Source organism: Paracoccus bogoriensis, assembly GCF_019431455.1.
Classification (GTDB): Bacteria; Pseudomonadota; Alphaproteobacteria; order Rhodobacterales; family Rhodobacteraceae; genus Paracoccus; species Paracoccus bogoriensis.
Genome location: NZ_JAHYSR010000017.1, coordinates 1 through 54,641, shown reverse-complemented (window position 1 = coordinate 54,641; position 54,641 = coordinate 1). Strand labels below are relative to the sequence as shown.

Annotated in this window: 59 protein-coding genes, 2 tRNA genes and 1 other RNA gene (1 of these 62 running past the window's edge); 26 read left to right on the top strand and 36 right to left on the bottom strand. The window is 66.2% G+C overall.

What is annotated here, in order from left to right; all coding sequences use genetic code 11:
- From KY389_RS09850 to fba, 8 genes are all read left to right on the top strand, one after another.
- Window positions 1–384: the 3' end of a sugar phosphate isomerase/epimerase family protein gene (locus KY389_RS09850; protein WP_219830758.1), read on the top strand. The gene continues 546 nt to the left of window position 1, outside the view; the window shows 384 of its 930 coding nt (coding positions 547–930); the start codon falls outside the window, past its left edge; it ends in the stop codon at window positions 382–384.
- Between the two features lie 26 nt (window positions 385–410).
- Entirely contained in the window at window positions 411–1,559 is a 1,149-nt protein-coding gene (locus tag KY389_RS09845) for an iron-containing alcohol dehydrogenase (RefSeq protein WP_219830757.1), read from the top strand.
- A complete protein-coding gene (locus tag KY389_RS09840) occupies window positions 1,559–2,509 on the top strand; it encodes a sugar-binding transcriptional regulator (RefSeq protein ID WP_219830756.1) in 951 nt (316 codons plus the stop codon). Before KY389_RS09845 ends, KY389_RS09840 begins: the two co-directional genes overlap by 1 nt.
- Window positions 2,510–2,697: 188 nt before the next feature.
- Window positions 2,698–3,495, top strand: coding sequence for a DeoR/GlpR family DNA-binding transcription regulator (locus KY389_RS09835; protein WP_219830755.1), 798 nt, complete (start codon window positions 2,698–2,700; stop codon window positions 3,493–3,495).
- Complete coding sequence (locus tag KY389_RS09830) at window positions 3,492–4,253, top strand: triose-phosphate isomerase (RefSeq protein WP_219830753.1); 762 nt, start codon at window positions 3,492–3,494, stop codon at window positions 4,251–4,253. The genes KY389_RS09835 and KY389_RS09830 overlap by 4 nt, the downstream gene beginning before the upstream one ends.
- On the top strand, window positions 4,250–4,711 hold the full coding sequence (gene derI, locus KY389_RS09825) for a D-erythrulose-4-phosphate isomerase (protein WP_219830752.1): 462 nt from the start codon (window positions 4,250–4,252) through the stop codon (window positions 4,709–4,711). Before KY389_RS09830 ends, derI begins: the two co-directional genes overlap by 4 nt.
- A complete protein-coding gene (locus KY389_RS09820) occupies window positions 4,711–5,682 on the top strand; it encodes a class 1 fructose-bisphosphatase (protein WP_219830751.1) in 972 nt (323 codons plus the stop codon). Before derI ends, KY389_RS09820 begins: the two co-directional genes overlap by 1 nt.
- Before the next feature lie 6 nt (window positions 5,683–5,688).
- Window positions 5,689–6,723: a class II fructose-bisphosphate aldolase gene (gene fba / locus KY389_RS09815; RefSeq protein ID WP_219830749.1), complete on the top strand. Its 1,035-nt coding sequence runs from the start codon at window positions 5,689–5,691 to the stop codon at window positions 6,721–6,723.
- 18 nt (window positions 6,724–6,741) lie between these two features.
- Here fba and KY389_RS09810 read toward each other — a convergent pair whose 3' ends face one another.
- Window positions 6,742–7,914, bottom strand: coding sequence for a BaiN/RdsA family NAD(P)/FAD-dependent oxidoreductase (locus tag KY389_RS09810; protein WP_219830747.1), 1,173 nt, complete (start codon window positions 7,912–7,914; stop codon window positions 6,742–6,744).
- A gap of 95 nt (window positions 7,915–8,009) precedes the next feature.
- Here KY389_RS09810 and KY389_RS09805 point away from each other — a divergent pair.
- Window positions 8,010–8,084 (top strand) — tRNA-Gln (locus KY389_RS09805).
- Window positions 8,085–8,260: 176 nt separating this feature from the next.
- On the opposite strand, the gene KY389_RS09800 is transcribed toward KY389_RS09805, so the two are convergent.
- From KY389_RS09800 to KY389_RS09740, 13 genes are all read right to left on the bottom strand, one after another.
- Entirely contained in the window at window positions 8,261–8,623 is a 363-nt protein-coding gene (locus KY389_RS09800; RefSeq protein ID WP_219830746.1) for a hypothetical protein, read from the bottom strand.
- Window positions 8,623–8,901, bottom strand: coding sequence for a hypothetical protein (locus KY389_RS09795; protein ID WP_219830744.1), 279 nt, complete (start codon window positions 8,899–8,901; stop codon window positions 8,623–8,625). The genes KY389_RS09800 and KY389_RS09795 overlap by 1 nt, the downstream gene beginning before the upstream one ends.
- Window positions 8,902–9,133: 232 nt before the next feature.
- Entirely contained in the window at window positions 9,134–9,319 is a 186-nt protein-coding gene (locus KY389_RS09790; protein WP_219830743.1) for a hypothetical protein, read from the bottom strand.
- Between the two features lie 120 nt (window positions 9,320–9,439).
- Window positions 9,440–9,967 carry a hypothetical protein gene (locus KY389_RS09785; protein WP_219830742.1) on the bottom strand — a complete coding sequence of 176 codons (528 nt, stop codon included), beginning with the start codon at window positions 9,965–9,967 and terminating at the stop codon, window positions 9,440–9,442.
- 63 nt (window positions 9,968–10,030) lie between these two features.
- Window positions 10,031–10,474, bottom strand: coding sequence for a hypothetical protein (locus KY389_RS09780; RefSeq protein WP_219830740.1), 444 nt, complete (start codon window positions 10,472–10,474; stop codon window positions 10,031–10,033).
- A 512-nt stretch (window positions 10,475–10,986) separates the two neighbouring features.
- The gene (locus KY389_RS09775) at window positions 10,987–13,494 is read right to left on the bottom strand and encodes a hypothetical protein (RefSeq protein WP_219830739.1); all 2,508 of its coding nucleotides are present in this window, start codon (window positions 13,492–13,494) and stop codon (window positions 10,987–10,989) included.
- A gap of 12 nt (window positions 13,495–13,506) precedes the next feature.
- The gene (locus KY389_RS09770) at window positions 13,507–15,123 is read right to left on the bottom strand and encodes a terminase large subunit (protein WP_219830738.1); all 1,617 of its coding nucleotides are present in this window, start codon (window positions 15,121–15,123) and stop codon (window positions 13,507–13,509) included.
- Window positions 15,120–15,512 (bottom strand): phage terminase small subunit P27 family, encoded by a 393-nt coding sequence (locus tag KY389_RS09765; protein ID WP_219830736.1) that lies wholly within the window; start codon window positions 15,510–15,512, stop codon window positions 15,120–15,122. The genes KY389_RS09770 and KY389_RS09765 overlap by 4 nt, the downstream gene beginning before the upstream one ends.
- Window positions 15,509–16,144 (bottom strand): hypothetical protein, encoded by a 636-nt coding sequence (locus tag KY389_RS09760; protein ID WP_219830735.1) that lies wholly within the window; start codon window positions 16,142–16,144, stop codon window positions 15,509–15,511. Before KY389_RS09760 ends, KY389_RS09765 begins: the two co-directional genes overlap by 4 nt.
- A 5-nt stretch (window positions 16,145–16,149) precedes the next feature.
- Complete coding sequence (locus KY389_RS09755) at window positions 16,150–16,461, bottom strand: head-tail adaptor protein (protein WP_219830734.1); 312 nt, start codon at window positions 16,459–16,461, stop codon at window positions 16,150–16,152.
- The gene (locus KY389_RS09750) at window positions 16,461–16,883 is read right to left on the bottom strand and encodes a DUF3168 domain-containing protein (protein WP_219830733.1); all 423 of its coding nucleotides are present in this window, start codon (window positions 16,881–16,883) and stop codon (window positions 16,461–16,463) included. Before KY389_RS09750 ends, KY389_RS09755 begins: the two co-directional genes overlap by 1 nt.
- The gene (locus KY389_RS09745) at window positions 16,880–17,338 is read right to left on the bottom strand and encodes an HK97 gp10 family phage protein (RefSeq protein ID WP_219830732.1); all 459 of its coding nucleotides are present in this window, start codon (window positions 17,336–17,338) and stop codon (window positions 16,880–16,882) included. The genes KY389_RS09750 and KY389_RS09745 overlap by 4 nt, the downstream gene beginning before the upstream one ends.
- On the bottom strand, window positions 17,338–17,640 hold the full coding sequence (locus tag KY389_RS09740; protein WP_219830730.1) for a head-tail connector protein: 303 nt from the start codon (window positions 17,638–17,640) through the stop codon (window positions 17,338–17,340). Before KY389_RS09740 ends, KY389_RS09745 begins: the two co-directional genes overlap by 1 nt.
- Window positions 17,641–17,862: 222 nt before the next feature.
- On the opposite strand from KY389_RS09740, the gene KY389_RS09735 reads away from it, so the two are divergent.
- A complete protein-coding gene (locus KY389_RS09735) occupies window positions 17,863–18,300 on the top strand; it encodes a hypothetical protein (RefSeq protein ID WP_219830729.1) in 438 nt (145 codons plus the stop codon).
- 552 nt (window positions 18,301–18,852) lie between these two features.
- On the opposite strand, the gene KY389_RS09730 is transcribed toward KY389_RS09735, so the two are convergent.
- The 14 genes from KY389_RS09730 to KY389_RS09675 all read right to left on the bottom strand — a co-directional run bounded on the left by KY389_RS09730 (window position 18,853) and on the right by KY389_RS09675 (window position 30,312).
- Window positions 18,853–19,149, bottom strand: a complete 297-nt coding sequence (locus tag KY389_RS09730; RefSeq protein ID WP_219830727.1) for a hypothetical protein — start codon at window positions 19,147–19,149, stop codon at window positions 18,853–18,855.
- Window positions 19,142–19,483: an HNH endonuclease gene (locus KY389_RS09725; protein ID WP_219830726.1), complete on the bottom strand. Its 342-nt coding sequence runs from the start codon at window positions 19,481–19,483 to the stop codon at window positions 19,142–19,144. The genes KY389_RS09730 and KY389_RS09725 overlap by 8 nt, the downstream gene beginning before the upstream one ends.
- On the bottom strand, window positions 19,480–20,088 hold the full coding sequence (locus KY389_RS09720; RefSeq protein ID WP_219830725.1) for a phage tail assembly chaperone: 609 nt from the start codon (window positions 20,086–20,088) through the stop codon (window positions 19,480–19,482). Before KY389_RS09720 ends, KY389_RS09725 begins: the two co-directional genes overlap by 4 nt.
- A 6-nt stretch (window positions 20,089–20,094) precedes the next feature.
- On the bottom strand, window positions 20,095–21,603 hold the full coding sequence (locus KY389_RS09715) for a phage major capsid protein (RefSeq protein WP_219830724.1): 1,509 nt from the start codon (window positions 21,601–21,603) through the stop codon (window positions 20,095–20,097).
- Window positions 21,600–21,980, bottom strand: coding sequence for a gene transfer agent family protein (locus tag KY389_RS09710; protein ID WP_219830723.1), 381 nt, complete (start codon window positions 21,978–21,980; stop codon window positions 21,600–21,602). Before KY389_RS09710 ends, KY389_RS09715 begins: the two co-directional genes overlap by 4 nt.
- Window positions 21,973–23,178: a phage portal protein gene (locus KY389_RS09705; RefSeq protein WP_246588061.1), complete on the bottom strand. Its 1,206-nt coding sequence runs from the start codon at window positions 23,176–23,178 to the stop codon at window positions 21,973–21,975. Before KY389_RS09705 ends, KY389_RS09710 begins: the two co-directional genes overlap by 8 nt.
- Before the next feature lie 74 nt (window positions 23,179–23,252).
- Window positions 23,253–23,672, bottom strand: coding sequence for a site-specific integrase (locus KY389_RS15385; RefSeq protein WP_246588060.1), 420 nt, complete (start codon window positions 23,670–23,672; stop codon window positions 23,253–23,255).
- A gap of 48 nt (window positions 23,673–23,720) precedes the next feature.
- On the bottom strand, window positions 23,721–25,052 hold the full coding sequence (locus tag KY389_RS09700) for a DUF6538 domain-containing protein (protein ID WP_246588059.1): 1,332 nt from the start codon (window positions 25,050–25,052) through the stop codon (window positions 23,721–23,723).
- Window positions 25,053–25,234: 182 nt separating this feature from the next.
- A complete protein-coding gene (locus KY389_RS15380) occupies window positions 25,235–25,651 on the bottom strand; it encodes a helix-turn-helix domain-containing protein (protein WP_343222938.1) in 417 nt (138 codons plus the stop codon).
- A complete protein-coding gene (locus KY389_RS15375) occupies window positions 25,651–26,133 on the bottom strand; it encodes a response regulator (RefSeq protein ID WP_246588058.1) in 483 nt (160 codons plus the stop codon). The genes KY389_RS15380 and KY389_RS15375 overlap by 1 nt, the downstream gene beginning before the upstream one ends.
- Window positions 26,134–26,186: 53 nt before the next feature.
- Window positions 26,187–27,248: a GGDEF domain-containing protein gene (locus tag KY389_RS09690; protein WP_219830722.1), complete on the bottom strand. Its 1,062-nt coding sequence runs from the start codon at window positions 27,246–27,248 to the stop codon at window positions 26,187–26,189.
- Window positions 27,245–27,817 (bottom strand): heme NO-binding domain-containing protein, encoded by a 573-nt coding sequence (locus KY389_RS09685; RefSeq protein WP_219830721.1) that lies wholly within the window; start codon window positions 27,815–27,817, stop codon window positions 27,245–27,247. The genes KY389_RS09690 and KY389_RS09685 overlap by 4 nt, the downstream gene beginning before the upstream one ends.
- Window positions 27,818–28,302: 485 nt before the next feature.
- Window positions 28,303–28,399, bottom strand: an RNA gene (ffs, locus tag KY389_RS09680) — signal recognition particle sRNA small type.
- A 74-nt stretch (window positions 28,400–28,473) separates the two neighbouring features.
- Window positions 28,474–30,312: a bifunctional 2',3'-cyclic-nucleotide 2'-phosphodiesterase/3'-nucleotidase gene (locus tag KY389_RS09675; protein ID WP_219830720.1), complete on the bottom strand. Its 1,839-nt coding sequence runs from the start codon at window positions 30,310–30,312 to the stop codon at window positions 28,474–28,476.
- A gap of 347 nt (window positions 30,313–30,659) precedes the next feature.
- On the opposite strand from KY389_RS09675, the gene KY389_RS09670 reads away from it, so the two are divergent.
- Window positions 30,660–31,088, top strand: a complete 429-nt coding sequence (locus tag KY389_RS09670) for a hypothetical protein (RefSeq protein WP_246588057.1) — start codon at window positions 30,660–30,662, stop codon at window positions 31,086–31,088.
- Window positions 31,089–31,108: 20 nt separating this feature from the next.
- Here the strand turns inward: KY389_RS09670 and KY389_RS09665 are convergent, their stop codons facing one another.
- Window positions 31,109–31,960: a prephenate dehydratase gene (locus tag KY389_RS09665; RefSeq protein ID WP_219830778.1), complete on the bottom strand. Its 852-nt coding sequence runs from the start codon at window positions 31,958–31,960 to the stop codon at window positions 31,109–31,111.
- Window positions 31,961–32,096: 136 nt separating this feature from the next.
- Between KY389_RS09665 and KY389_RS09660 the strand changes: the two genes are divergently transcribed.
- The 11 genes from KY389_RS09660 (at window position 32,097) to KY389_RS09610 (ending at window position 44,958) form a co-directional block, all read left to right on the top strand.
- Complete coding sequence (locus KY389_RS09660) at window positions 32,097–32,606, top strand: c-type cytochrome (RefSeq protein WP_343222937.1); 510 nt, start codon at window positions 32,097–32,099, stop codon at window positions 32,604–32,606.
- A gap of 164 nt (window positions 32,607–32,770) precedes the next feature.
- Window positions 32,771–34,639, top strand: a complete 1,869-nt coding sequence (locus KY389_RS09655) for an extracellular solute-binding protein (protein WP_219830717.1) — start codon at window positions 32,771–32,773, stop codon at window positions 34,637–34,639.
- A gap of 94 nt (window positions 34,640–34,733) precedes the next feature.
- Window positions 34,734–35,810, top strand: a complete 1,077-nt coding sequence (locus tag KY389_RS09650) for a microcin C ABC transporter permease YejB (RefSeq protein WP_219830716.1) — start codon at window positions 34,734–34,736, stop codon at window positions 35,808–35,810.
- Entirely contained in the window at window positions 35,810–36,913 is a 1,104-nt protein-coding gene (locus KY389_RS09645) for an ABC transporter permease (protein WP_219830715.1), read from the top strand. Before KY389_RS09650 ends, KY389_RS09645 begins: the two co-directional genes overlap by 1 nt.
- 83 nt (window positions 36,914–36,996) lie before the next feature.
- A complete protein-coding gene (locus tag KY389_RS09640) occupies window positions 36,997–38,634 on the top strand; it encodes an ABC transporter ATP-binding protein (protein ID WP_219830777.1) in 1,638 nt (545 codons plus the stop codon).
- A complete protein-coding gene (locus KY389_RS09635; RefSeq protein WP_219830714.1) occupies window positions 38,631–39,854 on the top strand; it encodes a glycosyltransferase in 1,224 nt (407 codons plus the stop codon). Before KY389_RS09640 ends, KY389_RS09635 begins: the two co-directional genes overlap by 4 nt.
- A gap of 30 nt (window positions 39,855–39,884) precedes the next feature.
- Window positions 39,885–41,321 carry a cysteine--tRNA ligase gene (cysS, locus tag KY389_RS09630; RefSeq protein ID WP_219830713.1) on the top strand — a complete coding sequence of 479 codons (1,437 nt, stop codon included), beginning with the start codon at window positions 39,885–39,887 and terminating at the stop codon, window positions 41,319–41,321.
- Complete coding sequence (locus KY389_RS09625; protein ID WP_219830712.1) at window positions 41,318–42,088, top strand: squalene/phytoene synthase family protein; 771 nt, start codon at window positions 41,318–41,320, stop codon at window positions 42,086–42,088. The genes cysS and KY389_RS09625 overlap by 4 nt, the downstream gene beginning before the upstream one ends.
- A 91-nt stretch (window positions 42,089–42,179) precedes the next feature.
- A complete protein-coding gene (locus KY389_RS09620; protein ID WP_219830711.1) occupies window positions 42,180–43,049 on the top strand; it encodes an ABC transporter permease in 870 nt (289 codons plus the stop codon).
- The gene (locus KY389_RS09615) at window positions 43,049–43,864 is read left to right on the top strand and encodes an ABC transporter permease (protein ID WP_219830710.1); all 816 of its coding nucleotides are present in this window, start codon (window positions 43,049–43,051) and stop codon (window positions 43,862–43,864) included. Before KY389_RS09620 ends, KY389_RS09615 begins: the two co-directional genes overlap by 1 nt.
- Before the next feature lie 11 nt (window positions 43,865–43,875).
- On the top strand, window positions 43,876–44,958 hold the full coding sequence (locus tag KY389_RS09610) for an ABC transporter ATP-binding protein (protein WP_219830776.1): 1,083 nt from the start codon (window positions 43,876–43,878) through the stop codon (window positions 44,956–44,958).
- Between the two features lie 3 nt (window positions 44,959–44,961).
- Here KY389_RS09610 and KY389_RS09605 read toward each other — a convergent pair whose 3' ends face one another.
- The 6 genes from KY389_RS09605 to KY389_RS09580 form a co-directional block, all read right to left on the bottom strand.
- Window positions 44,962–46,296 carry a cytochrome P450 gene (locus tag KY389_RS09605; protein ID WP_219830709.1) on the bottom strand — a complete coding sequence of 445 codons (1,335 nt, stop codon included), beginning with the start codon at window positions 46,294–46,296 and terminating at the stop codon, window positions 44,962–44,964.
- Entirely contained in the window at window positions 46,293–47,477 is a 1,185-nt protein-coding gene (locus KY389_RS09600) for a hypothetical protein (protein WP_219830708.1), read from the bottom strand. The genes KY389_RS09605 and KY389_RS09600 overlap by 4 nt, the downstream gene beginning before the upstream one ends.
- 79 nt (window positions 47,478–47,556) lie before the next feature.
- Window positions 47,557–48,240, bottom strand: a complete 684-nt coding sequence (locus KY389_RS09595) for a M48 family metallopeptidase (protein WP_219830707.1) — start codon at window positions 48,238–48,240, stop codon at window positions 47,557–47,559.
- 48 nt (window positions 48,241–48,288) lie between these two features.
- Complete coding sequence (locus KY389_RS09590) at window positions 48,289–49,470, bottom strand: vWA domain-containing protein (protein WP_219830706.1); 1,182 nt, start codon at window positions 49,468–49,470, stop codon at window positions 48,289–48,291.
- A complete protein-coding gene (locus KY389_RS09585; protein WP_219830705.1) occupies window positions 49,470–49,634 on the bottom strand; it encodes a hypothetical protein in 165 nt (54 codons plus the stop codon). Before KY389_RS09585 ends, KY389_RS09590 begins: the two co-directional genes overlap by 1 nt.
- An 81-nt stretch (window positions 49,635–49,715) precedes the next feature.
- Window positions 49,716–50,336, bottom strand: a complete 621-nt coding sequence (locus KY389_RS09580; RefSeq protein ID WP_219830704.1) for an arylesterase — start codon at window positions 50,334–50,336, stop codon at window positions 49,716–49,718.
- Window positions 50,337–50,436: 100 nt separating this feature from the next.
- Between KY389_RS09580 and KY389_RS09575 the strand changes: the two genes are divergently transcribed.
- From KY389_RS09575 to KY389_RS09560, 4 genes are all read left to right on the top strand, one after another.
- The gene (locus KY389_RS09575; RefSeq protein ID WP_219830775.1) at window positions 50,437–51,132 is read left to right on the top strand and encodes an ABC transporter ATP-binding protein; all 696 of its coding nucleotides are present in this window, start codon (window positions 50,437–50,439) and stop codon (window positions 51,130–51,132) included.
- Window positions 51,129–53,666 carry an ABC transporter permease gene (locus KY389_RS09570; protein WP_219830703.1) on the top strand — a complete coding sequence of 846 codons (2,538 nt, stop codon included), beginning with the start codon at window positions 51,129–51,131 and terminating at the stop codon, window positions 53,664–53,666. The genes KY389_RS09575 and KY389_RS09570 overlap by 4 nt, the downstream gene beginning before the upstream one ends.
- Window positions 53,667–53,752: 86 nt before the next feature.
- Window positions 53,753–53,839, top strand: a tRNA-Leu gene (locus KY389_RS09565).
- A gap of 13 nt (window positions 53,840–53,852) precedes the next feature.
- Window positions 53,853–54,128 carry a hypothetical protein gene (locus KY389_RS09560; RefSeq protein ID WP_219830702.1) on the top strand — a complete coding sequence of 92 codons (276 nt, stop codon included), beginning with the start codon at window positions 53,853–53,855 and terminating at the stop codon, window positions 54,126–54,128.
- A 26-nt stretch (window positions 54,129–54,154) separates the two neighbouring features.
- Here the strand turns inward: KY389_RS09560 and KY389_RS15845 are convergent, their stop codons facing one another.
- Window positions 54,155–54,322 carry a hypothetical protein gene (locus tag KY389_RS15845; RefSeq protein WP_219830701.1) on the bottom strand — a complete coding sequence of 56 codons (168 nt, stop codon included), beginning with the start codon at window positions 54,320–54,322 and terminating at the stop codon, window positions 54,155–54,157.
- Window positions 54,323–54,641 lie beyond the last annotated feature (319 nt).

Here is a 54,641-nt window from a genome sequence, read left to right as displayed (position 1 = left end):
TCGGCGGGCATGGCCATCCCGATGTGGATGATGGCCGACATTGATCATGGCGACGTGACCAGCGCCGACCCGGCCGATTACGACCCCTATGCCTGGGCGCGTGCCGTGCCGCGCGTCAGTCCGATCATCCACATCAAGCAATCGCTGATGGACAAGGGCGGGCACCGGCCCTTTACTTCGGAATTCAACGCTTTGGGCCGTATCCAGCCGGAACCTCTGCTGGCCGCTCTGACCGAGGGCGGCGCCACCGACAACGAAATCTGCCTGGAGCTGAGCTTCAAGGAGCGTGAACCCAATGATCGGCAGGTCATCGCGCAAATCGCCGAAAGCGTCGCCTTCTGGGCGCCGTATATCGACACCGGCACGGATAAGCTGAATATCTAGCGGATCGACACAGCAGGAATTCGGCCATGCTCAGCCCGTTCGCCTTTGCCACAGCCACGGAAATCCTGTTCGGCCGCGGCCAGATGGCGGGCGCTGCCGCCCGCGTTGCCGCAATGGGGCGGGTGGTGTTGCTGGTGCACGGATCGACGGGGGCGCGCGCCGAGGGGCTGGCCCGGGCGCTTGAGCAGCAAGGCTGTTCGCTGATCCGGCTGTCGGTGGGGCGCGAGCCCGATCTGCCGATGATCGAGGACGCGCTGCCGCTTGCGCGCGGGGCCGAGGTCGTCCTGGCCATGGGCGGCGGCGCGGTCATCGACGCGGGCAAGGCTCTGGCGGCCTGCCTGACCATGAGGCGTCCGCTGATGGATCATCTGGAGGTCATAGGCCAAGGGCTGCCGCTGGACCAGGCGCCTCTGCCCTTTGTGGCCATTCCGACGACGGCGGGGACCGGCGCCGAGGTCACGCGCAATGCGGTGATCGGCGTGCCCGAGGCGCGGCGCAAGGTCAGCCTGCGCGACGCACGGATGCTGCCCCGTCTGGCCATCGTGGACCCGGACCTGACCGATGGCTGCCCGCGCGGCGTGACGCTGGCTTCGGGTCTGGATGCGATCACGCAGGTGATCGAGCCCTATGTCAGCACGCGGGCCAATGCGATGACCGATGCCTTGTGCCGCGATGCGATTCCGCAGGGTCTGGCGGCGCTGATGCGCCTGATGGAATCCGAGGACGCTGAGGCCCGCGACCGAATGGCCTGGGTCAGCCTGTGCGGGGGACTGGCTCTGGCCAATGCAGGGCTTGGGGTCGTGCACGGGCTGGCGGGGCCGTTGGGCGGGCTGACGGGGGCGGCGCACGGCGCGATCTGTGGGGTGCTGTTGCCGCATGGTCTGCGCGCAAACCGGGCGGCGGCAGGCGATCCGGCTTTGGCCGCGCGGCTGGACCAGGTCGCAGGCTGGATCGGCGCCGCCTTCGGGGTGTCTGGCGCGAACATGGACCAGGCTGCGCGTCTTCTGGCGGATTGGTCGCGGAATTGCGGCCTGCCATCGCTGACCGCGCTTGGCATCGACGCCGATGCGCAGCTTCGGGCGGCCCAGACTGCGGCCTCGTCCTCGTCGATGAAGGCCAATCCCGCGGTCCTGTCGCCAGATGCCCTTCATGCCCTGATGCGGGATGCGGGCTGATGGCGCGGCGCGGGACGGTTGACCCCGAACAGAGCCTGGCAATCCGCGCGGCCTGGCTGCATTATGCAGGCGGCTTGACGCAGGCAGCGGTGGCCAAGCGTTTGGGTGTGCCGGGGGTCAAGGCGCATCGGCTGATCGCCCGCGCCGTGGCCGAGGGCGTGGTGAAGGTCTCGATCGACGGCGAGATCGTCGAATGCGCCATGCTGGAGGATCAGCTTTGCGCCCGCTTCGGGCTTGAATATTGCGACGTGGCCCCTGATCTGGGCGAAGAGGGCATCCCCTTGCGTGCACTCGGCCTGGCCGGCGCGGCCTTTCTGCGCCGCGAGATCGAGCGAGGCGAGCACCGGGTCATCGGTCTGGGCCATGGCCGGACGCTGGCGGCGGCGGTGCGCAACCTGCCGCGGTTCGATGCGGGTGGGGTGCGGTTCGTCTCGGTTCTGGGCGGTCTCACGCGGAATTACGCGGCGAACCCTCATGACGTGATGCACAGCCTGGCGGAAAAGACGGGCGCGCAGGCCTATGTCCTGCCGGTGCCGTTTTTCGCCAACAGCGAAGGCGACCGGGCGATCCTGCTGGCGCAGCCCGGTGTGCGAGAGATCTTCGACCTGTCCAACAGCGCGACGCTCAAGCTGGTGGGGATGGGGTCGGCAGATGCGGGCGCGCAACTTGTCGCTTCGGGGATGATCGAGCGCCACGAGATCGACGAGATCAACGCCGCCGGCGCCCTGGGCGAGATGATGGGACATTTCTTCGATGCCGAGGGCCGCGTCCTGACCACGACGCTGAGTATGCGGACGCTGTCGGTGGATCTGGACCGCCCGCAGGGGCATCGAATCGTCGTGATCGCGGGGGGCGCCCAGAAGATCGCCGCAATCCGTGCTGTGCTGAACAGCGGCTATCTGTCAGGCCTGATCACCGACGAGGTGACAGCCCGCAGCCTGCTGTCCTGATCGGCGCCCGCCCTTTTCGGGGGACGGGTCGGGCAAAGCCCGACCCGGACGCTGCCGCTTGGCCTTGCGCCGCGCTGCGCGCGGCTGCATCACACTAAATCGTCACATGATCACATGAATAATGTTTTAAATAGTGAAAAATGTGTTATGATCGGTGACGGAAGAGATGGGGCAGGGCGAGCAATGGCATGAAGCGGGAAGAGAGGCGACAGGCGATCATGGATCTGCTGGTGGCTGACCGCGCCGTCGATCTGGACGCGCTGGCGACGCGGTTCGAGGTCAGCCGCATGACCATCCACCGCGATCTGGACGACCTTGCCCAGGCGGGTCTGCTGCGCAAGGTGCGCGGCGGCGCGACGATCGAGGCGGGCACGCAGTTCGAAAGCGATTTCCGCATCCGCGAGTTGCAGGATCGCGAGGCCAAGGCCCGCATGGCCGAGGCTGCCATGGCGCTGGTCGAGCCTGGCATGACGGTGATGGTCAATGACGGTTCGATGGCCGCGTTGCTGGGGGCGCGCCTGGCCGGGCGTGCGCCGCTGACCGTCATAACCAACAATTTTGCCGTGATCGAGCGGCTGAAGGATGCGCCCGGCGTCACGCTGATCGCGCTTGGCGGCATCTACAACGCCAGGTTCAACGGCTTTTTCGGCGTGGTCACGGAAAGCGCGCTGGCGGGTCTGCGCGCAGATCTGGCCTTTGTCTCGACCCCGGCGGTGGCGGGGCTTCAGGCCTTTCACATGGATGAGGACGCGGTGCGCACAAAACGCGCCATGATGCGGGCGGCGGGGGCCAGCGTGCTGCTGGTGAATCATCGTCGCTTCGGCCGCAGCGCGCTTCATCTGCTGGCCGACCTGGCCGACTTCGATGTGATCGTTACGGATGCGCCGCCGGCCCCCGACCAACTGGCGGCGCTGCAGCATGGCGGAATCGCTTTGACCATCGCCAGGACGGCTCCGATCTCACAGGACCGCGGAGGGAGGGAATGACGACATTCTGGATCGGCACCAGCTGGAAGATGAACAAGACCTTGCCCGAGGCGCTGGCCTTTGCCGAGGGGCTGCGCGCGGCGGCGCCCTTGCCCGGCATCCAGCGCTTTGTCGTGCCGCCCTTCACCGCCTGCCGTCAGGTCAAGGCGGCGCTGGCGGGCACCGATGTCAAGGTCGGCGCGCAGAACATGCATTGGGAGGACGAGGGCGCCTGGACGGGCGAGATCAGCGCGCCGATGCTGGTCGATTGCGGTCTCGATCTGGTCGAACTGGGCCATAGCGAGCGCCGCGCCCATTTCGGCGAGACCGACGAGACGGTGGGGCTGAAGACAGTCGCCGCCCTGCGGCATGGGCTGATCCCGCTGATCTGCATCGGCGAGACCCTCGCCGAACGCGAGGCGGGCCGCGCCACCGAGGTTCTGGCGGCGCAGGTCCGCGCGGCGTTGCAGCCGGTGGCGGGGTCCGAGGCGACGATCCTTCTGGCCTATGAACCCGTCTGGGCCATCGGCGCGGGGGGCATCCCCGCCACGGCCGATTACGCCGATGCCAGACAGGCCGAGATTGCCGCCGTCGCGCGCGAGGTCATGGGGCGGCGCATCCCCTGCCTCTATGGCGGGTCGGTCAATCCGGGCAATTGTGCGGAACTCATCGCCTGTCCGCATGTGGACGGGCTGTTCATCGGACGCTCGGCCTGGGACGTGGCGGGCTATCTGGACATTCTGGCGCGCTGCGCCGCAACCATGGGAGAGACGGCATGAAACTGGCCATTGCAGGGGACAGCGCGGGCGAGGGGCTGGCGAAGGTGCTGGCCGATCACCTGAAGGACCGCTTCGACGTGTCCGAGATCAGCCGCACGGATGAGGGGCCGGACGCCTTCTATGCCGATCTGTCGGACCGCGTCGCCTCGGGCGTGATGAAGGGCACCTGGGATCGTGCGATCCTGGTCTGCGGCACCGGGATCGGCGTCTGCATTGCCGCGAACAAGGTGCCGGGCATTCGCGCCGCCCTGACCCACGACACCTATTCCGCGACCCGCGCGGCGCTGTCCAACAACGCCCAGATCATCACGATGGGGGCACGGGTCATCGGCCCAGAGCTTGCCAAGGCCATCGCTGATGCCTGGCTGGCCGAGACGCTGAATTTCGACGCTTCGGGCAAGTCGGCGGGCAATGTCGCCGCCATCGACGCGGTCGATGCCAAATACAACAAGGTCTGATGCTGTGGCTTCCCACCGACAAGGCTGCGACCGGCCCTCGCCTCTCCGAGGCGTTGGAGCACGCCCCCGCAGCCACCGTCATTGCGGCCATCGCCGGTGCCGTGCCGCCCCTTGCCGCGCGGCTGGCGGCGGGGCGCCTGCATGGAGACCCCGAAACCGTGGTCGGCACGAATGACAGCGGCGACCGGCAAAAGGCGCTGGATCTGGCCGCCCATCACCACATGCTTGCGGCCCTGCGCGCGGCAGGCGTGCGCCGCGTCCTGTCCGAAGAGGCCGAGGCGGTCATCTCCCTGAACGAGGGCGGCCAATTCGACGTGGCGATCGACCCGATCGACGGCTCGGGCAGTATCGGGATCGGCGCGCCGCTTGGCCTGCTTTTCAGCGTGTTGCCCTCGGGGCCGGACAGTTTTCTGCGGCCGGGCCGGACGGCGGTGGCGGCGGGCTATGCCTCCTTTGGCCATTCGGTCGATTTCGGCTTTTCGACCGGACAGGGCGTGCATGTCGCCACGCTGGAGCCGGGCGGCGATTTCCGCATCGCGCATGAGGGGCTGCGCCTGAAACGGCAGGCATCGACCATCGCCTACAATGCCTCGAACGAGCGGCACTGGTCGCCCGGCCTGCGGGACTGGGCGGCGGACCTGCGTGCGGGCGCCGACGGTCCGCGGGGGCGCGGCTTCAACATGCGCTGGCTGGCCGCCGCAGTCGGCGAATTGCACCGCATCCTGTTGAAGGGGGGCGCGTTTCTCTATCCCGCCGACGCACGGCCCGGCCATGACCGGGGACGGTTGCGCCTGATCTACGAGGCCGCGCCCATCGCCTTTCTGATCGAACAGGCGGGCGGGCAGGCGACCGACGGGCGCCGTCCGATCCTGGATCTGGCCGCCGAGAGCCTGCACCAGATGACCCCCCTGATCTTTGGCGCCGCCGATGAGGTGGCGACCATCCACACCTATCTTGACCGCAAAGGATGACGCCTGATGGCCATGATCACCCTCCGCCAGCTGCTGGACCATGCCGCCGAGCATGGCTATGCCGTGCCGGCCTTCAACATCAACAACATGGAACAGGGCCTGTCGGTCATGCAGGCTGCCGCCGCCACGGACAGCCCGGTGATCCTGCAGGCCAGCCGGGGCGCGCGCGCCTATGCCAATGACGCCGTGCTGGCCGGGCTGATCGGCGGGCTGGCGCGGGCCTTTCCCGACATTCCGCTCTGTATGCATCTGGATCACGGGAACGATCTGGCGACCTGTGCCACGGCGATCCAGAACGGCTTCACATCGGTGATGATGGATGGCAGCCTCAAGGCCGACGGCAAGACGCCCGCCGATTACGCCTATAACGCTGACATCACCCGCCGCGTGACCCAGATGGCCCATGCCTGCGGCGTCTCGGTCGAGGGGGAACTGGGCGTGCTGGGCAGCCTTGAGACCGGCATGGGCGATCAGGAGGATGGTCACGGCGCGACCGGGACGCTGTCCGAGGATCAGCTGCTGACCGACCCGGACGAGGCCGTGCGGTTCGTCGAAGAAACCGGAGTCGATGCGCTGGCCATCGCGATGGGCACCAGCCACGGCGCCTACAAGTTCACGCGCAAGCCTGACGGCGACATCCTGGCCATGCATGTGATCGAGGAAATCCACCGCCGCCTGCCGAACACGCATCTGGTGATGCATGGCTCATCCTCGGTCCCTGCGGATCTGCAAGAGATCATCAACGCGCATGGCGGCGATATCCGCCCCACCTGGGGCGTCCCGGTCGAGGAAATCCAGCGCGGCATTCGCCACGGCGTGCGCAAGGTGAATATTGACACGGACAACCGGCTGGCGATGACTGCGGCGATCCGCAAGTTCCTTGCCGAACGCCCCGAGGAATTCGATCCGCGCGCCTATCTGAAACCCGCCATGGCGGCGATGTCGGATATCTGCCGCGCCCGGTTCGAGGCCTTCGGCACGGCGGGTCACGCCAGCCGCATCAAGCCCCTGCCGCTGTCGGCGATGGCCGCGCGCTACTGACCCGCGCGCCGGGCGCGTTCAGGCGCGCCCGGCCGCATCGGCCGAAGCCCAGGCCCACTGGAAGTTGTAGCCGCCCAGCCAGCCGGTCACATCCACGCATTCTCCGATGAAATGCAGCCCCGGCACGGCGCGGGCCGCCATCGTGCGCGCATCCAGATCGCGGGTGTCCACGCCGCCAAGCGTGACCTCGGCGGTGCGGTAGCCCTCGGTCCCGACGGGGGTGATGCGCCAGCGATTGACCCGCGCCCCAAGCGCGTCAAGGCGGGCATTGTTCTGGTCGGCCAGCCGCGCTTGTGCCAGCCCCTTCTCGCCCGCGATGGCCTGCGCCAGACGTTCGGGCAGCATCGCGCCAAGCGCGGTTGCCACCTGCTGGCGGCCGTTCCGGCCCCGCGCCTCTTTCAGGCGCGCGGCGATGTCGTGATCGGGGCAAAGGTCGATCTGAAGCACCTCGCCGGGTTTCCAGAAGCTGCTGATCTGCAGGATCACCGGCCCCGACAGACCCCGATGCGTAAAAAGCAGCGCATCGCGAAACGCGCCGCCGCCATGGGCGATGCGCGCCTCTACCGCGACGCCCGCCAGCGGACGGCAGAGCGCCAGATCCTGCTCGGCGAAGGTCAGCGGCACAAGGGCAGGGCGCGTATCCACCAGACGCAGGCCGAACTGGCGCGCCAGATCATAGGCGAAACCGGTCGCGCCGATCCTGGGGATCGACTTGCCTCCCGTGGCCACCGCTACCCGCGCCGCCGTCAGCGCGCCCCAAGGCCCCGTTACCTGGAACCGGTCGCCTTGATGCGTAACGGTCTCTATCGGCGTCTCCAGCCGCAGATCGGCGCCGCGCATCCGGGTCAGCAGCATGTCTGTGATCTGCGTGGCCTTGCCGTCGCAGAAAAGCTGACCCTGCGTTTTTTCGTGCCATGCGATACCGGCCTGATCCACGAGCGCCACGAAGTCGCGGGCCGGATAGCGCGCCAGCGCGCTGGCGGCAAAGCGCGGATTGGCCGACAGGAAGCGATCGGGGGCCGTGGCCAGATTCGTGAAGTTGCAGCGCCCCCCGCCCGAAATGCGAATCTTTTCGCCCGGTTTGCGCGCGTGATCCAGCACCGCGACACGGCGACCCTGCGACAGCGCAGAGCCCGCGCAGAAAAGACCGGCGGCTCCGGCGCCAAGAATGATCAGGTCGAAATGCTCCATGCGATCCGGTTAACCCGGCAGACGGGGCAGGACAAGATTTCTGCATTTTCGGTCTTGCACCCGCCGCGGGCCTTGGGTAATCACGCTCGCACAGTTGGGGCGTGGCCAAGTGGTAAGGCATCGGTTTTTGGTACCGTGTACCGTAGGTTCGAATCCTACCGCCCCAGCCATCTCAAAATATCAATGAAAATCAAAGACTTGTCTGGCTACCAATCAGGACATGTGTAGCAGTCTGGTGGATGCTCCACATGGACCGCGCGCCCGTTTCGGTTCGTAAGCGGGGCGTGTAACGTCAGAGGCGGGCACCCCAAGGATGCCCGCCCCGTGTGAGTCGGCTTGCTGGTGATCAGGTCAAGCGGCGTTCCTGATCGACTTCTGCAAACGTGTTTGCCAACTCATTCACGCGCTCAAGACGCTTCCGCGCAAGGCCAAGGGTGCGGTAGTTGCCTTCGTGCATGGAGTCGGCAACGTTGCGCAGTTCCTTCGCGCGGTAATGCGCGATCACCGCCTCCCGATCCTGGCGCATAAGCTGCGCCAGAACGCTGATACGCGGCAGGTAGGACTGGTTGAACAAGTCGCTTCGCGCCTTGCTGATCCTGTTCCGATGCTTGTTGACCTGAAACCTCACCTCACGCCTCAGATGCTTCTCGGGATCGTAGTCATCAGCCGTCTGCCGGATCAGCTTCAGGAACACAGGATTCAACGCCATCACACGGCCTCGCTTTCGAGGGCCTGGGCACCGCGATAGGAATCGAAGAAGTCAGCGACGCACCGAAGCGCTGCCATGCGGATCAGGTCTTCCTTCTGGTCAACCGGGACTTCCGCATGAATGTCGAACCCGACATGAACGGTCAGGCCGTTGAACTGGACGGTCACCGCTCCGTGCTTGTGGGGCGTTGCCGCTTCGGTGATGGTCATGTAAGTGTTAGGCATGACGATCTCACTCTGGCGATTGCTGTAGTGGGTGGTCTGGTAGTGCTCGGACATGGGTTTCTCCGTTTGAGCGTTGCAAAGGGCCGGTGCTGTCACACCCGCCAAGTGTTGCCCGTGGCGGCGGGAACCGCTGCGGGCAAACCTACTATTAGACACGTTTTCGGGGTCTGTCCTTAGGCTTTTGTCGGGACAACTTTGCAGTCTTTATCTTTTTATATCAGGTCGTTGTGGTCGGGGGTTTGCAGAAAATTTCTAAACTCGCCAAGTTCAGCGCCGATTTGCAAACTCAAGCCGTCCTTACCTCCCCTGCAAAGTCGCCCCGGCAGACCTCGGGCAGCAGGTCGGCATCGGCCAGGGCCTCGGCCAGCGTGTCGCGCAGGTCGGTGGTGGGGCTGGTGGCGGCAGTCATGAAGGCGCCGGTCAGGCCGTCCAGCAGGCGGGCATAGGTGGCGTCGGGGATGAAGTGCGGCATCGGGGCGGCTCCTTGGGGTGCTCCATGGGGTGAGTCTAGGCGGGCCGGGAATCCGGCGTCAAGCCTGAATGTTGTGTTTTATCAGTAGCTTAGTAGCTATATAGCCAGTTGGCCGGATAGCTAGGAGCCGCCCATGATGCCGTAGGTGGCCAAGGCGCGCATCGCAGCTTCATCCGTTTCCTGTTGCGCCTTCGCAGCGCGTTCGGCCTCACGTTCTCTGATCCGCACGGCCAGCGCCGCTTGGATCAAGTCTTCGGGGATGCCTTTTTCCCGGCGGCGTTCGACAAACCGCTTGTCCGCGATCTGATCGGACTTCGCCTGACGTTCGGCGGGGGTCATTGCGTGGTAACGCGCCTTCTGGCGCGCAGCGTCGCGGGCTTTCGCCTTCTCCGCATGTTCGGTCCGCGTGGTGGCTTCGATCTTCGAATAGGACCGCACAGAACCGCCCTGTGCATCGGCATACTGGTGGCGCTGCTTGGCTTTCTGCCGCTCATATTCTTCGGGGTCGCGTTCGGCTTTCCAGCGCCGGGCGTTGCGCTCATCGCGCTGCCGCGCATTGTCGGCCTCGATCTTCTGTAGGTAGTCGCGGATCAGCTTTTTCCGCGTCTCGGACAGCCCGCGCGTTTGCGTTTCGTCTTGGGATTCCATATATTTGTCCCAGCTTTGGAGTGACTTGCAGGGGTTCAGCGTTGCCGCGCTGGCCCCTGTTTCTTATTCGGCGGCCAGCTTGATCTGGTCGGCCAGGTCTGCGGCCACGCCCGAGGCAAGCGGGTATTCCTTGCCCGTGAGGGGCGAGACCAGCTTGACGCCCGCGCCCATGCGCTTGACCTTCACCCCGGACAGGGCGGCCAGCCCTTCGATCCAGCGGGCCTTGCGTTCGGGGTCGTCGGTGGCACTGGCGGCGTCCTTCAACAGATCGGCCAGCGTCGGACCTTCGTTCAGCGGAACCGATGCTTCGAAGCCCGGCGCCTTGATGCTGATCGCCGGGCCGTCCTTGGCCACGTCGATACCGGGGATGGCCTCGGGGATGACGCCCGCCGCCACCTTGGCCCGGATGTGGTCGGTGATCACGTCCACCACGGTCTTGCCCTCGGCTTCCGCGATCATCTGGAGCTGTTTTCCGCGCTCCACCGGCAGTTTGAGATTGAAGGCCATCACGGCACCCTTGCTGTTGCTGATGGCCTGAATATAGGCACTGGTGCCTAAATATGCAAGGGGTAACTACATCCGTGTCGTTTTGGCCGTTACGCTCCCTCATTGGACCGGGGAAGATCGGGCCGCGACGGCCAGCCCCACATCATCCGCAGGTGGGGAGCGGGCGCAGCCCGCGAACCACCGGGGGTGTGTAGTAAGGCAGGTAGGCGAAGCGTTTCTCCGAATTTCTTGCTTGTATAGTATAACTCTACCTCAAGAAGACATATAACAGGCAAGAAATTCGGAGAAACGTGCCCACCTCCGGGGGACTGTGAGGCTTCCCACTCACCCCCGGAGGATCATAACCTTCCCCGGTCGGTCGCGGGCTGCGCCCGCTTCCCTCCCTCGGGCTCACCCTCGGACGTGGCGGCCCGCCAGACTCCACGGGAAGCCCACACAGGCGGGTTCCGGGTCTTCGGGCGCCTTCCCCACCCTCGGGCGTCCAGGCCGCTCCACGGCCTTCCTGTGGAGTCCTAGCGCAGCATCCCGCCGGGGCGCATCTGGCGCACCAGTTCCTGTTGGATCAGGCCCCGCATGGCGCGTTCGGTCTGATCGGCCACCTGGCGGGCCAGGTCGGCGTTCGCCTCGGGGGTGCCGCCGTTCGCGTTCACCGTCACCGGGGCGTTGATGGTGATGGCGGGTGCGGATGCCCGCGCAGACTCCAAGGGAAGCCCGCTGGCGGCCTTCATCACCCGTCCGCTGGCACCCACCAGCCCGCCCGAGGCATAGCCCTGCCTGGCGCTCCTATGGAGTCTGTCCAGGTTGTCGGCACCAAGGCGCTGCACCGTCTCCTTGCTGAAGACGTATTCGCCCTTGTGGACCACACCCGCCGGTTCATACTTGCCGCCGTCGCCCGTGTAGCCGCCTTCGGCAAAAGGCGGCAGCAACAGCCCGCCCAGCTTGCCCACGCCCGGCATCATCATGAACAGGCGCAGAAGCTGATTGCGCAGGATCGTGCGGGCCAGGTCCAGCAGCGCGGCCTTGAAGGCATCGGCCCCGTCCAGCCCGGCCATGAACAGATCGGTGAAAGCATCAGCACCCCGGCGCGACTCTTGCTGCACCCGCTGCATGGCGCTGCGCGCCTCGCCCGCCCGTTCGGCCACGCGGGCATAGGCATCGGCCAGCCGGTCGATCTCGGCTTCCAGCGCGGGGGTGATCTCGCGCCCGGCCCGTTGCGCGGCCACCAGAAGTTCGGTCTTGGCCTGCGCAAAGGCGGCGGCTTCGCCATGGCGACGCTGCATCAGCGTCAGGCTGGCCAGCACCGTGGCTTCGGTTTCCAGCGCCATGGTGCGGTCGCGGATGGCCTGTGCCTCGCGGGCGAAGTCATCCAGGTTGATGCCAGCACCACCCCGGCCCGAGGATCGGCCCGCCCGCTCAGCGGCAGCGCGGGCATCGGCAGCGGCCAGGGCGGCGCGGGCGGCATCCTCGGCTTGCTGCGCGGTCAAGGTCGCCCCGGCCTCCGCAGCCCGGCGGCGCACGGCCTCTATCTCGCGTTCCAGGCGAAGCTGTTCGCTGGTCGCGGCGTTGCGGGCCTGTTCGGTCGCGGCGAAGGCTTCGTTCGCCCGGCGCATCGCTTCATAGTTGCGGATCGACTCGGCTTCGGCCTCATGGCGCTGGCGCAGCGCCCGCTGTGCCTGTTGATCGGGTGCCACGCCCGCCGCCCGCGCCAGCGCGCCGGTCATGGTGTTGGCCAGCGCGATGATGCCGGTGATCACCCCGCCCAGCCGATTCAGTTGCGCGATGACGCCCCCGAACTCCACCCGGTCGCCCGCTTCCAGGGTCGCGAAGGCGGTGCTGGCGGTCTGTTGCAGATCGGCCATGCGGCCGGTGAAGTCTTCGGCGCTGATCCGGCCATCCCCGAAGTCGGATGCAAGCTGGCGCATCTCGGCGGCCACATCGGCAAGGGCGCGGGCCTGTTCGGTATAGCCCCAGGCGGCGATCTGCGGCACTGCGCCCGCCAGCGCATTGGACGCAGTGCGGGCTTCGTCGCCCAGGGCCGCGTATTGCTGGCGCAGCCGGGCCAGTGTCTCGGCCTGCGCCTCCACCATGTCGCGGTCGCGGGCCAGCGCATCATAGATGTCATCGCCCAGGTTCGCCCGGCCCTCGGCCTCGGTGCTGAAGATTTCATCCAGCCGCGCCCGGAAGTCGGCCAGTTCCACGGCGGCATCGGCCAGCGTCACCGCCAGGCGCTTGCCGAAGATGCCGATACGGTTCGTCAGGTCAGAAAAGCGGTCGTCCAGTTCCTCGGCCCGGCGCACCAGGCTTTCTTCGATCACGAACCCGCCTTCGCGGGCGCGCTCGATCATCGCATCCAGCCCGGCCCCGCCTTCGCGCAGTGCCAGCACCATGGCACGGCCCGCATTGCCGAAAGCGGCCTGCGCGATGGCGCTGCGCTCCTGATCCGAGGGCGCGCGGCGGATCAGTTCGGCCAGGTCGCGCAACAGGTCCATCTGACTGCGCATCTCGCCATTGGCGGTGCGGATGCCGATCCGGTAGCGGTCCAGCACCGTGGCCAGCGCCCCGCCGCCGGTCGCGGCCTCGCCCACCCGCTGCGCGAAGCGTTCCAGCGCCCCGTTAAACTCGTTCGTGGCCACCCCGGCCAGCCCGAAGCCGTGTTGCAGCCCTTGCAGCGCCTCCACCCCGATGCTGGCGCGGTCGGCGGCCTTGCCGATGGACTCGGAAATATCCGCCAGCCGGGCGCGCACCGTGCTGGTCAGCCGCTCCACCCCCAGCCCGCCGATCACCCCGCCCAGCAGCCCGCCCGCGAAGGGCAAGGCCAGGGTGCGCAGCCGGTTGAAGCTGGCGGCGATGCCCTCGGGCACGCGGGCATAGGCCGCTTCCATCCGCTCGGCAGACTGGCGGGCGCGGCGCTCCATCTGGGTGGCGGCCCGGCGCTGCGCCTCATTGGCCCGCTTCAGCCCGCGTTCAAGCTGCGCGGTGCGGGCCTCCAGGCTGATGATCAGGCCCTGAACCTCGGACATACTCGTTACTCCTTACAGCATCACCAGCCCCGGAACCTCGGGGCTGGCGTATCGCGATCTGGTGTTGTGGGCGGTGACGGCGCGCGACACTGCCATGGCGCTGGCCACGGCGGCATCAATCCGGCTGGCGGTGTTGGCCTTGTGCATCCGCACCAGCCCGGTGGTCGGGTTGCGGCTGGTGACAACATTCCCGAAGTGATGGCGCAGCACCGGGCAGCCGTCATGCCGGATCAGCCGCCCGGTGACGATCCGTTCCAGATCGCCCGCCGCCACCCCCATGGTCAGCGGGCGTTGCGGAAAGGCGAAGACCGGCAGGCCATCATCGTGCAGGTGCTGCATCACCACGCGGGCCAGGTGCGGATCGAAGGCCAGTTCCTGCACCTCATGGGCAGCGCACAACTCGCGCACATGATCTTCCACCATGGCGTTGTCGATGATCGGGCCGGGGCACAGGGTGATCAGCCCGTCATCGGCCCAACGGCGGTAAGGCGCCCCGTCGCGGGCGGATCGTTCGCGCAAGCCATCCTCGGGCACGAAGACGCGGGCGCGCAGGGTGATCTGTCCATCGGCATGGCGAAAGGCGATGGCCACGGCGGTCAGATCGCCCGAAACAGACATATCCACGCCCACATAAGCGGGCAGCCCGTCCAGGTCGGCGGGGTCGTCATCGAACCGGCGCGCGTCATAGGCGGCAAGGTCGAACAGCGGATCACGGCTGTTGGCCTGCCATATGTTCAGGTTGAATTGCCGAAAGCTGGCCAGTTCCGCCGGGTTGCCTTCGGCTTCCTTCGCCAGGGCGCGCAGCCCCGACAGGGACGGAAAGCCATGGGCCAGGCCGGGGTTCACCCGCTGCCAGACCGCTTCATCCTGCCAGTCGTCGCCGGGTTCGGCCATGAACAGCACCGGCAGGAACTCGGGGTTGACGATCTCGCCCGCCGCCACCTTGACCGCATAGCCGAACAGATCGGCGGCCAGCCCTTCGGACCCGCGCCCGGCGGTGGTGGCGATCACCATCAGCGTGTCATCGGTCTTGGCCTGCCCGCTCTTGATCGCTTCCCACAGGTCGCGGCCCCGCCAGGCATGGATTTCGTCAATCAGGGTGAAGCTGGGGGTCAGGCCATGGGCGGCGCCCCCGTCACTGGCCAGCGCGGTCAGGGTGGACCCGTTGCGCCCGAAGGTGATCTGCTTCTTGCTGTTGAAGGCATCGCGGATCGTGACTGCGTTCAACAGGCGGCGATCTTCGCGGATGATGTTGGCGGCCTCCTTGAAGCCGATGGACGCCTGTTCGCGGTCGCAGGCCGCGAAGATCACCTGCCCAGCGGGGCGGGTTTCCGGGCCGAACAGGTGCAGAAGCGCCAGGGCGGCGGCCAGGCTGGTCTTGCGGTTGCCGCGCGGCAACAAGAGCAGCACGGTCTTCACGATCCGGCTGCCATCGGCGTGGCGCGGGCCATAGATGCGCCGCACGATCCGTTCCTGCCAGTCGTGCAACTGGAGGGCCCGGCCCGGCGCGGTGCTGGCGGGGTGGCGCAGGCGCTTCAGGAACGTCACCGCCCGTTCGCCATGGCCCAGCGGATCGGGGATAGGCGAACCATCGTATATCCAGGCCGGAAAGGTGCTGGCGGCGGTCATGTCACCGCCAGCGGGTTGTCGGCGTCATCCTCGGGGGCGGCGCTGCCCAGCCGCGCCCGGCTCACCGGGTCCAGCCCGAGGGTGGCCGCGATCTGGCGCGCGGTCTGCGCGGCCCGGTTCTGCATCCCGAACAGCTTCACGTCGATCAGCCCGCCGCTTCGCTGGCGTTCCTGTTCGATCTGGCGCACCAACCCGGCCATGCAGCAGTAGGTTTCCACCTGCGCCAAATCGGCGGCACAGATCACCCGCCGCGCTACCAGCATCGGCAGCACCCGCTTCCATTCCTCGCGCGCATGGGCACCGAACCAGGCAGGCCCCTTCGGAACGCGGCTCAGGGGTTCCTGATCGGGCCGAACAGCAGGCTTCACCCCGCGCAGGTGCTTGCTCATGCCGCCACCGACTGCGCCACGGGCGCCCCGAAGTTGGCATCATACACCGCACGCATGAAGCCCATGGGCGTTACGCTGCGCGCGTTCGCCCGGTCGCGGCCCTTCCCCTTCATGTCGCGGATCACGTTGACGGCAGGCGGGCCGGGCAGCGGCGCCTTGGGCGGCATGACGAAGCCGCCGCCGGTCCAGAGACAGGTTTTCTTGGTGTAGTGATCCGAGGGTGCAAGCTGGGAATAGTCGCAGGGGTCGAAGGCATAATCCGGCTTGCGCCAATAGGTGCTGATCGTGCTGCGCGGGTTCTCGATCAGATAGGGCACTTCGAAGAACTCGGCCCATTCGGCGGCCACCGCGAACAGTTCGATGGCGTCGGACAGCGCATGAAGCCCCTTGCCCTTGAACCAGCGCGAACCGGACACGGCCAGATCGTCGCAGGGCGGGAAGGCCGCGAAGAACCGGCAACGCTCTACCATGTCGCGGGTCGGCTTCCAGCGGCGGGCGTCGGCCCGGATGAAGTGAATGTTGCCCTTGCTGGTGTTGCCGGGGTGCTGAATGTCGATGCAGTAGCAATCCCAGCCCGCTTGCGCGAAGGTTTCGGCAGACTTGCCGGACAGTTCGTATAGGAAGATGGCCACGGGTTTCATGCCGCCACCGCCCGAAGTTCCAGCCCGCGCCTGCGCCCGATCTCGGCCAGGGCCACGATGTTCCAGACCTTGCCGCCGTGAAGGATACGGTCGGACAGCGCCACGCCCGGAATCCAGCGGATGACGAAGACCGCGTTGGTGCTGGTGCCCTCGCCATAGCTGGTCAGGAACTCGGATACGCCCGCCTGGCGCAGTTCCGTGCGCCCGCTGGCGTAGGTGGTCCAGGTCTGCACCGCCACCCGCCCCGGCCCGAGGGTTTCGGTCATGCGTTGCAGTTCGATGGGATGTTGCAGCTTTCCCGCCCGCATCAATCCACCCTCCACCGCAGCACGGCGCGCAAGCCCACGGTGCCTTGCATCATGGCCCGCGCCGGGTCGGGGTCGCGCGCCCAGACCAGGGCCGGGCGTTCCCAGTCGTCAATGCTGAAGCCGGTGGCGGCGGGCGGGTCCATCAGCGCGGCCAGCACGGCGCTGGCGATGGCCTGCGCCACGGTCGAACCATCCTCAATCGCCCAGATGTGCAGGAAGGCGCGCACCTCGGCCACGATCTGCCCGCCCGAGGCACGGCCCAGCAGCCGGACACGTGCCGGTGCCAGCACGATGGCAGGCAGGTGGTCGGGGCGGATCGACCCGGCGCGTATGTTCACCGGGTTCACATGGGCGGTGATCGCCGGATCGGCGGCCAGCCGATCCCCGATCAGGCTTTGCAGCGCCAGGGTCGGGTCGATCATTCCGCCACCGCCTTCTTCGCGCCCTGACTGATCGCCCGCTTGATCCGCCGTTCCACCCGCGCCCGGTTCAGCCGCCAGGCAGGCAAGAGGAAGGGCGCGGCGGGCATGATGCCGGTGGGGTGGCCGTCCTTGTGGAAGCGTTCGCCGGTGCCGAACTCCACCAGATGGCCATGCCGGGCCTCGGGACTGCCAGCGGTCACGAAGGCTTCGTTCGGCCCGGCGGTGCGCTGGCCACCATCCGAGGCGAAGGCCGGGGTCGTCTCGCCTGGCCCTGTTTCTGCGATGGACGCCACAAGCGCGCCCGTGCGGCGCGATGCTTCGGCCAGCGTGCGGGCATCGGCGGCGATCTCGGCCACCGATCTGGTCAGCGCCGGTCGCAGGGCGTCCAGCACATCATCGGGGATGGCGGCCAGCCGCCGGGCCAGCCCATCGGAACCTGTCACCAGCTTGGCCATCACGCGGCCTCGGGCTGGTGGCCGGTGATCCGGTCCTTCAGGGGCGACAGCAGGTCATGCACCCCGAAGGGCAGCCGGTAGCCATTGGCGAAGCTGACGGCCTTGCGCGCCTCATACTGATGCGCGACCAGCAAGAGGGCGGCCTGTGCCATCAGCGGGTTGTCGGGGGCGAATGGCTGGCCGGTGTAAGCCTGCACCCGCTGCGCGGCCACATGGGCATAATGGGTCAGCAGGTCCGAATCGCGGTCATCGTCCAGGTTCAGATGCGCCCGGATCAGGGCGAGGGGCAGCGGCGGGGGCATACTCGTTACTCACAAGGTCAGAACACCCTTGAACGGTAACATAATACCACAGTCATGGAAAGTTATATTGTAACAGTCTTGCGCGTGGCTCCCGGCGCCGGTTCCCTGAAAGAGTCAAAAGAATGAGTTGCCCCCCCCTTTGTTTGGGCTAAACTGTCAAAAACAAACATGCTTGCAGTTTCCGACGCCTCATGACACGAACGTGATCAACGTAGAGGAAACATGAATCACATAACCAAAGTAGCTATGATCGCACTATTTCTAATGAATGGCGAGTTGGCAAACGGCCAAACGATCATACGCTTGGATCAATATGAAATCTGTGGACCCGGAGCAGTAGCTGTCGAGTTGTCACTGCAGCAGTCTTCTGAGCTTGAAAGAATCGGGATATTTCTGAATGTTTCGGAGGCAGAGTTTCGCCATTATCGGAGACTTACGTCGTTTTTCATTGAAGAGCTACCTGCTTTGATTGCTGAAGAGAACGGGATCACTAGGCAAGAACTTGGGAATCGATTGCGCCCAATGGACAATCTCTTGTTCCGTGAATTACAAGATGCCCTGCGCGCCGCGCCGCGATATGGCCCGCGCGAATACACCGAAGTATTTCAGCGCCATGTTCGCCTTCTTCTTCAATGTGCTGACATGGCGGAAATCAGGTAGACTATTTTGACCTTCGCCCCACGGCCAATACCTCGTGGGCACCGCGACACTATCTGGTGCTCAAAGTAGCGCACCGCAACCGCTCGCTTGTCCTTCCTCTCCTCAAGCTGATGGAGCATAATCGAAACGATGTCTCGTAAGCCGTCGGCGAATCCAATTGCAATGCTGTTGGTCTCACTCCTTGCTTTATTTCCACTTCCAGTCGCTAGCGAGCAAGCAAGCAGCTTATTTTTGCCAAATTCAATTTTTCTTGCTGAATGCGTAGCTGAACGGCACCTTCAAACTCAAAGGGAACGTAACGCGCAATATCGAGCAGTAATAGACGGATCATCTAACTTAATACCGCCGCCTTTGGAAACTTACGCTCAGTATAGAAGACACTTCCTCGCGCTCGTTGCGCTGTGCCCGTCGCAGTTATATTCAAGCGCCCTGCTAACTGCCAGTGACCAACTGAACCGCGAAGAAGTTAGCATCGAGGAAATCAGATATTTTTCCGACTTAGTGACTGAACACGTTATCGCGGTAATGATCCGATTGAACATGCGCCAGTAGCTATGCCGTCTGGCATTTCCTCCGCCCCACCGCCAGCACCTCGGGCGCAGCCGCCTTGCCGATCTTTGCCCGCATCCGCTCCATGACCGGCTGCATGTCCAGCCCGGCCAGGTTGCAGACCATGGACAGGTCGCGGCTGGGCTTGGTCAGGTAGTCGCGGGCTTCTTGGCACATGCGGATGAAGTGCTGGCGGTCGTTGACGTGCTTCGGGCCAAACAGGGCTTCGTCAACGGCCAGGAACAGGACTTCGCGCCACAGGTTGCGTTCGGGGTTCCAGCGTTCGGGCAGGTCATTCATCGGCGCGTTCCTGCCGTTGCTTCACGCTGTTGTGGCAGTGCGCACAGAGGGCTTGCAGGTTGTTCCAGTTCCAGAACAGCGCCGGGTTCCCCTTGTGCGGGGTGATGTGGTCAACGTGTTCAGCGGGCGCACCGCACATCACACAGGCCGGGTGCAGGCGTAGGAACTCGGCCCGCAGGGCTTCCCACTGGCGAGTATAGCCGCGCTGGCGGCTGTTCGGGCGGCGGGCGTCGTGGCGGCGCCCTCGGGCGCGGATGGTGTCGCGCTGGCAGGCGCAGATCGCCCCGGCGGCCACGATCACCCCACAGGCACACAGGCGCGGCGGGCGGCTCATGCGCAGTGCTTCGCCTTCAGGGCGCGCAGGGCGTCGCGCTCGAACTCGGGGTCCAGACCGACGGCGATGTTTGCCTGGCGCTGCGCGTTCCTGGCGGCGGCATCCTCGGGCGCCTCGGCATCGGGCGTCATCATCACCAGCCGATCCACATGGGCGAGGACGGCCGCTTCCAGTTCCGCCGGGCTGGCGTTCCAGACTTCGGACGGCGGCCAGCCCAGCCAGCCGGTGCCGAAGCGGTAAAGGTCGGCCAGGTGGTCGCGGATGGGCCGGGCTGGGGCGCTTGAAAGGGGTGCCTTGCCCTGATCAACGGGGAGATAGGCCGCGATCAGGGCGAGGCAGGCCGCTTGCGCGCATAGGGCAAACTGCGCAAGCGGATGGGTGGCGGTATGGGCGATCAGCCGTTCGGCCTCGGCCCGATCCGTGGCGGCGGCCCGGATCACCGCGTGAAGGGTGGTCAGCTTCTGCCCGGCCAGGCCATCCCAGACGGCGGCGAAGCCGCCCGGCATGGCGTCCAGCGCCACCGCCGCCCGCAGGGACGCCCGCAGCGTCACGGCATGGGGGCCATGGTGCAGCGGGACTTCCGGCGCGGGGGCGATGCCGGGCATGACGGATCAGGCGGCCATCTTCAGCTTGCGGAACACGTCCGGGCGCACCACACCGGCACCGACACGGCGGCGGGCGTGGAAGCGGGCCAGGCCGCTGGTGCGCTGGGTCAGCAGATCGGGCAGCACGTCCAGCGCCACGCGGTCATAGATGCGGTAGCCCGCGCGGAAGTCACCGAAGATGATCGGCGTGGCACCGCTGGCAATGTTCGGCATGTCCAGCGCCTCGACCACGGGGCGGCCCAGGATCGTCTCGGGCTGGCCCGCCTGATAGCTGGGCTGCCACAGATAGTTGCCGTGGCCGTCCTTCAGCCTGCGCACGGCAGCCAGGGTGGTGCCGTTCATCACCCAGGTTCCCCGGTTCCGATAGGTCGCGGGCATCTGGTAAAGCAGGGCGATCAGCGCATCCGCCGACAGGTTCGCGGCGTGGCCGTTGTTCGTCTCGGCAATGCCGGGGGCGGTCATGAAGCCGGTCGGTTCCAGCGCCGTGCTGCCGTTGACGAAGGCCAGCGCCTCCTTCTGGCCGAAGTCTTCGGCAAGGGCCAGGCGGACTTCGGCTTCGACATTGGCCGAATCTTCCAGCATCCGCAGCGAGATATCCACATGCGTGGCCAGTTCCTTCACCGCGATTTCCATCTGGTCGAACGTCGGTTCCGAGGCGGTGCGGGGCGCGGTCTCGCCCACCCACAGCGCATTCGTGATGCCGGTTCGCTTGGGCAGCAGGATGGTATGGCTGCCGGTGGTGCGCACATCCGCGATGGACCGGATCGGGCTGAACTCCACCAGGTTGCGGATGAACTCGCCCGCCGTTTCCTCGGGCGCCAGCACATAGGCCGGGGCGTCATTGGCAACGGTCAGGGCCTTCTGGTCGATCTGGCCCGATTGCAGGAAGGTGATGAACGCCTTGCGCTCGGGCTGGTCAGTGTCCTGCGCGACAGCGGGCGCGGCGGGGCGGCCCGTCCGGGCTTCCAGCTTGTCCAGGCGGGCCAGGACCGCGTTGAACGCCTTGGTGTCGATATCCGGCGCACTGGCCGGGGTCTGGTGGTCTTCATTGTCCATGTCGGGAACTCCATTACTCGTGACGGACTTGACAGAGGTAATCCGCGCCCCCGGATGCGCCGGGACCGCAACAAGGCTGATTTCATGCAGATCAAGGGCGCTGATCGTGCGGCCCTTGGCATGGCGCCTGGCCTGTTTCGTGACGAAGCCGATGGACAGGCCCGAGACGGCGCCCGCCCGGACCATGGCGCGCACTTCGCGGGCGCGCTCCACATCCTCCACCAGCAGGCGGCCCTTCACGGTCAGGCCGGTATCGGTTTCGCTGATCTCATCCCACACCCCGATCACCTGCGCGGGGTCATGGCTGAACAGCATCGGCAGCGTGGCCGGGCCGGTGAAGGCGCCTTTCTCGATCACATCGCCCACGCGGTCGGGCGAACCGAAGGGCCAGGCGGTGCCGGTGATCTCGCCCTGATCTGTGACGGCCAGCGCGGCCTTGATTTCCAGCCGGTCGGTCATGCGGCCACCGACAGGGCTTCAAAGTCGGCGCTTGCAGCGCGGTCCACATCCTCGGGGGTCTGATCGGTGCCGGTGCCGGTCCAGCGGGCTTCCATGATCTCGAAGGCCAGCGGGAAGGTCTCGGCCAGCGGGCGGTTCGCGGCGTAGGTGTCGCACAGGCGCTTGGCGGTCTCGGGCGCGGTGCCTGCGCCGATCAGGCCCAGCCGGATGATCTCGCGCAGGGTTTCGGCGGGATAGGCCATGTTCACAAGCTGGAAATACATGGCCCCCACGCCCAGCCCGGTGATCCGTTCCAGTTCGGCCAGCATGGCATCGGTCAGGCAGAAGGCGCGTTCACTGTCACCGAAAAACGCGCGGTGGGTGATAAGGTCAGACATTCGGGGCATCCTCGGTGGCGGGCGCGGTGGCGCTGGTGGTGAAGGGGTTCTGAAGCACGTCGCCACCGGGCAGCGGCGGGCGGTTCAGCGCGGCCCGGACCTCGTTCGGGGTCAGGGCGCGCATGGCGACATATTGGCTGAAGGCGGTGGCGCGGGCGGCGAACTCCACCGACAGCATGTCATCCGGCGTGGCCTCGACATAGAGCCGGGCGCGTTCCTCGGGCGTCAGCAGCACCCGCGCATAGGCGGCCTGCCAGCGGGCCACCCAGGGGCGCAGGGTGCCGGTCAGGAAGTCGCTGTGCGACTGTTCGAAGTTCGACCAGGTGCCGCGCGACAATTCGTAAAGCAGCGCGGGCGGCACGTTGAAGGCGCGGGCGATCTCGCGCACCTGTTCCCGGCGCACTTCCGAGAACTCGGCATCGGCCAGCTTCACCGCTATTTCCTTGAAGGTCATCCCTTCATCCAGGATGGCCGTGGACCCGGCCTGTTCCCCGCCGTGCGACTGGAACCAGCTTGCCGCCAGTTTCTTCATCGTCTCGGCTTCCAGCTTGTTCGGGTGCAGGATCACGCCCGAGGGGCGCGCGCCGTTCTTGAAGAACCCGGCCAGGTGGTGTTCGGCGGCCAGCGCCAGCCCGATGGCCTCGCGCGCCAGGGTTATCGGGGACACGCCCCCGATGGCCTGAATGTGCAGCACGTCCCCATGGGCCAGGAAGGCTTCGCTGCCGTCCTTCAGCCGGATGCGGTAGCTGGGTTCGCCATAGTCGTCATGGTCGATACAGACCGCGCCGGGGTCCATCCGGTGCAGTTCCAGCGGCTTGCCTTCGGCATTGCGCACCACCTGCGCATAGCCGTTGCCGGTCAGCAGCGCATCGGCGGTCAGGGCTTCGCGCAGGGCCTCGGCGCTGGTCCAGTCGTTCGCCCAGTCATGCGCCAGCGGATAGGCGGGGTGGTCCCTGACGGCCTCGCGCGTGTCGCGGTCATAGACCTTGAACGGCAGGGTGGCGACGGACTCGGCAATCAACGACACGGCCCGCCGCACAGCGGGCACCCGCATGGCGCTGGCGGCGGTCACGGACTGGCCTGCCGCCGATGCGATCACCCCGAACAGCGGGAACGCCTCGGGGTCGGTCAGGCGGATGGACTTCTGATCGGGGGCGCCTTGGCCGAAAACTCGGCCAAGGCGGGACATGATACCCATGCAGCACTCGCACATTCACAACGGTATCATGATACCACATTGCGGAATCGTGCTGCAAGAAGAATGTTATCTTATCACACCACCAGATGATCCAGGCTCAGGCCCGGATAGGCAATGGCGTTCACCAGTTCCACACGCTGTTCCAGCATCCCTTGCGGCATGATCCCATACTTGCCGGTCATGCTCGGTTCGGCATGGCCAAGGATGAAACCGAATTGCTGGTCCAGATGCCCAGCCCGGCGAAGGGCATCCGTCGCCCCGTGGCGGAATGAATAGAGGGACAGGCCGCGCCCGTTCTTGATGCCGATACGGGTCAGATACCGCCCGAACTCGCGCGACACATCGGCCATCATCTGCCCACGCGCATTGCGCTTGGCGCCGGGGAACAATGCAGCCCCGCCGTCCCTCACCCGCTGTTCATGGTATCGGATGAAGCCAAGCCGGATCAGTTCGGGATGAACCGGCACCACCCGCATGGAACCGGCGGTCTTCACCGACTTGCCTTCGCCAGAGTCGTCACCTTCGGTCGTGATGTGTATGATCTAGTGCCCGTGTTGCTGTCGAACATCGGAAACGGCAAGCTGGCCGATCTCGCCCGGCCTCGCGCCGGAAAACAGCATGATCAAGGGCACCCAGTAGCGGTGATCACGGATCAGGACGGGGCCGGGCTTGGCGACGTTGCGCCATTCGTCGGCGCATTTGCAGCCGGTGAACCAGGGTGAATTGAACAGGGTGACAAGCTGTTCGGTGTTGAAGGGGAAGGTCGGAGTTTTCGACTCTTTCTTGAGCATCAGCTTTTCAACGGGGTTCCGGTCCAGATACCCGTTGTCTACCGCCCAGGACAGAAAGGCGCTCAGGCTGGACAGATAGCGGTTCACCGTCCGATCCGCGATTACCGGTTTGCCGATCTGGGCATTGGCCTTGACGATCTGCCGAATCGTCATGCCCTCGAAAGCCTTCGTCTCGGTGGCCTTGACCGGGTATTGCATCAGAAGCTGTTTCCATTCGCGCACTTCGGCCTTGGTGATCTTCGCAAGGGGGAAGCTGGCCCCAACGATTTCAACGAAGGTGCCAATGTCGCGGCGGCACTGGTCGATCCGATCCTTCGCCACCCCGCGCTTGTTCTCGCGTGCGAAGACCTCGAATATCTCCATGATCGTTTCGCCGGGCCGGGCAGCTTCGCGGCGCTGGCCGATGGCGGGCTTCACCAGCGGGTCGGCGGGCTGGCCGGAGTAGTCGCCCCGGTCGCGCTCAAGGGTGCGCTCCAAGGCTTCGATCTCGGCGCGCATCATGTGCCGGGCCAAGCTGATCCAGTCGGGCGTTCCCCGATCCACCAGCAGGCGGTTGCGGTGCAGGTAGTCGTCAACCTCATGGGCGATCAGCGCGGTTTCGCCCTTGGACAGATGCTTGCGCAGTTCCGCCAGCTTGACCTTCCGTGCCTCGGCGGCAAGTTCGCCCGCCGACTGTTTGACCTTCAGATCAAGCGTGGCGTCGAAGATCACCAGCGGGTCGGTGCTGGCGATCTCGCCCCGCTCGGCCTTCGCGATGACGGCGGCCCGCTCGGCTTCGATCTCGGCATCCCCCGGCAGCTTCGCCCGTGCTTCGTCGTCACGGTCCAGCGTAGCGGTGTAGTGATCCCAGACGGCATGATCACGGTCGGCAGGCACCAGCGCCCGGCGGGCGCGCAGGTCGTCGAACTCGCGCTGCCAGTTGGCGATGACCGGATACAGGCGGCGCTTCGCCTCGGCTTCCTCGGTGGTTCCGAGGGCCTTCACAAGTTCCCGCTTGCCCACGATCTCGACCAGATCAAGGGGCACCCGGATTCGTGCCGAATAGGCGGAACCGCGTCTGACAAGGTGGCTGATCCGGGCCATGACTGCACCATGTGGAAGGGTCGTATGTTACAGTCATGTGTAGCAGTCTCAGCCAGAATGTGCAATGAATGTCAGATACTTATTGGAAAATATAGCCTTAGAAAAAGTTGGATTACTGTCCTACCGCCCCAGCCAATTCATCTTTCAAGTGAAAGACGGGCCCTGGCTCTGACCTCTCCCTGTCAACCGGAGCAGTCGAGCGGGACATCAAACCGGCTCGGTTTATGCGACTCGTCAGACAAAAAGCCCCAAGCGATGGGGCTGAGGCCCAAAGCGGTCGGTCGAATGCCCGGTCCGAGGCGCGCTGCGCGTAATCGTCGATGAAGATTGCCAGCGGCATCGCTGCCCTGACGGGCATCACCGGTGCCAGAAAGCGCTGGCGCATCGACAAGGCGCGCGCTACGGTTATCCGTGCGCCCTCTGATCCTGGCCATGTAGCCCACGCCGCGCATGGTCACGATCTGCACGCCCGATCCGGCGATCTTGCGACGCATGCGCGAGACGATCTGTTCCAGGGCGTTCTCTGATCCGCCATCCTCGGGATTCTCCAGGCGCGCCATCAGACGGTCGCGGGTGATGACGCGGCCCGGCGCCGAGATCAGGATTTCCAGCAGCCGGAACTCGCGCGGGCCCAGCTCGACAAGGCTGCCGTCCCGTCACAAGCGATGCCCCGCCTCATTGAGGCGAAACCGCGCCAGATCCACCACCGAAGAGCCCTGACCCGAAGGGCGGCGCACGACCGCCCGCAGGCGTGTCTCGGACTCGCGCAGATCGAAGGCGTGACCAGGTAATCGTCGCGGCCCAGCTCCAGCAGACCGACCTTGTCGGCGATCTCGGTCCGGGCGGTAATGACGAGCACAGGCAGATTGAGCCGAGTCCGGCGCAGCCCGCGCAGGATTGTGTTTCCGTCGCCCGAAGGCGGGGTCAGAGCCAGAGCCTCCGCGTCGATCTGGCCCGTCGCGACATTGTCGGGCATTCCCTCCCGGGTCGTGTTCCAGATCACCTGATGGCCGAGCGCGCGCAGCCGGGGTGTGGTCGCCTCGCCCGGATCCGGATCGTCCTTGACCAGCAGGATGTTCATGGCGCGATCTGACAGCGGCGCGCAATCTTGTCCGGATGGCGAGACAGGGCGCGTCAGGGCGGCCCTTGCCAAGGGTTACTGCCGACGCCGGCGTCCAGATCCTCGATCGTCGCGCAGCCGCGACCGGCATTCTTCGACCGATAGAGGGCGCGATCGGCGGCTGCCAGGATCGCCTCGGCCCCCAGCCGGCACGCCCCCTGACAGGTCACGATGCCGAGGCTTGCGCCGAGTTTGAGCGGTGCGATTCCTTCGGGGCTGCGCGCCTCGACCGCCTCCATGATGCGCGAGGCCATGCGCGCAAGCTGCTCGCGGCAGGTCATGTCGCGCAGGATTACCACGAATTCGTCCCCCCCAAGCCGCGCCGCCATATCGGCCTGCCGGATCGTCTGGCGCAAAGCGGTCGCGATCTCGATCAGCAGCGCGTCGCCCGCCTGATGGCCTAGCCGGTCGTTCACCGGCTTGAAATGGTCCAGATCCAGCTGCACCAGCGCAAAGGGGCGCGGCCCCTCGGCCTGACCCGGACGCAAGAGAGCGGCCAGCGCAAGCGTCAGACCCCGGCGATTCAGAAGGCCGGTCAGCGCATCGCTATGCGCCTGGGACAGCGCCATGCGGCGGGCGGTTTCCAGATGGGCGCTGAACCGCGACAATTCCGACAGGACGCCCCGATTGGCCTCGTGCAGGAACAGGAACTCCATTACCAGATCGGTCGGCGGGAAATCGGCATCGGTCAGGTCGCACGCGGCGATCGCGCGGCGCAAGGATGGGCCGAAGCCCAGATTGAGCAGAATCGTGCCATCCTCTGCCTTGACCGCATGGCCGCGCAGCACGATATCGGGGCGGTGGCTCAAGCCGAGGAACAGGCGCCGTCCTTCGGATGAGGCCTGGCGGACGGTCTCGATCACGTCGCGCCCCTCATGCGCGCGCAAGGGGATCAGCCGGCCCTGAACGCCATCCGAAAGGCCGGGCACGATCTTCAGCAGGGTTTGTCCCGCCGAAAGCACGCGCCCCACGGCGTCCAGGCGCAGATGCATGGGCAGGATGCGCGACAATGCATCTGGCGACAAGGGCAGCGCGGCTGCGGGCGCCGCGTCCTTTCGGGAATGGGCGGTCATCATGCGCGCCCCCCCTGGGCCGCAATTTCGGAACTGAGGCGAAAATTGCGTCCTTCGGCAAAGCGGTCGTCCCAGATTTCGACACGGATGTCGGGGCCGTCGGCGTCGATCAGGCACAGCGCACCGTAATCGTCGGCCATCCCGCGCACCAGACCGATCAGCACCGGCTGCCAGTCTGGATCCTCGGCCCGAACGGTGATCTGGATGGCGCCCGACAGCCGCGTGATGGTCAGGTCCGGCACCGCCAGTTGGGGCAGGACCAGATGCGCACGGCCCGGCAGTTCCTCGAGCCCCAGCAGAAAGTCGCGGAAATCGTTCCCCGAAAAGCGCAAGAGCCTGCGGATCGGTTCAAGCCGCGCAAGCCATGCGCCGATATCCTCGAACATCTCGGCACGCGATTTCGCCATCTGCGCGGCGACCAGGATCAGCGCCTGCTTTCCGCAGCCCTGCAGGTCGTCGCGAGGTAGCCCCCCCTCCTGCAAGGCCAGTTCGTCGGCAAGAACCTGCACGAGGTCGTCGCCATAGGTCATGCGCAGGAATTCCTCGATCGTGCGGTCAACCAGCCTTTTCATCTGCACCTCTCTTTCCGGACGACCCTAGCGAACAGAGGTAAAGAACCCGTAAGCTGCGACAGGCTTCAGGATGAGATTTCGTGCATCCTCTCCCGATTTCGGCGATGGATCGCACAAACGCGCTTGCCGATCTCTTTTGTGCCCGATCTTTCGATGCGAGTCATTCCATGCAACGCCTTGCGAGGCTGGCGGACGGGATCGTGGCTCAGGGTGGCAGCCATTGGCTGTCCTGGCCCGGTTCACGTCAGATCGCGCGCGCCGATGTGGCTCTGAGGATGCAGCAGATCCATCGTGAGCAATCGGAAATCCGGCACCGCAAATTGCAGCAGGTAAACGGCTTGCGGTCATCCAGAGCTTCTGTGATGGGCCAGCCATCGGACAAGATCGTGGCCGGCATGGGATGGCGAGCCGGGGTGCGGCGGCGCGTTCGGGCTGCGTCCCGGGAAACGCCCGATTTCCATGCAACAATATGCGCTTGAAGTGGGGGTGAGAGGCTGGACTGCGACCCAGGCGGGACTCGTTACGGCTGCTTCCTTCCGGACCTGACCGGGTTGGCGAGGCGCCTGCCCGCGCCAGCCTCTCGACCGATCAGATAGGACGAAACCGCGCGGGTTGCAACCCGTAGAGGACTTTGGCGGCAGCGTCCTTGCGGCCTGTCACAGCAGGATCCGGATCAGGCGGAAACCGTCCGCCGTCTCGCCCGCGCATTCGGCGGCATGAGCCAGCACGTCCTGGGGCTGCGCCATTGGCGAGGTGGGCAGCAACGCACTGCTGCCCGGCTGCGCCACGAAGCGCCAGGCGGGCAGGTCGGACGGGGCGACCTGCCGGCGCCTGTGAATATAGGCGCGCAGAACGTCGCGGCACAGCAGATCGCTTTTCACCAGAACCGGTCGGTCGCGCACCAACGGAGAGAAAAGGCCGCAACTGGCCAGCCGATAGGTGTTCGTGGCCAGCACGAAAGAGGCATCGGGCGCGAGCGGACGGCCCCGAAAGGTCAGGCCGGTGATCCGCCGCGATCGAGCGTCGGCCAGGCTGCCATCAACACGGTAGCGGGCCGGGCGCGACAGGTCGATCTGCCAGCGCAGCCCGTCGATCACATCGAACTGATATGCCGGAAAATCCGGGTCCAGAAGGGCGATGTCCCTTGCCCCCGCAGGCACGCGGGCGAACAGACTTGCCGACCGTTCAAGCCATTCCGCGACATCGCTCCCGGTCAACAGGATCGCCGCGATCCGATTCGGAAAGGCGTAAAGCGCCGAGATATGGCGCAGATCCAGCGGGCCGGGCGGGATATGGGTGAAGTGATCCGGCCCCCCGCGGCCTCCGGCGCGAAAGGGGGCGGCGGCCGACAGGATCGGAACATCCTGCCAGCGCGTCCCTTTCAGAACCTGCCGTATGTGCCAGCGCTGCGCCTGGCAGACCAGCCGCAGCCCCGCATCCTGACCCAGCAGGGTCAGATGGCTGGACAGCGCCACCGCCGAGCGCCCGATGCGGCTGCCCAACTGGCGGCGCGTGGCGCGATGGGCGCGCATCAGCGGGCGCGTGACTTCGGCCAAGCCAGGCAGGGCCGGGTCCACGGCCTCGCACCGGACCTTGTAGCCAGCGATGCGCAGCGCCGGGGCCGCGCCGGTTTCGGCCGCCAGAGTCAGGTCGAGGTCGATGACGCCCAGATGCGAGCCGCCGAAACCCGGCATCACGGCGGGCTTTCCGGCCAGCGTGCCGGCGATCGGGTCGATGCCCGGCCCGGCGCGGATATGCGGTCCGGGAAAGACCTCGTGCGTATGGCCGGCAATCACCACGTCAATCCCGGGCAGGGCCGCCAGCGCCGTCGCGGCATGTTCCATCCTGGGCGAGGGCTCCAGCGCGCCGATCCCGCTATGGGCCAGCGCGATGACGATCTGCGCGCCCTGCGCTCTCATGGCGGGCAGGGCGGTGCGGGCGGTCTCGACGATGTCGTCGCAGGCGATGGCGCCGGTCAGATCCTGGTCCCAGTCCACCGTCTGCGGCGGCAGGAAGCCGATCACCCCGATCGTGACGATGTGCCGCGCGCCGTGCTGATCCGCGATCCGACGGGTGATCAGCGTCCAGCGTGCGGGGCCCTGATGCATCCGCAGATTGGCCGCCAGCACCGGAAAGCGCGCCCGCGACAGCGCCTGCCGCAGGGCCCTCAGCCCATAATTGAAGTCGTGATTGCCAAGCGCGGCAGCGTCATAGCCAAGCGCATTCATGGCCGCAATGGCGGGATGGATCGCCGAACGTCTGCCGCTTTGGGGGCGCGCCGCGATATCGCCCATCGGCGAGCCTTGCAGGAAATCGCCATTGTCCAGAAGCAGGCAGGCAGAGGCCTCGGCGCGGCGCGCGGCGATCAGGCTGGCGGTCCGCGTCAGCCCGAAGCGTGGGCTGGGCAGGCCTGTCAGGTAATCATGGGGCAACAGGTGCATATGCACGTCCGAGGTCGCAAGCACACGCAGCGACAGGCGCGGAGCCTCGGGCAAACTACCCGCATTGCCACGGCCTTTCCCACCTTGGGAAATCAAGGCTGCTTGCGGGAGGCTGGCAGTGTCGCTGCGTCCGGTCATGCCCGCATTAAGGCACTTGGCGGTTGGAAAACAACCCTGGATTGTGCCTTGTGGTTGTCCAAGCCGCATGAGTGGCTTCGGCGCAACGCGATCACTTTGTCATGGCATATTCGACAGGCTGCAACGTCTGCCGAACTTGTTGAACCTGTGTCGCGAAATGGACTATCCACGATCAGAGGCGAACCGGCGGTCGGAACGCCTCGGGCGTTGTTGTTGCGATATGCAGGTTGTTCATGAAGTTCTCGACGCGAATCGACACCGATATGACCGCTGAATGCTTGTTCGACAGGGTCGGTGATTTCGAGGCGTTCGAGCGGACGCTGATCGGACGCGGCGCCAGCGTCAAGCGGATCGACCCTGCGCAGGATCCCGGCATTACCATGGGCTGGAAGATCGGTTTCGACTGGCGCGGCAGGGCGCGCAGGCTGCTGCTGGTGGTCAGCCGCTTCGACCGACCCGAGCAGATCGTCATGGCGGGCAGTTCCGAGGCGCTGGACATCTGGCTCAAACTGACCTTCGTGGCACTCAGCCGCTCCAGGTCGCGCCTGATCTTTGAAACCGAGCTGAAGCCGCGCAACATGCGGGCGCGGCTGATGATACAGACAGCCAAGCTGGGCAAGGCGCAACTTGACCGCCGCTATGCCCGACGGATCGAGGAATACGTCCGCAGCGTGACCGGCGAGGCCGCCTGACGCCGCCTGGCGCGGGCGGTCTATTCCGCCGGCATCCGCTGACTTTCGCGCAGCGGATCGGCCGGATAGGTGCCCAGAACCTTCAGCATCGAGCTGAAATAGCCCAGTTCCTCCAGGGCGCGACGGACATTGGCGTCGTCGGGATGGCCCTCGATATCGGCATAGAACTGCGTCGCGGTAAAGACGCCATCCACCATGTAGCTTTCCAGCTTGGTCATGTTCACGCCGTTCGTGGCAAAGCCGCCCATCGCCTTGTAAAGCGCGGCGGGAATGTTCCTGACGCGAAAGACGAAACTGGTCAGCATCTGCTCGGCGCGGCGGCTGTGATCGGGGATGGGCGCCATGATCAGAAAGCGCGTGGTGTTGTTCTGGCGGTCCTCGATCTGGTCGGCCAGCCGGTCAAGCCCGTAGATCTCGGCCGCCAGCGGAGCGGCCAGGGCGGCCAGCGAGGGATCGCCGCGCCGCGCGACCTCGGCGGCCGATCCGGCCGTATCGGCGCCGGTGATCGTGCGAATCCCGTGCTGGCGCAGGAAGCCCCGGCACTGCCCCAGCAGAACCGGATGGCTCATCGCCTGGCGCACCTGGTCCAGCGCCGTGCCGGGCAGGGCGAGCAGGCTGATATGGACACGAAGGAAGGCCTCGTCGATGATATGCAGCCCGGATTCGGGCAGCAGATGGTGAATATCGGCCACCCGGCCATAGGTCGAGTTCTCGACCGGCAGCATCGCCAGATCGGCCTCGCCGCAGCGCACGGCCTCGATCACATCCTCGAAGGTGCGGCAAGGCAGAGCCTCCATTCCGGGTCGCGCGGCCTTGCAGGCCTGGTGGCTGTAGGCGCCCGGTTCCCCCTGAAAGGCAATGCGATTGGTCAACATGACGCGGCCCCGAATGGTCGAATTTTGACTGTCCGGCGGTAACTATACCTTGATCCCCGAAAGCGAAAGCGGATAGATACGCCACGACTTGACGAGCTTACCAAGGCGGGGACCGCACGCGATGTTTGACACCATGACCCTGACGAAGGCAGCCGGCGGCTTCATCGGCGCCCTGCTTTTCCTGATGCTGGCCAATTGGGGTGCCAGCGAGCTGTATCGCGTGGGTCACGACCATCATGGCGACGAGGAAATCGCGCAAGCCTATACGATCCCCGTGCCGGAAAGCGATGGCGCCGCCGAGGCCGAAGTCGTCGAGGTCGATTTCGAGGCGTTGATGGCCTCGGCCGATCTGGCCCAGGGCGAGCGTGAATGGGCCAAGTGCCGGTCCTGCCACCAGCTGAACGGCACCGATGGGGTCGGCCCGCATCTGAACGGCGTCGTGGGCCGCGACAAGGCCTCGGTCCCGGGCTTCAACTATTCTGCGGCCGCCCAGGCCATGCCCGGTGTCTGGGAGCCCGAGAACCTGTTCGAATTCATCGCCAACCCGCGCGGCTACATGCCGGGCACCACGATGAGCTTCGCCGGCATCCGCGACGACCAGGCCCGCGCCAGCCTGATCGCCTTCCTGGCAAGCAATCCGTGACATCGCCAATCCCTTCGGATCTTGCGACGCGCGTTCCCCGGAACGCGCGTTTTTGCATTTGATGCAATGGCTTGCCGGCTGGAAGGGTGCGCGCGTTCACGAAAACGCGGCTTGATCGGCGGGGGTCTGCTGCCCTAGCCTTTCCAGGCCTCAAGGAGAGTTTCATGCGCCAGAACACCCTGACTGCTACCGTCCTGTCCGCGCTGCTTGGGCTGAGTGCTCCGGGTGTCGGCCTTGCCCAGCAGGATGAGGTCGTGACGCGCGCGCATGGCATCGCCATCTTCGACGAATTGCGCCTGCCACCCGACTTCAGCCATCTGCCCTATGTGAATCCCGACGCGCCCAAGGGCGGCGAGATGTCGCAAGCGATCCCGAACGCGACAGGCTTCGACAACTACAACCCCTTCACCTTTCGCGGGCGGGCGGCGGCCTTGTCCTCGATCATGCTGGAATCCATCCTGACGGGCACAGCCGACGAGATCGGCGCAGCTTATTGCCTGTTGTGCGAGAGCCTCGAATATCCCGAAAGCCGCGACTGGGTCATCTTCAACCTGCGCCCCGAGGCGCGCTTCAGCGACGGCACGCCGCTGACCGCGCATGACGTGCTGTTCAGCTACGAGACCCTGCGCGACCAGGGCCTGTCCAGTTTTCGCATGGTGCTGGCCCAGCAGGTCGCGGGCGCCGAGGTGCTGGACGATCACCGAATCCGCTTCGACTTCACGCCCGATTATCCCCGCCGCGACCTGATCCAGTCGGTCGGTGGCCTGCCGGTCTTCAGCCGCGCCGATTTCGAGGCCAATGGCCGCAATCTGGAAGAGACATCGCAGGTGCCGTTCGTCGGCTCGGGGCCTTACATGTTCGATCGCGCCGACATGAACCGCTTTGTCGTCTATCGCCGCAATCCCGATTACTGGGGCGCCGATCTGCCGATCAATCGAGGGCGGCACAATTTCGACCTGATCCGCTATGAATATTTCTCGGATTACGATGCCGCTTTCGAGGCCTTCAAGGCAGGCGTCTATCATTTCCGCCGCGAGGTCAGCAGCCGCAGTTGGGCGACGGGCTATGATTTTCCCGCAGTCAACAACGGCTGGGTCCGCCAGGAGGCATTGCCCGACGGCACCGTTGCTTCGGGGCAGTCATGGGTGCTGAACCTGCGCCGCCCGATCCTGCAGGATGCGCGCGTGCGGCAGGCGATCGGCTTGATGTTCAACTTCGAATGGTCGAACCGGGTGCTGTTCTTCGGTCTTTACAATCGGGTCGAAAGTTTCTGGGAAAACAGCGATCTCAAGGCGACGGGCGCGCCCTCGGACGCGGAATTGACGCTGCTGGAGCCGCTGGCTGCCGACCTGCCCGAGGGGATTCTGACCGAGGATGCCATAACGCCTTCGGTCAGCGGCGATCGGAAGCTGGATCGCGGCAACCTGCGCCGTGCGGCAGCCTTGCTCGACGAGGCGGGCTGGCGGACCGGCTCCGACGGGATGCGCCGCAACGAGGCCGGTCAGGTGCTGCGGCTCGAAATCCTGAACGACAGTCAGACCTTCGACCGCGTGATCAACCCCTTTGTCGAGAACCTGCGTGCCTTGGGGATCGACGCCCGCAACAGCCGTGTGGACAATGCCGAATACGAGAATCGCAGGCGCAGCTTTGATTTCGACATGATCGGCGCTCATCTGGGTCAGTCGGAAATCCCGGGCGCGGGGTTGCAGCAATATTTCGGCTCGGCCGCGGTGGGGGATGTGTTCAACGTGGCGGGCGTGGCCAATCCCGCCATCGACCGCCTGATCGCCCATGTCGAGGCCGCCTCGACCCGTGACGCGCTTGTTCCGGCTGTCCATGCGCTGGACCGCGCGCTGCGCAGCCTGCATTTCTGGGTGCCGCAATGGTATAATCCGAACCATCTGGTGGCCTATTACGATTTGTATGGCCGGCCGGAAAACCTGCCACCCTATGCTCTGGGCGAAATGGATTTCTGGTGGTTCGACGAGTCCCGGGCCGAGGCATTGCGTGCGGCAGGGGCGATCCGGCGCTAGGGCAAGGCGCTTGATTTCCGCGCACCAAGGATCGACAAGGCGGATCAATCAGACGGCCCGGCAAGGGGTCGCGGCGTGAAAGGGCCAGGGAAAGATGGGCGCCTATATCCTGCGGCGTTTGCTGCTGATCATCCCGACCTTGTTCGGGATCATGCTGGTCAACTTCACGCTGACCCAGTTCGTTCCGGGCGGCCCGATCGAACAGATCGCCGCCCAGATCCAGGGCGAGGGCGACGTGTTCCGCAACATCTCTGGCGGCGGCGCCGAGGCGGGCCAGCAGGCGCCATCGGGCTACGAGGGCGCACGGGGCCTGCCGCCCGAATTCATCGCCCAGCTGGAGCGCGAATTCGGTTTCGACAAGCCGCCGGTCGAACGCTTCTTCCAGATGTTGTGGAACTACCTGCGCTTTGATTTCGGCACGTCCTGGTTCCGCTCGATCAGCGTCGTCGATCTGGTGATCGAGAAGATGCCCGTCTCGATCACGCTTGGCCTCTGGTCCACGCTGATCGCCTATATCATCTCGATCCCGCTGGGCATCCGCAAGGCGGTGCGCGACGGGTCGCGCTTCGATACCTGGACCTCGGGCATCATCATCATGGCCTATGCGATCCCGGCCTTTCTGTTCGCGGTGCTGCTGATGGTGCTGTTCGCGGGCGGCAGCTACTGGCAGATATTCCCCCTGCGCGGGCTGACCAGCGAAAATTTTGCCGACCTCTCGCTGTGGGGCAAGGTCAAGGATTATGCCTGGCACGCCACCCTGCCGGTGCTGGCCATGACGATCAGCAGCTTCGCCACGCTGACGCTCTTGACCAAGAACAGCTTTCTGGACGAGATCAACAAGCAATACGTGATGACCGCCCGCGCCAAGGGCCTGACCGAGGGCCGCGTCCTTTATGGCCATGTCTTTCGCAACGCCATGCTGATCGTGATCGCGGGCTTTCCGGCGATGTTCCTCGGCGTGTTCTTCGGCGCCTCCATCCTGATCGAGACGATCTTTTCGCTGGACGGTCTGGGGCGGCTCGGATTCGAGGCGGCGGTGCAGCGCGACTATCCGGTGATCTTCGGCACGCTCTATGTCTTTGGCCTGATGAGCCTTGTCGTCGGCATCCTGTCCGACCTGATGTATGTCTTCGTCGATCCGCGCATCGACTTTGAAAAGAGGGCGGGCTGATGGCCATGTCCGAACTGAACCGCCGCCGCTGGCGCAATTTCCGCAGCAACGGGCGGGCCTTCTGGTCGCTGGTGATCTTCTCGGTCCTGTTCGTGATCGCGATGCTGGCCGAGATCGTGGCCAATGACAAACCCATCGTGGTGCGATTCCAGGGGGAACTCTACTGGCCCGCTTACAGGTTCTATCCTGAAACGGCCTTTGGCGGCGATTTCGGCACCGAGGCGGTTTACCGCGAGGCCGAGGTGCAATGTCTGATCGTGTCGGGCGGGCGCGAGGAATGCTGGGATGACCCCGAAGGCTTCATGGCTGATGTCCGCGCGGGCCTGACCGACGTGCCAAAGGCTGAACAGGGCTGGATGATCTGGCCGCCGATCCCCTATCACTACCGCACGATCAACAATGTGGGCACCGCACCAAGCGCGCCGGATGCGAACCACTGGCTGGGCACCGACGATACCGCGCGCGACGTGGCCGCGCGGGTGATCTATGGCTTCCGCACCTCGATCCTGTTCACGTTGATCGTGACGGTCATTGCATCAGCCATCGGCATCGCGGCGGGCGCGATCCAGGGCTATTTCGGCGGGCGGACCGATCTGATCTTTCAGCGCATCCTGGAAATCTGGGCCTCGACTCCGGGGCTTTACGTCATCATCATCCTGTTTGCGATCCTCGGCCGCAGTTTCTGGCTGCTGGTCTTCGTGACGATCCTGTTCGGTTGGCCCGCCCTGGTGGGCGTGGTCCGGGCCGAGTTCCTGCGCGCGCGGAACTTTGAATATGTCCGCGCCGCCCGCGCGCTTGGGGTCAGCGACCGCAAGATCATGTTCCGCCATATCCTGCCCAATGCGATGGTCGCCACGCTGACCATGTTGCCCTTTGTCGTGACCGGCACGATCAGCGGCCTGGCAGCGCTGGACTACCTGGGCTACGGGCTGCCCGCGGGCTCGGCCTCGCTTGGCGAACTGGCTTTGCAGGCCAAGCAGAATCTGCAAGCGCCCTGGCTTGCCTTCACGGCCTTCTTCACCTTTGCCATCATGCTGTCGCTTCTGGTCTTCATCTTCGAGGGCATCCGCGACGCCTTCGATCCGCGAAAGACCTTCCGATGACCCAGCCCCCCCTTGGCCCGCATCCGGTTCCGGGCGCGCCCCAGGGCGCCCCTCTGCCGCTGGAGGAACGCCATGGCGGCACGATGCCCGGCGCGCCCCGGACCCAAGCGACGCCCGCGCCCGCCTCGGATGCGGTTCTGTCGGTCCGCGATCTCCGCGTCGGCTTTCGCTCCGAGGGGCGTATTCATCGGGTCGTGCGCGGCGTCAGTTTCCAGATTGCGCGGGGCGAGACGGTCGCCATCGTGGGCGAATCCGGCTCGGGCAAGTCGGTGACGGCATTGTCCACGGTGCAGCTTCTGGGCTCTTCGGCCCTGGTCGAGGGATCGGTAAAACATGCGGGCCGCGAATTGGTGGGCGCGCCCGAAAAACTGCTGCGCCAGATCCGGGGCAATGACATCAGCTTCATCTTTCAAGAGCCGATGACCTCGCTCAATCCGCTGCACACGCTGGAAAAGCAGCTGGCCGAAAGCCTGGCCCTGCATCAGGGCCTGACCGGCGCCGCGGCGCGGGCGCGGATCGTCCAGCTTCTGACCCGCGTGGGCATCCGCGACCCGGAAACGCGGCTGGCCGATTATCCGCACCAGTTGTCGGGCGGGCAGCGCCAGCGCGTGATGATCGCCATGGCCTTGGCGAACGGCCCGCAACTGCTGATCGCGGACGAGCCGACCACCGCGCTGGACGTGACCATCCAGGCGCAGATCCTGGACCTTCTGGCGGAACTCAAGGCGGCCGAGGGCCTGTCGATGCTGTTCATCAGCCATGATCTGGGCATCGTGCGCCGCATCGCAGACCGGGTCTGCGTGATGAAGGATGGCGAGATCGTCGAACAGGGCCCGGTCAAGTCGATCTTTGCCGACCCCCAGCACCCCTATACGCAAAAGCTGCTGGCCGCCGCGCCGCAGGGCCTGGCCGAACCGATCCCCGCTGACGCGCCGGTGCTCGTCGAGACGCGCGATCTGCGCGTCTGGTTTCCGATCCAGCGCGGGCTTCTGCGTCGGACTGTGGGCCACGTCAAGGCCGTGAATGCCGCCAGCCTGACCCTGCGCGCGGGCGAGACGCTTGGCATCGTGGGCGAATCGGGCAGCGGCAAGACCACCCTGGCACTGGCGGTGATGCGGCTGATCGAAAGCCAAGGGCCGATCCTCTACATGGGACAGGACATTTCGCGATGGGGCGGAAAGCGGTTGCGCCGCCTGCGCCGCGACATGCAGATCGTCTTTCAGGATCCCTATGGCAGCCTGTCGCCCCGCATGACGGTCGAACAGATCATCGCCGAGGGCCTGGGCGTGCATGGGGTCGAACCAGGCCGCGACCGCCGCCAGATGGTGGCCGAGATCATGGCCGAGGTCGGGTTGAACCCCGATCTGATGCACCGCTATCCGCATGAATTCAGCGGCGGCCAGCGCCAGCGCATCGCGATTGCCCGCGCGATGATCCTGCGCCCCAAGGTCGTGGTGCTGGACGAGCCGACCAGCGCGCTGGACATGACGGTGCAGGTCCAGATCGTGCAGCTTCTGCGCGGGCTTCAGCGCAAATACGGGCTAGCCTTCCTGTTCATCAGCCACGATCTTCGCGTGGTGCGCGCCATGTCGCACAGGATCATGGTCATGCGCGCCGGCGATGTGGTCGAGCAGGGCGACACCGCGCAGATCTACGATTCCCCGCGCGAGGATTACACTCGCGCGCTTCTGGCGGCCGCCTTCCCCGTCGCGGCGGAATGAGGATCCTGTTCGTTCACCAGAACTTTCCCGGCCAGTTCCCGCATCTGGCACCGGCCCTGGCCGCGCGCGGCCACGAAGTTCTGGCGCTGACCGACGAAAAGAACCGGCGCCCCAGCCCCGTCACGACCCTGCGCTACAAGGCGCCCGAGCCCGTGGCCGGGGCCAGCGCGCTTGGCCGGACCTATTCGGACTATGCCGAACGCGGGCTGATGGCGGCGCGCGGGGCGCGGGCGCTGCGCGACCGGCACGGTTTCTCGCCCGATATCATCATCGGCCATCCCGGATGGGGCGAGACGCTGTTTTTGCGCGAGATCTGGCCCGAGGCGCGCCTGTTGCTCTATGCCGAGCTGATGTATCGCACCCGCGGCCATGACGTGGGTTTCGACCCCGAGATCAGCCCCGACCGCGATGAGACGCGGTTTCTGACGGTCGCGCGTTCGGCCCATCTGGTGCAGGCGATGGTGCAGGCCGATGCCGCCCTTGCGCCGACCCGCTATCAGGCCGACAGCTTTCCGCCCGAATTGCGCGGCAAGATCACCGTGATCCATGACGGGATCGACACCGACCGCGTGCGGCCAGACCCGCAGGCCCGCCTGACTCTGCCCTCGGGGCAGGTATTGGCGGCGGGCGATGAGGTGCTGTCCTATGTCTCGCGGTCGCTTGAACCTTATCGCGGCTTTCATGCCTTCATGCGGGTCTTGCCCGAAGTGATGGCCGCCCGGCCCGGCGCGCAGGTCGTGATCGTGGGCGGGGAAGGGGTCAGCTATGGTGCGCCGCCAGCCGATGCGCCAAGCTGGAAAGCCAGGATGCTGGCTGAACTTGAGGGGCGTCTGGACCTGTCGCGCCTGCATTTTCTCGGTCGTGTGCCATACGCCGATTACCTGTCTCTGTTGCAGGTGGCGCGGGTGCATTGTTACCTGACCTATCCTTTCGTGCTGTCCTGGTCATTGACCGAGGCGATGGCGGCGGGCGCCTATGTCGTGGCTTCGGATACGGAACCCGTCCGCGAACTGATCCGCGACGGCGCGAACGGGCATCTGGTCGGGTTCTTCGACCGCGAAGGGCTGGCGGCAGCGCTGGCCCGGGGCCTTGCGGGCGACCCTTGGGCCGAAAGCCTGCGCGAGGCCGCGCGGCGAACGATCCTTGATGGCTATGACCTGCGCGCCCATTGCCTGCCGCGCCTGATTGCCTGGGTGGAAAGCGGCGGGACGATGCGCTAAGCCTGCCCGACCTGACGCAAGAGGCTCCAGATGGTGCAGATCCGCCTGACGAATACCCGCACGCGCCGGAAAGAGGATTTCCAGCCGATCGACCCGACCAATCTGCGGCTTTATCTCTGCGGGCCGACCGTCTATGACCGCGCGCATCTGGGCAATGCCCGTCCGGTCCTGGTCTTCGATGTGCTGGTGCGGCTCTTGCATCACGTCTATGGCCGCGAGGCCGTGACCTATGTGCGCAACTTCACCGACGTGGACGACAAGATCAATGCCGAGGCGCAGCGCCGCAAGGCTGCGGGCTCGCCCCTGTCGCTGGAGGCGCTGGTGGCCGAGCGTTCGGAAGAGACCATCGCCTGGTATCACGCCGACATGGACGCGCTTGGCGCCATGCGCCCCCATATCCGGGGCAAGGTGACGCCCTTGGCCGAGCCTCGTGCCACGGCCTATATCGCGCAGATGATCCAGATGAACCTGGACCTGATCGCGCGCGGCCATGCCTACGAGGCCGAGGGGCATGTGCTGTTCGACGTGCGATCCTTTCCCGATTACGGCAAGCTGTCGGGCCGGTCGGTCGATGACATGATGGCGGGCGCGCGGGTCGAGGTCGCGCCCTTCAAGCGCGACCCGATGGATTTCGTCCTGTGGAAGCCCTCGGACGACGAATTGCCGGGTTGGGATTCGCCTTGGGGGCGGGGGCGCCCAGGCTGGCATATCGAATGCTCGGCCATGTCGGCGGCGCTGCTGGGGCCGTCCTTCGACATCCATGGCGGGGGCATCGACCTGCAATTCCCCCATCACGAGAACGAGATCGCGCAAAGCTGCTGTGCCCATCCCACCGAGGACTTCGCCCGCTACTGGCTGCATAACGAGATGTTGCAGGTCGAGGGCAAGAAGATGTCCAAGTCGCTTGGCAACTTCTTCACCGTCCGCGACCTGCTGGATCGCGGCGTGCCGGGCGAGGTGATCCGCTTCGTGATGCTGTCCACCCATTACCGCAAGCCGATGGACTGGACCGAAGCCAAGGCCGCCGAGGCCGAAGCCGTGCTTCGGCGGTGGCGAGGGCTTGTTGCGGGCATCGAGCCCGCAACAAGCCCGGCGCCCGCGCTGGTCGAGGCGCTTGCCGACGACCTGAACACGGCGGGCGCCTTTGCGGTGTTGCACGAACTGGCGGCGCGTGGCGATGCGGCACGGCTGCTGGTTTCGGCGCGGATGCTGGGGCTGCTTCTGCCCGAAATGGGCCGTTGGGCCGAGGCCGACAATGCGGTGGCGGCGCGGATCGAGGCGCTGCTGGAGGCGCGCGCCGCGGCGCGCAAGGCCCGCGATTTCGCCCGCGCCGATGCGATCCGTGACGGCATTGCCGCCGCCGGGGTCGAGGTCAAGGATACAGCCACCGGTTCCGAATGGGCATTGGCGGCCGGGTTCGACGCCAAGGCGCTGGACGCTCTGGCCCGCGAGCTGGGGCTGACATGAGCCTTGACACCTGCACCGAGACGCTGCGCAGTCGTGACCCATCGCGCTTCGGTGCGGTTCTGGTGGCCGATGCGCAGGACCGGCCCGCCCTGGTCACGCTTTATGCGCTGAACCTGGAGATCGCGCGGGCGCCCTTTCAATCGGCCGAGCCGATACTGGCCGAGATGCGGCTGCAATGGTGGGTTGATAGGCTGGCCGAGATGGGGCGCGGGACCGCGCCGCCGCCGCATGACGTGCTGACCCCCCTGTGGGAGGTCTGGGGCACCGACGCGGGCGCGCTGGTGCCCCTGGCCGAGGCGCGCAGACGCGATTGTGCGCGCGAGCCCTTTGGCAGCCCCGACGAAGTGATCGCCTATGCCGACGCCACGGCGGGCGGGCTGGTCTGGGCGGCAGCCTCACGGCTTGGCGCGCCCGAAAGCACGCGCGAGATCGTGGCGGCGCAGGCACGGGGTGCGGGGCTTGCCGCCTGGCTGCGCGCGCTGCCGCAGCTTCAGCCGATGGGCCTGGGCCTGGCCGATCCGGACCCGAAGGATCTGGTCCTGCTGGCCGAGGCCGCCCGTGACGGGCTGCGCATGGCTGCCCGGATGCATCGCAAGCTGCCCAAACGCGCGGCAGCGGCGCTTTATCCCGGCCCCCGCGTGCCGCGCCTTCTGTCCGAGATCGCGGCAGGGCGTATCGACGCCTTCGCCGAAGTTCCCGCCATTTCGGCCTTTCAGCGCCGGGCCTCGCTGGCCCGTCTGGCGCTGACGGGACGCTGGTGGCGATGAGGCTGCGCAAAAAGGCTCTTTTCCTGCCGCCCGAGCTATGGAAGGAATTGGCGGACGGGGTCGCGCAGGCGGCGATTGTGGCGGGGGAGTGATGGCCGGACGCAGACTTGATGCCGAGGGGCGGGCGGGGCTGGCGCTGATCTCTCCGCCGCTTCTGTTCGCGCTGCTGATCCTTGCGGCGCCGCTGCTGACCATTCTTGCGACCAGCTTTCTGACCGACGGCTATCTGGAAATCATCCGCGAGCCGACGCTTGGGAATTACGCGCAGGTCTTCACCGATCCCATCGTGCGGGTCGTGATGCTGCGCTCGCTTGGCGTGGCGGCGATGGTGACGCTGGTAACGGTCGTTCTGGCCTTTCCGGTTGCCTATTACGTCAGCTTCCATGTCCGCCCGGAGCGCAAGGCGATGTGGCTGTTGCTGATCACCATCCCCTTCTGGACCAGCTACCTGATCCGGGTCTTTTTGTGGAAGGTGATCCTGGGCTTCAACGGCGTGGTCAACACGACGCTGACCGGGCTTGGCATCATCGACGCGCCGCTGACCTTCATCCTTTATAACGTCAATTCCATCGTGATCACGCTGGCCCATGCCTACGCGCCCTTTGCGATCCTGCCGATTTTCATTGCGCTGGAAAAGATCGACCGGTCGCTGCTGGAGGCCGGGCGCGATCTGGGCGAGAGCCGCCTGATGACCTTCTGGCGCGTCACGCTGCCCCTGGCCATGCCGGGGGTGATCGCGGCGACGCTGATCGTCTTCATCCCGACCATCGGTGATTACGTCACCCCCGAAGTGATCGGCGGCGGCAAGATCCCGATGATCGCAAACCTCATCCAGGTGCAGATGCTGGCGCTGGACAACCGGCCGCTCGGCTCGGCGCTGGCGGTGACGACGATGGTGATCGTGGCGCTGGTCAGCGTGCTGTTCCTGGCGTTGAACCGCCGATTCCTGAGAGGGCGCTGATGAAGGCGACATCCGGGCGCGGCCTTCAGGCCTATGTCATCCTCTATTTGCTGTTTCTCTACGCGCCGATCCTGCTTCTGCCGATCTTCGCCTTCAATTCGGGAACGGTGATCGCCTTTCCGTTGCAGGGCTTCACCACCGACTGGTTCGCGCAGATGTGGGGCAATGCCACGCTGCGCCGCGCGCTGTCGAATTCGCTGACCATCGCGGTCTCGGCCTCGATCCTGGCGACCTGCCTCGGCGTCTTCGCGGCGCGCGCCTCGACGCGCTATGTCTTTCCGCTGAAGGGCGGCCTGATGGGCTTCATCATGCTGCCCATGGTCCTGCCCGAGATCATCGTCGCCATGTCGCTGCTGGTCGTTCTGCTGGGCCTGGGGGTGCAGCTGTCGATCCTGACGGTGATCGTCGGCCATACGCTGATCTGCATGCCCTATGCGATCGCGGTCCTGTCCACCGCCTTTTCCAGCCTGGACCGCAGCCTTGAAGAGGCCGCCTATGATCTGGGCGAGACGAAATGGGGCGCCTTCCGCCTGGTCACGCTGCCCCTGGTCATGCCGGGCATCATCAGCGCGCTCTTGATCAGCTTCACCATCAGCCTGGACGAGTTCATCATCGCCTTCTTCCTGGCGGGGAACGAGCCGACGCTGCCCACCTACATCTTCAGCCAGCTGCGCTTTCCGCGCGCGATCCCGGTCATCATGGCGCTTGGCACCGTGCTGGTGATCCTGTCCATCGTGCTGCTGGCGCTTGGCGAATATTTCCGCCGCCGGGGCAATGCCCGTATCGGCGCCAAACCCACCGGAGGGTTGCTGTGACCGAAAAGCCCATGATCCAATGCCAGGGCGTGCACAAATATTACGGCGAATATCACGCCCTGCGCGGGATCGACCTGACCATCCGCGCGGGCGAGTTCTTCTCGCTTCTGGGGCCGTCGGGCTGTGGCAAGACCACGCTTCTGCGGACCATCGCGGGGTTCGAGGGGATCAGCGACGGCGCCATCCTGATCGACGAACGCCGCATGGACGAGGTGCCTGCGAACAGGCGGCCGACAAACATGGTGTTCCAGTCCTACGCCATCTTCCCGCATCTGACGGTTGCCGAGAACGTGGCCTTCGGCCTGCGCCGCGATCCGAGGTCCAGGGCCGAAAAGGCGGCGGCGGTCGAAGAGGCGCTGGCCATGGTCGGCCTGCGCGGCTATGGGGCACGCGCGGCACATGCGCTGTCGGGCGGGCAGCGCCAGCGGGTTGCCCTGGCGCGTGCGCTGATTCTCAAGCCCAAGGTTCTGCTGCTGGACGAACCCCTGTCCGCGCTGGACCGCAAGATGCGCGAACAGATGCAGGTCGAGCTGATCAAACTGCAACGCCAGGTCGGCATCACCTTCGTTCTGGTGACGCATGACCAGGAAGAGGCGCTGGTCATGTCCGACCGCATCGCCGTGATGTTCGAGGGCGAGATCGCGCAGATGGACAGCCCCGAGGCGCTGTATGCCCGCCCCGCCACGCGCCGCGTTGCGGATTTCATCGGCGTGATGAACTTCCTGCCGGTGACGATCCTGTCCGAGGACGCGCAAGGCGCGCTGGTCGATGTGGCGGGCCTCGGGCAGGTCCGGATCCCCGCCGACCAGATCAGCCGCGCCAGCCCCGATGATGATGGCCCCAGCATCGGTTTCCGCCCCGAGACGATGACGCTGCTGACGGCCGGCCAGACCCACAACCAGCCGCGTGAATCCGAGGCGGTCATCGACGAGGTCGTCTATTACGGCGACATGACCTATTACGATCTGCGGCTGGACGGGGCGGGCAAGGTGGTCCGCATCTCGATGCGTAACGTCTTTGGCCGCGACGTGCAGGAGGTCGGCACGCGGACCCGTCTTGCCTGGTCGCCCGGTTCGCTGATCCTGTTCCGTTAGGTTCTAGCGCGGGGTCAGGCGCAGCCAGATCCCGTCTGCGGCCCGGATCGTCAGCCGCGCCACGGGGCGGGGGCGGTTTTCCGTGACCTCCATCCGGTGCGCTCCGGCGATCGCGGCCAGCATCACCGGCCCCTCGACCATGGCGAGGGCCGCGCCGGGGCAGGCGCGGGGACCGGCGGAAAAGGGCAGATAGGCCTGCCGGGCGCTGGCCCTGCCCTCGGGGCTGTCCCATCGCGCCGGGTCGAAGTCGTCGGGCCTGTCCCACAGGCGCTGATGACGGTGCAGATGCCAGGGCGAGATGGTCAGCTGGGCCCCCTTCGGCACGTCACGGTCGCGGAAGCGTTCGGGCCGCGTCGCTTCGCGCGCGAACATGGCGACGGCGGGATAAAGCCGCAGCGCCTCGCGGAACACCGCCCGGCTGGCCGTCAGCCGCGAGACGCAGGCGAAATCCTCGCCCAGCAGCGCGGCCTCGGCGGCGACGCGGTCCTGCCATTCGGGATGTTCGGCCAGAAGCCAGAGCGCCCAGGCCAGGACCGAGGCACTGGTCTCGTGCCCGGCCAGAAACAGCACCGCGACCTGGTCGAGCATCTCGGCCTCGGTGAAGCAGGCACCGGTCTGCGGATCGGGGGTCGTCATGATCTTGGTCGCCAGATCGTCGGGCGCAGTCCCCGCCCGGATCGCCGCCATGCGTTCCGCGACCAGCCGCGCGATCAGGCTCCTGATGCGCCCTGCCGTCCGTCGCGTGCGGCGCGAATGGGGGCGGGGCAGCCAGCGCGGCAGGGGCAGCAAAGCGGCCAGATTGACCAGCGGTTGCGCCTCCTGATGCTCGCGAAAGGCGGCAAAGACCTCGGCGGCGATGTCATCTTCCACCGGAATCGAGAACAGGCTGCGAAAGATAACATCCGCCGCCGCATGGGCCGCATGGGGTTCGATATCGACGGCGCCCTGGGGCAGGCGCGCGGCGGCGGCGCGGGCGGCGTCCAGGATCGCCGCATAGCTGTGCCGGACGCGCCCGCCCTCGAAGGCCGGGTCGATGATGCGCCGCTGATGCGCCCAATCCTCGCCATTCGAGATGAAGACCCCGTTGCCCAACAGCGGAGCCAGCCCCTCGCGCATCCGGTTCGACTTCGGGAAGTCTTGGGGCCGTTCCTGAAGAATGACCTTCAACAAATTGGGATCGTTGCAGAAAAAGCTGTGGATCAGCGGATTGCGGAACTCGGCCATCCAGGCGCGGTAAAGCCGTTCGGGCAGGGCGGTCAGAAGGTCGCTGCGAAAGCCGCGCATCAGGCCCAGAAGCGTGCCGCGCCCTTCGGCGCCGCGCGGGCGCGGGGCGGTCATGGCCGCGCGCCGACCGGCCGGGTGATCCGTCCGGGCGAAGGTTTGCGACCCGTGAAACGCTGCGCCAGCGTCTGCGGCCCGGCGGTGATGGCGAAGTAATCGTAATCGCCCGGCCGGTCGAAGGCGCAGAGATACTGGAAATGCAGCCGGAACCAGCGGTTGCGGATCTCGCGCTGCTTTTCGGGCGACAGGGTCTGCGTATAGGCGGCCGAGATCACCAGCGGCCAAAGCTGCCCCTTGCCCCCCGCGCCGCAGACCGCGACCGGATCGCAGAGCGCAAAGCAGCAGGCATCCCCCGGCGCGGTCACGTCCAGCCAGAAGATGTCCTCGCGCCGCGACAGCCAGGCCAGATCCTCGCGCAGGCATTTCGCATCGGGCAGAAAGGCCGCCATCGGGATGACATGGCCAAGCGTCAGCAACGACAGGTCCGGCCCCGCCGGGCGACCGTGGCGCAAGAGATCGGCCAGAAGCGACACGGCCAGATAGGCGCCCGAGGAATGGCCGACGACCAGAACCTCGTCCAGATCCTCGTCCAGAACCTCGGTCAGGCGGGCGCGGAACTGGGCCAGCCGCTCTTCCAGCGCGGGCGGGTAGGCGCCGCGATGGGCCGCGGTGAAGGCGTAGTCGTGCATCAGGTAATAGGCGAAAAGCCGGTGATCCAGCCGCCGCCCCAGGATCAGGATGCCGCAGAACGCGGCCAGCCCCGCCACAAGCCCGGCCCAGATCCCGGCAAGCGCAGCGACCGCCCAGGCCGTCAGTAATCCCGCCAGCACGGCCAGCAGGAATTGCGCCGACAGGACTGCGATCGGATAGAGCGCGGCGATGACCGGCCCGCGCCTGAGCCGCATCAGCCGCGTCAGCGTTCCAGTCGCGATATAGGTCCAGGCGGTGCGAAGAAGCTGGGCATAGGTGCCAGGAATGCCCGCCCGCATCGAGGCCTGCACGATGTCGGACCAGACCAGAACCTCGATCCGGGTCTCCGCCTCGGCATCGCCCATGCGCGATGCGACGCCCCACGAGAAACGCTGCGGGTCGGGCCCGGTTGGCAGCATGGACAGTTCATGGCCCGAGATCCGCGCCTGTTCCGCACCCTCACGGCGATAGAGTTCGCGGTAGCGGCGTGGCGGGATCGGGTCGAAGCCCGGCAGATACAGCACGCGGCGGCGGAAGGGGCGGGTCATCCGAAGAGCCTTTCTGTTGCCCCGCAGGATAGAGGCTGCGCCTCGCGCGGCAAGTCTCTGGGACAAGCCTGCCGCAGATTCAGCGTGCTTGCCAGCGCGCCTCCAGCGCCTCGATGGCGGCGATGCGCTGCGGGGCGGGGGGGTGCGACAGGAACCATGCCGGCGCGCCCGGACCCTGTCTGCCGGTCAGGCGGTCCAGCTTGGCAAAAAGCGATTTCTGCGGCGCGGTCCCCAGCCCGGACTTGATCATCAGCGCGCTGGCGAAGCGGTCGGCCTCGAACTCGTCCTGACGCGACAGGCGGGCGGCGATGGCGGTCGCGACCAGATTGGCGATCCAGGCGCCAAGACCGGGAAGAACGCGGCCCACGACCCCGGCCAGAGCCAGCCGGATCGCGTTTTGCCCGGCGAAGTCGATCATCCGCCGCCTCGCATGGCCCAGGCTGACATGGCCCAGCTCGTGGGCGATGACGCTGGCCAGTTCTTCGGCGGTGACCTCGCAGGCGTCCAGCTTGCGGATGAAGCCGCGCGTCAGGAAGATGCGCCCGTCCGGGGCGGCAAGGCCGTTCACCGGCTCGACCTCGTAGATATGGGCCTGGATCGGCGGCAGGTCCATCGCCCGGCCCAGCCGTTCCAGCATGGGCGTCAGGCGCGGATGGCGCAATGGCGTCGAGTTCCGGTTCAGTTCCCTTTTCAGGCGCCACGCAGAAAAGAGCCACATCGCGGCCAGATAGAGCACCAGCAGAAGCAGAGGCAGATAGCGCATGTCCGGAATATGGGCGCGAAGACGCCGCCCCGCCAGAGGCTGCGACGCCTAACCCAGAACGCGCATGGCGCGGGTCAGCCCTTCCAGGGTCAGGGGCATCATCCGGTTCTCGAAGATGCGGCCGATCATGGCGATGGACTGGGTGCGGTGCCAATGCGCCTCGGGGACGGGGTTCAGCCAGACATGATCGGGAAAGGCGCTGGTCAGGCGGCGCAGCCAGGTCTCGCCCGATTCGGGATTCCAGTGCTCATTGGCACCGCCCGGGACAGCGATCTCGTAGGGCGACATCGAGGCATCGCCCACCACGACGCATTTATAGTCGCGTCCGAAGCGGTTCAGCACGTCAAGCGTCGGCGTCTGTTCGGTCCAGCGGCGGCGATTGTCGGTCCATAGCCCCTCGTAGAGGCAGTTGTGGAAATAGAAATGCTGCATGTGCTTGAACTCGGCCCGCGCGGCGCTGAACAGCTCGTCCACGACGCGGATATGGTCGTCCATGCTGCCGCCCACATCCAGAAACAGCAGCACCTTGACCGCGTTGCGCCGTTCGGGTCGGGTCTGCACGTCGATATAGCCGTGATCGGCGCTGGCGCGGATCGTGGCGGGCAGGTCCAGTTCCTCGGCCGCGCCTTGCCGCGCCCATTGGCGCAGGCGTTTCAGCGCAACCTTGATGTTGCGCGTGCCAAGGGCCACCGAATGATCATAATCGCGGAATTCGCGCTTGTCCCAGACCTTGACGGCGCTGCGGTGGCGGCTGGCATCCTGACCGATCCGCACGCCTTCGGGGTTGAAGCCATAGGCGCCAAAGGGCGAGGTGCCTGCCGTGCCCACCCATTTGTTGCCGCCCTGGTGGCGACCCTGTTGCTCGGCCAGGCGCGCGCGCAGGGCCTCCATCAGCGCCTCGAAACTGCCCATGCCCTTGACGGCGGCCATTTCCTTGTCGCTCAGCAGCTTTTCGGCCAGCTTTTCCAGCCATTCGCGGGGCAGGGCGCGTTCGCTGACAAGCGACTCCAGCGGGATCTCGGCCAGTCCCGAGAAGCTTTCGGCGAAGGCCCGGTCGAAGCGGTCCAGATGCCGTTCATCCTTGACCAGCGCCACACGGGCAAAGTGGTAGAAGCCCTCGACCGTCCAGCCGGCGACGCCGGCCTGCAGCCCCGCGATCAGATCCAGCCATTCCCGCAGCGAGACCGGAACCCCATTCCGGCGCAGGCTGTCGAGGAAGGGCAGAAACATCAGGCCATCCGGTGAATGATGATCGTGGCAAAGACACCGATCATCGCGAAACCCAGCCCGTAGGCAAAGGCATATTGCGCCTTGTCGCGGCGATTGCCGCGCAATTGCGCGGCGCGGCGCCAGCCGAGCAGCGCTCCGAGGATGGCGGCGACGATGACGATCATGGGCGGCGCTCCTGTCTGTGCAGGCCGGGGATAGCGTGGCCCGCGCCTGCCCGCAACCGGGCAGCGGCCGTCAACGGCGCATCACGGCGCCTTGCTGTCGCGGGCGCGCTCCAGCAGGCGCTCGACCTCGGGGCCGATGGCCGCGACGATCTGGCGCACGCCCTCGGCATTGGGATGGATGCGGTCGTCCTGCATCAGATCGGCGATCGACAGGCCCTGCGTCGCCTTTTCACCCAGAGGGCCAAGGAAGTCGGGCACCAGGATCGCGTCATGTTCCTGGGCCAGATCGACATACATCGTCTCGAAATCGCGGCGGAAATCGGGGCCGTAATTGCCGGGTGCGGGCAGGCCCGCCAGCAGGACGGGCACGCCCGCCGCGCCCGCGGCGGTCAGGATCGCGTCCAGATTGGCGCGGCTGGCGGCCGGGTCGATCCCGCGCAGCAGGTCATTGCCGCCAAGCGCGACGATCATGGCATCGGGCGCCTCGGCCAGGGTCCAGTCGATGCGGGCCGCTCCGCCCGCCGTCGTGTCGCCCGAGACGCCCGCATTGATCACCGTCACGTCATGGCCGCGTTCGGTTAGCCAATCCTGCAGCACGGGGACGAAACCCTCGTCCTGCGGCAGGCCATAGCCCTGCGTCAGACTGTCGCCCAGTGCCGTCAGGACCAGCGGTTCCGCGGCTACCGGCGACGCCGCCAGCATCACCGGCAGGATTGTGACCGCCGCGCGGTTGCGCAGCGCGCGCCGCGCCCCATATCCTGCCGCAGGTGCGAAAAGCCGAAGCAAAGCAGGGATGAGCGCGATGACCGAGCCCGTGATCCGCCTTGAAGACGCCCGATTGACGCTGCAAGGCAATGCCGGTCCGGTCGAAATCCTGCGGGGCATCACGCTGGACGTGACGCGCGGCGAGACGGTGGGGCTGGTCGGGCCATCGGGTTCGGGCAAGTCGTCGCTCCTCATGGTCATGGGCGGGCTGGAACGCGCCACCGGGGGGCGGGTGCAGGCGCTTGGTCAGGATCTGACCGCCCTGGACGAGGACGCGCTGGCCCGCTTTCGTCTGGGCAATATGGGGATCGTGTTCCAGTCCTTCCACCTCATTCCCACCATGACGGCGCTTGAAAATGTCGCGACCCCGCTGGAACTGGCGGGAAGGGCCGACGCTTTCGACCGCGCGGCCGAGGAACTGCGCCGGGTGGGTCTGGGCGCGCGTATGGACCATTATCCCAGCCAGATGTCGGGGGGCGAACAGCAGCGCGTCGCGCTGGCCCGCGCTGCGGCGCCACGCCCGGCGATCCTGCTGGCGGACGAGCCGACGGGCAATCTGGACGGCGTGAACGGGCAGGCTATCATGGATCTGTTGTTCGGCCTGCGCGCCGACCATGGCGCAACGCTGGTCCTGGTGACCCACGCGCCTGATCTGGCCGCGCGCTGCGACCGTGTCGTGCGCCTGGCGGATGGCCGGATCGCGGCCTCGACCATCCCGCAGGCCGCCGAATGAGCCTGCGTATCGCCGCTCGGATCGCGCGCCGGGAATTGCGGGGGGGGCTGCGCGGATTCTGGATCCTGCTGATCTGCCTTGCGCTTGGCGTGGCGGCCATTGCCGGCGTCGGCACGGTCCGCGCCGCGATCGAGGCCGGGCTGCAACGCGAAGGCGCGGCGCTTTTGGGGGGCGATGCGCAGGTCAGCCTGACCTACCGGTTCGCCGACCAAGCCGAGCGCGAATGGTTCGAGGAAAACAGTCTAACCGTTTCAGAAATAGTAGATTTCCGTTCGATGATCGTCGTTGGAGAGGGCGCCGAGGCCGAACGTGCCCTGACCCAGGTCAAGGGCGTGGACGCGCTTTGGCCGCTGGTCGGGCAGGCTGTGCTGGACCCCGATATACCCATCGCGCAGGCGCTTGGGGTTCAGCCTTCGGGCCTGCCCGGCGCGGTTGTCGAGCCGCTTCTGCGCGACCGCCTGGGGCTTCAGGTGGGCGACCGTTTCCGGCTTGGCGTGCAGGAATTCGAGCTGACCGCCGCCCTGGTCAGTGAGCCCGATGCGGGGGCGGCGGGCTTCGGATTCGGACCGCGCACGCTGGTGTTGACCGAGTCTCTGGCCGATAGTCAGCTACTGGGCGCGGGCACGCTGTTTGACAGCCGCTACCGGATGATGCTGCCGCCCGAGGCCGATCCCGATGCCTTGCGCGCGGCTTTGCGCGAGGCCTTTCCCGACAGCGGCGCGCGCTGGCGCGATGCGCGGCGCGCCGCGCCGGGGATCGAGATGTTCGTGGACCGAATCGCGGCGTTTCTGGTTCTGGTGGGCCTTACGGGGCTGGCCGTCGGCGGCGTCGGCGTCTCGGCGGCGGTCCGGACCTATCTGGCGCGCAAGACCGAGGTGATCGCGATCCTCAAGACGCTCGGCGCGCCGGGGCGCACGATCTTCCGGGTCTATTTCATCCAGATCGGCGTGATGGCACTGATCGGCGTTGCGGCCGGTCTGGCGCTTGGCGCGGGCGTGCCTCTGCTGCTGTCGCCAATCCTGGCCGACCGTCTGCCGGTGCCTGCGGTCTTTGGCCTCTATCCCGCGCCTCTGGCGGAAGCGGCGCTCTATGGGCTTCTGACGGCCTTCGTCTTCACGCTCTGGCCGCTGGCGCGCAGCGAACAGGTCCGCGCGGCAGCGCTGTTCCGCGGCATGGGTTTCGCGGCGCAGGGCAGGCCGCGCATGCGCCATCTTCTGGCGATGATCGCGGCCTTGGCAGCGTTGATCGGGGCTGCGGCGTGGTTCTCTGGTGTGCCGGAACTCGCCTTCGGGGCTGCGGTGGGCATCCTCGGGGCCTTCCTCGTGCTGCTTGTCGCCGCGCTGCTGGTCCGGCGCCTCGCGCGGGCGCTGGCGCGCAGGCGGCTGGTGCGGGGGCGCCCGGCGCTGCGGCTGGCGCTGGCCGCGATCGGAGGCCCGCGCGAAGAGGCGATGTTGGTGATCCTGTCGCTTGGGCTGGGCCTGACGGTCCTGGCCGCCGTGGGGCAGGTCGAATCGAACCTGCGATCCGCCATCCAGAACGAATTGCCCGAACGCGCCCCCGCCTATTTCTTCGTCGATATCCAGACCGACCAACTGCCCGAGTTCATGGCCCGGTTGAAGGACGACCCCCTTGTTTCGAATGTCGAGACCGCGCCGATGCTGCGCGGCATCATCACGCGCCTTCAGGACCGTCCGGCCGCCGAGGTCGCGCCGGGCCATTGGGTGCTGCGCGGCGACCGGGGCGTGACCTATGCGGCGACGCCTCCGCCCGGCACAGTGCTGACGCAAGGCGAATGGTGGCCCGAGGATTACGCCGGCCCGCCCCTTGTCAGCATCTCCGACGAGATCGGGCGCGAAATCGGCCTGAACCTTGGCGACACGGTCACGGTCAACATTCTGGGCCGCGACATCACGGCGACCATCGCCAGCTTCCGCGAGGTCGATTTCAGCACGGCGGGTATCGGCTTCGTCATGGCGATGAATCCTGGCGCGTTGCAGGGCGCCCCGCATACCCATATTGCCACCGTCTATGCCCCGCCCGAGGCCGAGGCCGCGATCCTGCGCGATCTGGGCAACCGCTTCCCCAACATCACCGCCGTTCCCGTGCGCGAGGCCATCGACCGCGCGGCCGAGGCGCTGTCAGGTATCGCTGCCGCGACTTCCTGGGCGGCAGCGGCCACCCTGCTGACGGGGTTCGTCGTGCTGATCGGCGCGGCGGCGGCGGGCGAGCGTGCCCGCGTCTTCGAGGCTGCGGTGCTCAAGACGCTTGGGGCGGTGCGCGGGCGGGTGCTGGCCTCCTTCGCGCTGCGTTCGGCATTGCTGGGGGCGGCGGCGGGGCTTGTCGCGCTGCTCTGGGGCGGGCTGGCTGGTTGGGCGGTGATGCGTTTCGTGATGGAGACCGACTTCCGCTTTGATGCAATTTCCGCCATCGGAATCGTCGCGGGCGGCGTTCTGGCAACGCTTCTGGCAGGCCTTGCCTTTGTCTGGAGGCCGCTTTCGGCGCGCCCCGCACAGATTCTGCGGGCGCAGGATTGACGCGCTTCCCGGCGCCGCATGGCAAGATGCGTTTTCCCCCTTTTCAATCCGCGCGGGACCGGCTATCAGGCCGGCACTGCCCGGATGCGGTCGTGGCGGAATTGGTAGACGCGCAGCGTTGAGGTCGCTGTTCCCTAACCGGAGTGGAAGTTCGAGTCTTCTCGACCGCACCATTCAAGCCCTTGGATGGACCTGATCGATCCGTCTTTGTGCCACATGGCGCGACGGCTCGCCATCCTGCTGCTGCGCCATTCTGCGGCACGGATGTCCGAGATTTCCGGCTTGGCAATCGAACATCCCGGTTCGACGATCTGGTGGCGGCGATGGCGGCGGGATCGTCCGAACGTCACGCCCGTCCCCTCTTGCAACAGAGGTGGCTCGGTTGACCTGAACAGGTTCCAGGCGGTTTCCAGGGGTTTCGCCTCGGTCACGCCGCCGCCGCTTTGGGTATCGGCTGGTTGAAACAGGCCTGATCGGGGATTTGCCCGTCACGCGATGAATATGGGCGGCGGCTGTTGTGGAAGCCCGGATCTTGCCCGATCGCGGCGCGTGCCCTGGACACGCTGGACAGGCCCGCAGGACGTTTTTTTGTATTTGATGGTCCGCCACAGGTGCTCGACGAAGACATTGTCGCGCCATGCGTCCTTGCCATCCATGCTGATCCTGATCTTGCGGGCGGCCAGCACCTTGATGAACCCGGTCGAGGTGAACTGGCTGCCCTGATCTCGGATGGCCGCTTGGACCCATGGCGTGATCCTGCTCCCTGTTGAGGATCTCGGGCGTGCCGTGACGCGCCGGCGCCGCCTTCACAGTTTGGGGGATGTCCCGATGAATGTTGAAATCGGGTCGGGGCAGCGTTGCCGGGCTCATGGTTATGCGGCCGCTGCGGTGTGGTCAGCGCCGGTGGCGGGGTCTGCCTCGCGGTGGCGCAGGAGGGCGGCCTTGAGGATGGGCAGCTGCTTGTGGGCCTTGAGG

Excerpts from the sequence above, each read along its gene's own strand:
- KY389_RS09820 (WP_219830751.1), top strand. The coding sequence starts at position 4,711 with ATGCTGTGGCTTCCCACCGACAAGGCTGCGACCGGCCCTCGCCTCTCC.
- KY389_RS09810 (WP_219830747.1), bottom strand. The coding sequence starts at position 7,914 with ATGGAGCATTTCGACCTGATCATTCTTGGCGCCGGAGCCGCCGGTCTT.
- KY389_RS09750 (WP_219830733.1), bottom strand. The coding sequence starts at position 16,883 with ATGATCGACCCGACCCTGGCGCTGCAAAGCCTGATCGGGGATCGGCTG.
- KY389_RS09835 (WP_219830755.1), top strand. The coding sequence starts at position 2,698 with ATGAAGCGGGAAGAGAGGCGACAGGCGATCATGGATCTGCTGGTGGCT.
- KY389_RS09840 (WP_219830756.1), top strand. The coding sequence starts at position 1,559 with ATGGCGCGGCGCGGGACGGTTGACCCCGAACAGAGCCTGGCAATCCGC.
- KY389_RS15845 (WP_219830701.1), bottom strand. The coding sequence starts at position 54,322 with ATGGATGGCAAGGACGCATGGCGCGACAATGTCTTCGTCGAGCACCTG.
- KY389_RS09755 (WP_219830734.1), bottom strand. The coding sequence starts at position 16,461 with ATGCGGGCGGGAAAGCTGCAACATCCCATCGAACTGCAACGCATGACC.
- KY389_RS09765 (WP_219830736.1), bottom strand. The coding sequence starts at position 15,512 with ATGAGCAAGCACCTGCGCGGGGTGAAGCCTGCTGTTCGGCCCGATCAG.
- KY389_RS09715 (WP_219830724.1), bottom strand. The coding sequence starts at position 21,603 with ATGACCGACCGGCTGGAAATCAAGGCCGCGCTGGCCGTCACAGATCAG.
- KY389_RS09595 (WP_219830707.1), bottom strand. The coding sequence starts at position 48,240 with ATGCGCTATCTGCCTCTGCTTCTGCTGGTGCTCTATCTGGCCGCGATG.
- KY389_RS09590 (WP_219830706.1), bottom strand. The coding sequence starts at position 49,470 with ATGTTTCTGCCCTTCCTCGACAGCCTGCGCCGGAATGGGGTTCCGGTC.
- KY389_RS09730 (WP_219830727.1), bottom strand. The coding sequence starts at position 19,149 with ATGAATGACCTGCCCGAACGCTGGAACCCCGAACGCAACCTGTGGCGC.
- KY389_RS09635 (WP_219830714.1), top strand. The coding sequence starts at position 38,631 with ATGAGGATCCTGTTCGTTCACCAGAACTTTCCCGGCCAGTTCCCGCAT.
- KY389_RS09640 (WP_219830777.1), top strand. The coding sequence starts at position 36,997 with ATGCCCGGCGCGCCCCGGACCCAAGCGACGCCCGCGCCCGCCTCGGAT.
- KY389_RS09575 (WP_219830775.1), top strand. The coding sequence starts at position 50,437 with ATGACCGAGCCCGTGATCCGCCTTGAAGACGCCCGATTGACGCTGCAA.
- KY389_RS09620 (WP_219830711.1), top strand. The coding sequence starts at position 42,180 with ATGGCCGGACGCAGACTTGATGCCGAGGGGCGGGCGGGGCTGGCGCTG.
- KY389_RS09650 (WP_219830716.1), top strand. The coding sequence starts at position 34,734 with ATGGGCGCCTATATCCTGCGGCGTTTGCTGCTGATCATCCCGACCTTG.
- KY389_RS09740 (WP_219830730.1), bottom strand. The coding sequence starts at position 17,640 with ATGCCCCCGCCGCTGCCCCTCGCCCTGATCCGGGCGCATCTGAACCTG.
- KY389_RS09625 (WP_219830712.1), top strand. The coding sequence starts at position 41,318 with ATGAGCCTTGACACCTGCACCGAGACGCTGCGCAGTCGTGACCCATCG.
- KY389_RS09560 (WP_219830702.1), top strand. The coding sequence starts at position 53,853 with ATGGACCTGATCGATCCGTCTTTGTGCCACATGGCGCGACGGCTCGCC.
- KY389_RS09670 (WP_246588057.1), top strand. The coding sequence starts at position 30,660 with ATGACCGCTGAATGCTTGTTCGACAGGGTCGGTGATTTCGAGGCGTTC.
- KY389_RS09600 (WP_219830708.1), bottom strand. The coding sequence starts at position 47,477 with ATGACCCGCCCCTTCCGCCGCCGCGTGCTGTATCTGCCGGGCTTCGAC.
- KY389_RS09790 (WP_219830743.1), bottom strand. The coding sequence starts at position 9,319 with ATGCCGCACTTCATCCCCGACGCCACCTATGCCCGCCTGCTGGACGGC.
- KY389_RS09690 (WP_219830722.1), bottom strand. The coding sequence starts at position 27,248 with ATGATGACCGCCCATTCCCGAAAGGACGCGGCGCCCGCAGCCGCGCTG.
- KY389_RS09700 (WP_246588059.1), bottom strand. The coding sequence starts at position 25,052 with ATGGCCCGGATCAGCCACCTTGTCAGACGCGGTTCCGCCTATTCGGCA.
- KY389_RS09580 (WP_219830704.1), bottom strand. The coding sequence starts at position 50,336 with ATGCTGGCGGCGTCGCCGGTAGCCGCGGAACCGCTGGTCCTGACGGCA.
- KY389_RS09795 (WP_219830744.1), bottom strand. The coding sequence starts at position 8,901 with ATGTCCGAGCACTACCAGACCACCCACTACAGCAATCGCCAGAGTGAG.
- KY389_RS09570 (WP_219830703.1), top strand. The coding sequence starts at position 51,129 with ATGAGCCTGCGTATCGCCGCTCGGATCGCGCGCCGGGAATTGCGGGGG.
- KY389_RS09780 (WP_219830740.1), bottom strand. The coding sequence starts at position 10,474 with ATGGCCTTCAATCTCAAACTGCCGGTGGAGCGCGGAAAACAGCTCCAG.
- KY389_RS09710 (WP_219830723.1), bottom strand. The coding sequence starts at position 21,980 with ATGTCTGACCTTATCACCCACCGCGCGTTTTTCGGTGACAGTGAACGC.
- KY389_RS09800 (WP_219830746.1), bottom strand. The coding sequence starts at position 8,623 with ATGGCGTTGAATCCTGTGTTCCTGAAGCTGATCCGGCAGACGGCTGAT.
- KY389_RS09830 (WP_219830753.1), top strand. The coding sequence starts at position 3,492 with ATGACGACATTCTGGATCGGCACCAGCTGGAAGATGAACAAGACCTTG.
- derI (WP_219830752.1), top strand. The coding sequence starts at position 4,250 with ATGAAACTGGCCATTGCAGGGGACAGCGCGGGCGAGGGGCTGGCGAAG.
- KY389_RS09845 (WP_219830757.1), top strand. The coding sequence starts at position 411 with ATGCTCAGCCCGTTCGCCTTTGCCACAGCCACGGAAATCCTGTTCGGC.
- fba (WP_219830749.1), top strand. The coding sequence starts at position 5,689 with ATGGCCATGATCACCCTCCGCCAGCTGCTGGACCATGCCGCCGAGCAT.
- KY389_RS09705 (WP_246588061.1), bottom strand. The coding sequence starts at position 23,178 with ATGGGTATCATGTCCCGCCTTGGCCGAGTTTTCGGCCAAGGCGCCCCC.
- KY389_RS09660 (WP_343222937.1), top strand. The coding sequence starts at position 32,097 with ATGACCCTGACGAAGGCAGCCGGCGGCTTCATCGGCGCCCTGCTTTTC.
- KY389_RS09685 (WP_219830721.1), bottom strand. The coding sequence starts at position 27,817 with ATGAAAAGGCTGGTTGACCGCACGATCGAGGAATTCCTGCGCATGACC.
- KY389_RS09655 (WP_219830717.1), top strand. The coding sequence starts at position 32,771 with ATGCGCCAGAACACCCTGACTGCTACCGTCCTGTCCGCGCTGCTTGGG.
- KY389_RS09770 (WP_219830738.1), bottom strand. The coding sequence starts at position 15,123 with ATGACCGCCGCCAGCACCTTTCCGGCCTGGATATACGATGGTTCGCCT.
- cysS (WP_219830713.1), top strand. The coding sequence starts at position 39,885 with ATGGTGCAGATCCGCCTGACGAATACCCGCACGCGCCGGAAAGAGGAT.
- KY389_RS09585 (WP_219830705.1), bottom strand. The coding sequence starts at position 49,634 with ATGATCGTCATCGTCGCCGCCATCCTCGGAGCGCTGCTCGGCTGGCGC.
- KY389_RS09735 (WP_219830729.1), top strand. The coding sequence starts at position 17,863 with ATGAATCACATAACCAAAGTAGCTATGATCGCACTATTTCTAATGAAT.
- KY389_RS09775 (WP_219830739.1), bottom strand. The coding sequence starts at position 13,494 with ATGTCCGAGGTTCAGGGCCTGATCATCAGCCTGGAGGCCCGCACCGCG.
- KY389_RS09745 (WP_219830732.1), bottom strand. The coding sequence starts at position 17,338 with ATGGCCAAGCTGGTGACAGGTTCCGATGGGCTGGCCCGGCGGCTGGCC.
- KY389_RS09725 (WP_219830726.1), bottom strand. The coding sequence starts at position 19,483 with ATGAGCCGCCCGCCGCGCCTGTGTGCCTGTGGGGTGATCGTGGCCGCC.
- KY389_RS09645 (WP_219830715.1), top strand. The coding sequence starts at position 35,810 with ATGGCCATGTCCGAACTGAACCGCCGCCGCTGGCGCAATTTCCGCAGC.
- KY389_RS09720 (WP_219830725.1), bottom strand. The coding sequence starts at position 20,088 with ATGCCCGGCATCGCCCCCGCGCCGGAAGTCCCGCTGCACCATGGCCCC.
- KY389_RS09615 (WP_219830710.1), top strand. The coding sequence starts at position 43,049 with ATGAAGGCGACATCCGGGCGCGGCCTTCAGGCCTATGTCATCCTCTAT.
- KY389_RS09605 (WP_219830709.1), bottom strand. The coding sequence starts at position 46,296 with ATGACCGCCCCGCGCCCGCGCGGCGCCGAAGGGCGCGGCACGCTTCTG.
- KY389_RS09610 (WP_219830776.1), top strand. The coding sequence starts at position 43,876 with ATGATCCAATGCCAGGGCGTGCACAAATATTACGGCGAATATCACGCC.
- KY389_RS09785 (WP_219830742.1), bottom strand. The coding sequence starts at position 9,967 with ATGGAATCCCAAGACGAAACGCAAACGCGCGGGCTGTCCGAGACGCGG.
- KY389_RS15375 (WP_246588058.1), bottom strand. The coding sequence starts at position 26,133 with ATGAACATCCTGCTGGTCAAGGACGATCCGGATCCGGGCGAGGCGACC.